The organism is Pseudomonas sp. dw_612, assembly GCF_018449725.1.
Lineage (GTDB): Bacteria > Pseudomonadota > Gammaproteobacteria > Pseudomonadales > Pseudomonadaceae > Aquipseudomonas.
In genome coordinates, this window is record NZ_JAAVVC010000001.1 from 631,261 (window position 1) to 687,618 (window position 56,358).

Annotated in this window: 53 protein-coding genes, 4 tRNA genes and 1 riboswitch (2 of these 58 cut by a window edge); of the genes, 17 read left to right on the top strand and 40 right to left on the bottom strand. The window is 60.0% G+C overall.

The features are described from left to right. Nucleotides 1–1,904 carry the 3' portion of a carboxy terminal-processing peptidase gene (locus tag HB680_RS02900; protein ID WP_213937109.1) on the top strand. The gene continues 178 nt to the left of window position 1, outside the view, so only the last 1,904 of its 2,082 coding nucleotides appear in the window; its start codon lies beyond the left edge, outside the window; it ends in the stop codon at nucleotides 1,902–1,904. A gap of 135 nt (nucleotides 1,905–2,039) precedes the next feature. Then, nucleotides 2,040–3,830, top strand: a complete 1,791-nt coding sequence (locus HB680_RS02905; protein WP_213937044.1) for a bifunctional diguanylate cyclase/phosphodiesterase — start codon at nucleotides 2,040–2,042, stop codon at nucleotides 3,828–3,830. A 252-nt stretch (nucleotides 3,831–4,082) separates the two neighbouring features. Here HB680_RS02905 and HB680_RS02910 read toward each other — a convergent pair whose 3' ends face one another. The 9 genes from HB680_RS02910 to HB680_RS02950 all read right to left on the bottom strand — a co-directional run bounded on the left by HB680_RS02910 (nucleotide 4,083) and on the right by HB680_RS02950 (nucleotide 11,604). Further along, entirely contained in the window at nucleotides 4,083–4,406 is a 324-nt protein-coding gene (locus HB680_RS02910; RefSeq protein WP_213937045.1) for a hypothetical protein, read from the bottom strand. A 624-nt stretch (nucleotides 4,407–5,030) separates the two neighbouring features. After that, a complete protein-coding gene (locus tag HB680_RS02915) occupies nucleotides 5,031–5,231 on the bottom strand; it encodes a hypothetical protein (protein WP_213937046.1) in 201 nt (66 codons plus the stop codon). A gap of 873 nt (nucleotides 5,232–6,104) precedes the next feature. Further along, complete coding sequence (locus HB680_RS02920; RefSeq protein ID WP_213937047.1) at nucleotides 6,105–7,130, bottom strand: alpha/beta fold hydrolase; 1,026 nt, start codon at nucleotides 7,128–7,130, stop codon at nucleotides 6,105–6,107. Between the two features lie 101 nt (nucleotides 7,131–7,231). Next, the gene (locus HB680_RS02925; protein WP_213937048.1) at nucleotides 7,232–8,776 is read right to left on the bottom strand and encodes a class I SAM-dependent methyltransferase; all 1,545 of its coding nucleotides are present in this window, start codon (nucleotides 8,774–8,776) and stop codon (nucleotides 7,232–7,234) included. A gap of 133 nt (nucleotides 8,777–8,909) precedes the next feature. Further along, nucleotides 8,910–9,317: a sel1 repeat family protein gene (locus HB680_RS02930; RefSeq protein ID WP_213937049.1), complete on the bottom strand. Its 408-nt coding sequence runs from the start codon at nucleotides 9,315–9,317 to the stop codon at nucleotides 8,910–8,912. After that, a complete protein-coding gene (locus tag HB680_RS02935; RefSeq protein WP_003223109.1) occupies nucleotides 9,318–9,689 on the bottom strand; it encodes a hypothetical protein in 372 nt (123 codons plus the stop codon). Continuing rightward, on the bottom strand, nucleotides 9,686–10,027 hold the full coding sequence (locus HB680_RS02940; RefSeq protein WP_213937050.1) for a helix-turn-helix transcriptional regulator: 342 nt from the start codon (nucleotides 10,025–10,027) through the stop codon (nucleotides 9,686–9,688). The genes HB680_RS02935 and HB680_RS02940 overlap by 4 nt, the downstream gene beginning before the upstream one ends. A gap of 112 nt (nucleotides 10,028–10,139) precedes the next feature. Next, the gene (locus tag HB680_RS02945; protein ID WP_213937051.1) at nucleotides 10,140–10,595 is read right to left on the bottom strand and encodes a YkvA family protein; all 456 of its coding nucleotides are present in this window, start codon (nucleotides 10,593–10,595) and stop codon (nucleotides 10,140–10,142) included. A 295-nt stretch (nucleotides 10,596–10,890) separates the two neighbouring features. Beyond that, complete coding sequence (locus tag HB680_RS02950) at nucleotides 10,891–11,604, bottom strand: FKBP-type peptidyl-prolyl cis-trans isomerase (RefSeq protein WP_054615693.1); 714 nt, start codon at nucleotides 11,602–11,604, stop codon at nucleotides 10,891–10,893. Between the two features lie 271 nt (nucleotides 11,605–11,875). On the opposite strand from HB680_RS02950, the gene HB680_RS02955 reads away from it, so the two are divergent. Then, entirely contained in the window at nucleotides 11,876–13,684 is a 1,809-nt protein-coding gene (locus HB680_RS02955; RefSeq protein ID WP_213937052.1) for a di-heme-cytochrome C peroxidase, read from the top strand. Between the two features lie 28 nt (nucleotides 13,685–13,712). Continuing rightward, a complete protein-coding gene (locus HB680_RS02960) occupies nucleotides 13,713–14,849 on the top strand; it encodes a catalase family protein (protein WP_213937053.1) in 1,137 nt (378 codons plus the stop codon). A 249-nt stretch (nucleotides 14,850–15,098) separates the two neighbouring features. On the opposite strand, the gene HB680_RS02965 is transcribed toward HB680_RS02960, so the two are convergent. The 4 genes from HB680_RS02965 to HB680_RS02980 form a co-directional block, all read right to left on the bottom strand. After that, a tRNA-Asp gene (locus HB680_RS02965) sits at nucleotides 15,099–15,175 on the bottom strand. A gap of 18 nt (nucleotides 15,176–15,193) precedes the next feature. After that, nucleotides 15,194–15,269: transfer RNA gene (locus tag HB680_RS02970), tRNA-Val, on the bottom strand. Between the two features lie 198 nt (nucleotides 15,270–15,467). Beyond that, nucleotides 15,468–15,544 (bottom strand) — tRNA-Asp (locus HB680_RS02975). A 19-nt stretch (nucleotides 15,545–15,563) separates the two neighbouring features. Beyond that, nucleotides 15,564–15,639: transfer RNA gene (locus HB680_RS02980), tRNA-Val, on the bottom strand. A gap of 159 nt (nucleotides 15,640–15,798) precedes the next feature. Here HB680_RS02980 and rdgC point away from each other — a divergent pair. The 3 genes from rdgC (at nucleotide 15,799) to sugE (ending at nucleotide 18,270) form a co-directional block, all read left to right on the top strand. Further along, complete coding sequence (gene rdgC, locus HB680_RS02985) at nucleotides 15,799–16,719, top strand: recombination-associated protein RdgC (protein ID WP_213937054.1); 921 nt, start codon at nucleotides 15,799–15,801, stop codon at nucleotides 16,717–16,719. A gap of 151 nt (nucleotides 16,720–16,870) precedes the next feature. Next, a complete protein-coding gene (locus tag HB680_RS02990) occupies nucleotides 16,871–17,836 on the top strand; it encodes a bile acid:sodium symporter family protein (RefSeq protein ID WP_213937055.1) in 966 nt (321 codons plus the stop codon). A 119-nt stretch (nucleotides 17,837–17,955) separates the two neighbouring features. Next, on the top strand, nucleotides 17,956–18,270 hold the full coding sequence (gene sugE, locus HB680_RS02995) for a quaternary ammonium compound efflux SMR transporter SugE (RefSeq protein WP_027922462.1): 315 nt from the start codon (nucleotides 17,956–17,958) through the stop codon (nucleotides 18,268–18,270). A gap of 120 nt (nucleotides 18,271–18,390) precedes the next feature. Here sugE and HB680_RS03000 read toward each other — a convergent pair whose 3' ends face one another. The 4 genes from HB680_RS03000 to HB680_RS03015 form a co-directional block, all read right to left on the bottom strand. Further along, on the bottom strand, nucleotides 18,391–20,265 hold the full coding sequence (locus HB680_RS03000) for an MFS transporter (RefSeq protein ID WP_213937056.1): 1,875 nt from the start codon (nucleotides 20,263–20,265) through the stop codon (nucleotides 18,391–18,393). Between the two features lie 112 nt (nucleotides 20,266–20,377). Continuing rightward, nucleotides 20,378–21,529 carry a TDT family transporter gene (locus HB680_RS03005; RefSeq protein WP_213937057.1) on the bottom strand — a complete coding sequence of 384 codons (1,152 nt, stop codon included), beginning with the start codon at nucleotides 21,527–21,529 and terminating at the stop codon, nucleotides 20,378–20,380. Between the two features lie 105 nt (nucleotides 21,530–21,634). Further along, nucleotides 21,635–21,946: a cupin domain-containing protein gene (locus HB680_RS03010; protein ID WP_213937058.1), complete on the bottom strand. Its 312-nt coding sequence runs from the start codon at nucleotides 21,944–21,946 to the stop codon at nucleotides 21,635–21,637. A gap of 33 nt (nucleotides 21,947–21,979) precedes the next feature. Continuing rightward, complete coding sequence (locus HB680_RS03015; protein WP_213937059.1) at nucleotides 21,980–22,879, bottom strand: LysR family transcriptional regulator; 900 nt, start codon at nucleotides 22,877–22,879, stop codon at nucleotides 21,980–21,982. 160 nt (nucleotides 22,880–23,039) lie between these two features. Here HB680_RS03015 and HB680_RS03020 point away from each other — a divergent pair, with 160 nt between their 5' ends. Beyond that, nucleotides 23,040–23,789: an SDR family oxidoreductase gene (locus HB680_RS03020; RefSeq protein WP_213937060.1), complete on the top strand. Its 750-nt coding sequence runs from the start codon at nucleotides 23,040–23,042 to the stop codon at nucleotides 23,787–23,789. A gap of 45 nt (nucleotides 23,790–23,834) precedes the next feature. Here the strand turns inward: HB680_RS03020 and HB680_RS03025 are convergent, their stop codons facing one another. Then, nucleotides 23,835–25,019 carry an MFS transporter gene (locus tag HB680_RS03025; RefSeq protein ID WP_213937061.1) on the bottom strand — a complete coding sequence of 395 codons (1,185 nt, stop codon included), beginning with the start codon at nucleotides 25,017–25,019 and terminating at the stop codon, nucleotides 23,835–23,837. 91 nt (nucleotides 25,020–25,110) lie between these two features. Between HB680_RS03025 and HB680_RS03030 the strand changes: the two genes are divergently transcribed. After that, nucleotides 25,111–25,650: a TetR/AcrR family transcriptional regulator gene (locus HB680_RS03030; RefSeq protein WP_213937062.1), complete on the top strand. Its 540-nt coding sequence runs from the start codon at nucleotides 25,111–25,113 to the stop codon at nucleotides 25,648–25,650. A 252-nt stretch (nucleotides 25,651–25,902) separates the two neighbouring features. Next, a complete protein-coding gene (locus tag HB680_RS03035) occupies nucleotides 25,903–29,373 on the top strand; it encodes a PAS domain-containing hybrid sensor histidine kinase/response regulator (protein WP_213937063.1) in 3,471 nt (1,156 codons plus the stop codon). A gap of 141 nt (nucleotides 29,374–29,514) precedes the next feature. Here the strand turns inward: HB680_RS03035 and rmuC are convergent, their stop codons facing one another. Next, entirely contained in the window at nucleotides 29,515–30,879 is a 1,365-nt protein-coding gene (rmuC, locus tag HB680_RS03040; protein ID WP_213937110.1) for a DNA recombination protein RmuC, read from the bottom strand. A gap of 175 nt (nucleotides 30,880–31,054) precedes the next feature. Beyond that, nucleotides 31,055–31,378, bottom strand: a complete 324-nt coding sequence (locus tag HB680_RS03045; RefSeq protein WP_213937064.1) for a sel1 repeat family protein — start codon at nucleotides 31,376–31,378, stop codon at nucleotides 31,055–31,057. A gap of 1,023 nt (nucleotides 31,379–32,401) precedes the next feature. Between HB680_RS03045 and HB680_RS03050 the strand changes: the two genes are divergently transcribed. The 3 genes from HB680_RS03050 to HB680_RS03060 all read left to right on the top strand — a co-directional run bounded on the left by HB680_RS03050 (nucleotide 32,402) and on the right by HB680_RS03060 (nucleotide 34,803). After that, nucleotides 32,402–32,626, top strand: a complete 225-nt coding sequence (locus tag HB680_RS03050; RefSeq protein ID WP_003214941.1) for a hypothetical protein — start codon at nucleotides 32,402–32,404, stop codon at nucleotides 32,624–32,626. Between the two features lie 276 nt (nucleotides 32,627–32,902). Beyond that, on the top strand, nucleotides 32,903–33,385 hold the full coding sequence (locus HB680_RS03055) for a hypothetical protein (protein ID WP_133836569.1): 483 nt from the start codon (nucleotides 32,903–32,905) through the stop codon (nucleotides 33,383–33,385). Between the two features lie 146 nt (nucleotides 33,386–33,531). After that, nucleotides 33,532–34,803, top strand: a complete 1,272-nt coding sequence (locus HB680_RS03060) for an outer membrane protein transport protein (protein ID WP_213937065.1) — start codon at nucleotides 33,532–33,534, stop codon at nucleotides 34,801–34,803. A gap of 89 nt (nucleotides 34,804–34,892) precedes the next feature. Here the strand turns inward: HB680_RS03060 and HB680_RS03065 are convergent, their stop codons facing one another. The 14 genes from HB680_RS03065 to cobO form a co-directional block, all read right to left on the bottom strand. Then, on the bottom strand, nucleotides 34,893–35,444 hold the full coding sequence (locus tag HB680_RS03065; RefSeq protein WP_213937066.1) for a redoxin domain-containing protein: 552 nt from the start codon (nucleotides 35,442–35,444) through the stop codon (nucleotides 34,893–34,895). A gap of 56 nt (nucleotides 35,445–35,500) precedes the next feature. Continuing rightward, the gene (locus HB680_RS32615) at nucleotides 35,501–35,623 is read right to left on the bottom strand and encodes a hypothetical protein (RefSeq protein ID WP_256735438.1); all 123 of its coding nucleotides are present in this window, start codon (nucleotides 35,621–35,623) and stop codon (nucleotides 35,501–35,503) included. After that, on the bottom strand, nucleotides 35,620–36,828 hold the full coding sequence (locus tag HB680_RS03070) for an MFS transporter (RefSeq protein WP_213937067.1): 1,209 nt from the start codon (nucleotides 36,826–36,828) through the stop codon (nucleotides 35,620–35,622). Before HB680_RS03070 ends, HB680_RS32615 begins: the two co-directional genes overlap by 4 nt. 52 nt (nucleotides 36,829–36,880) lie before the next feature. Next, nucleotides 36,881–37,285, bottom strand: coding sequence for a MarR family transcriptional regulator (locus HB680_RS03075; protein ID WP_213937068.1), 405 nt, complete (start codon nucleotides 37,283–37,285; stop codon nucleotides 36,881–36,883). A 158-nt stretch (nucleotides 37,286–37,443) separates the two neighbouring features. Then, nucleotides 37,444–38,178 carry an adenosylcobinamide-GDP ribazoletransferase gene (locus tag HB680_RS03080; RefSeq protein WP_213937069.1) on the bottom strand — a complete coding sequence of 245 codons (735 nt, stop codon included), beginning with the start codon at nucleotides 38,176–38,178 and terminating at the stop codon, nucleotides 37,444–37,446. A gap of 2 nt (nucleotides 38,179–38,180) precedes the next feature. Continuing rightward, nucleotides 38,181–38,756, bottom strand: a complete 576-nt coding sequence (cobC, locus tag HB680_RS03085; RefSeq protein WP_213937070.1) for an alpha-ribazole phosphatase family protein — start codon at nucleotides 38,754–38,756, stop codon at nucleotides 38,181–38,183. After that, nucleotides 38,753–39,808, bottom strand: coding sequence for a nicotinate-nucleotide--dimethylbenzimidazole phosphoribosyltransferase (cobT, locus tag HB680_RS03090; RefSeq protein WP_213937071.1), 1,056 nt, complete (start codon nucleotides 39,806–39,808; stop codon nucleotides 38,753–38,755). The genes cobC and cobT overlap by 4 nt, the downstream gene beginning before the upstream one ends. Further along, nucleotides 39,805–40,326, bottom strand: coding sequence for a bifunctional adenosylcobinamide kinase/adenosylcobinamide-phosphate guanylyltransferase (cobU, locus tag HB680_RS03095; RefSeq protein ID WP_213937072.1), 522 nt, complete (start codon nucleotides 40,324–40,326; stop codon nucleotides 39,805–39,807). Before cobU ends, cobT begins: the two co-directional genes overlap by 4 nt. A 149-nt stretch (nucleotides 40,327–40,475) precedes the next feature. Continuing rightward, nucleotides 40,476–41,927, bottom strand: coding sequence for a cobyric acid synthase (locus HB680_RS03100; RefSeq protein WP_213937073.1), 1,452 nt, complete (start codon nucleotides 41,925–41,927; stop codon nucleotides 40,476–40,478). Next, nucleotides 41,924–42,916, bottom strand: a complete 993-nt coding sequence (cobD, locus tag HB680_RS03105; protein WP_213937074.1) for a threonine-phosphate decarboxylase CobD — start codon at nucleotides 42,914–42,916, stop codon at nucleotides 41,924–41,926. Before cobD ends, HB680_RS03100 begins: the two co-directional genes overlap by 4 nt. Then, nucleotides 42,909–43,817 carry an adenosylcobinamide-phosphate synthase CbiB gene (gene cbiB, locus HB680_RS03110; RefSeq protein ID WP_213937075.1) on the bottom strand — a complete coding sequence of 303 codons (909 nt, stop codon included), beginning with the start codon at nucleotides 43,815–43,817 and terminating at the stop codon, nucleotides 42,909–42,911. Before cbiB ends, cobD begins: the two co-directional genes overlap by 8 nt. Next, nucleotides 43,814–44,464: a 5,6-dimethylbenzimidazole synthase gene (gene bluB / locus HB680_RS03115; RefSeq protein ID WP_213937076.1), complete on the bottom strand. Its 651-nt coding sequence runs from the start codon at nucleotides 44,462–44,464 to the stop codon at nucleotides 43,814–43,816. Before bluB ends, cbiB begins: the two co-directional genes overlap by 4 nt. Next, entirely contained in the window at nucleotides 44,461–45,861 is a 1,401-nt protein-coding gene (locus HB680_RS03120; RefSeq protein ID WP_213937077.1) for a cobyrinate a,c-diamide synthase, read from the bottom strand. Before HB680_RS03120 ends, bluB begins: the two co-directional genes overlap by 4 nt. A 10-nt stretch (nucleotides 45,862–45,871) precedes the next feature. Beyond that, nucleotides 45,872–46,483 carry a cob(I)yrinic acid a,c-diamide adenosyltransferase gene (gene cobO, locus HB680_RS03125; RefSeq protein ID WP_213937078.1) on the bottom strand — a complete coding sequence of 204 codons (612 nt, stop codon included), beginning with the start codon at nucleotides 46,481–46,483 and terminating at the stop codon, nucleotides 45,872–45,874. 80 nt (nucleotides 46,484–46,563) lie between these two features. Further along, nucleotides 46,564–46,798, bottom strand: a riboswitch (cobalamin riboswitch). Nucleotides 46,799–46,952: 154 nt separating this feature from the next. On the opposite strand from cobO, the gene HB680_RS03130 reads away from it, so the two are divergent. Next, nucleotides 46,953–47,537, top strand: coding sequence for a hypothetical protein (locus tag HB680_RS03130; RefSeq protein ID WP_213937079.1), 585 nt, complete (start codon nucleotides 46,953–46,955; stop codon nucleotides 47,535–47,537). Between the two features lie 66 nt (nucleotides 47,538–47,603). Next, nucleotides 47,604–48,917, top strand: a complete 1,314-nt coding sequence (locus HB680_RS03135) for a sorbosone dehydrogenase family protein (protein WP_213937080.1) — start codon at nucleotides 47,604–47,606, stop codon at nucleotides 48,915–48,917. 136 nt (nucleotides 48,918–49,053) lie between these two features. Here HB680_RS03135 and HB680_RS03140 read toward each other — a convergent pair whose 3' ends face one another. From HB680_RS03140 to HB680_RS03165, 6 genes are all read right to left on the bottom strand, one after another. Further along, nucleotides 49,054–49,707, bottom strand: a complete 654-nt coding sequence (locus tag HB680_RS03140) for a class I SAM-dependent methyltransferase (protein ID WP_213937081.1) — start codon at nucleotides 49,705–49,707, stop codon at nucleotides 49,054–49,056. Nucleotides 49,708–49,728: 21 nt separating this feature from the next. Further along, a complete protein-coding gene (locus HB680_RS03145; RefSeq protein WP_213937082.1) occupies nucleotides 49,729–50,265 on the bottom strand; it encodes a C40 family peptidase in 537 nt (178 codons plus the stop codon). Between the two features lie 165 nt (nucleotides 50,266–50,430). Next, nucleotides 50,431–51,069, bottom strand: coding sequence for an NlpC/P60 family protein (locus HB680_RS03150; RefSeq protein ID WP_123510588.1), 639 nt, complete (start codon nucleotides 51,067–51,069; stop codon nucleotides 50,431–50,433). 213 nt (nucleotides 51,070–51,282) lie between these two features. Then, nucleotides 51,283–51,987 (bottom strand): DnaA regulatory inactivator Hda, encoded by a 705-nt coding sequence (hda, locus tag HB680_RS03155; protein WP_054049492.1) that lies wholly within the window; start codon nucleotides 51,985–51,987, stop codon nucleotides 51,283–51,285. A 230-nt stretch (nucleotides 51,988–52,217) separates the two neighbouring features. Continuing rightward, complete coding sequence (locus HB680_RS03160) at nucleotides 52,218–53,291, bottom strand: AI-2E family transporter (RefSeq protein ID WP_213937083.1); 1,074 nt, start codon at nucleotides 53,289–53,291, stop codon at nucleotides 52,218–52,220. A 38-nt stretch (nucleotides 53,292–53,329) separates the two neighbouring features. Beyond that, nucleotides 53,330–54,388 (bottom strand): DUF2066 domain-containing protein, encoded by a 1,059-nt coding sequence (locus HB680_RS03165; RefSeq protein WP_213937084.1) that lies wholly within the window; start codon nucleotides 54,386–54,388, stop codon nucleotides 53,330–53,332. A gap of 381 nt (nucleotides 54,389–54,769) precedes the next feature. Here HB680_RS03165 and purM point away from each other — a divergent pair, with 381 nt between their 5' ends. Both purM and purN read left to right on the top strand, forming a co-directional pair. After that, entirely contained in the window at nucleotides 54,770–55,828 is a 1,059-nt protein-coding gene (purM, locus tag HB680_RS03170; RefSeq protein ID WP_008148639.1) for a phosphoribosylformylglycinamidine cyclo-ligase, read from the top strand. Continuing rightward, nucleotides 55,828–56,358: the 5' portion of a phosphoribosylglycinamide formyltransferase gene (purN, locus tag HB680_RS03175; RefSeq protein ID WP_213937085.1), read on the top strand. 120 nt of this gene lie beyond the right edge of the window; 531 of the gene's 651 nt are visible here — the first part of the coding sequence; the start codon lies at nucleotides 55,828–55,830; its stop codon lies off the right edge, out of view. The genes purM and purN overlap by 1 nt, the downstream gene beginning before the upstream one ends.

Here is a 56,358-nt window from a genome sequence, read left to right on the forward strand (position 1 = left end):
CGCTCGATGATGCGCGCTCCGTGATCATCTACGACAGCTACCTCAAGCTGCTGGACCCGTCGCGCAGCTACTTCATGGCTAGCGACATTGCCGAATTCGACAAGTGGAAAACCCAGTTTGACGACTTCCTCAAAAGCGGCGACCTGAACGCCGGGTTCACCATCTACAAGCGCTACCTGGACCGCGTCAAAGCGCGTCTGGACTTCGCCCTTGCAGAGCTGAACAAAGGCGTCGACAAAATCGACTTCACCGCCAAGGAAACCTTGCTGATCGATCGCAAGGATGCTCCGTGGCTCAAGTCCACCGCCGAACTCGACGACCTGTGGCGCAAACGCGTCAAGGACGAAGTGCTGCGCCAGAAGATCGCCGGCAAGGATTCCAAACAGATTCAGGAAACCCTGACCAAGCGCTACAAGAACCAGTTGGCGCGCCTGGACCAGACCCGTCCGGAAGACATCTTCCAGGCGTACATCAACACCTTCGCCATGTCCTACGACCCGCACACCAATTATCTGTCGCCGGATAACGCGGAAAACTTCGACATCAACATGAGCCTGTCCCTCGAGGGCATCGGCGCTGTGTTGCAGAGCGATAACGACCAGGTGAAAGTCGTGCGTCTGGTGCCGGCAGGCCCGGCCGACAAGACCAAAATGGTCGCCCCGGCCGACAAGATCATCGGCGTGGCCCAGGCCAACAAAGAGATGGTCGACGTGGTTGGCTGGCGCTTGGACGAAGTGGTCAAGCTGATCCGTGGGCCGAAAGGCACCGTGGTGCGCCTGGAAGTGATTCCGGCCAGCAATGCGCCAAACGACCAGACCAGCAAAATCGTGCCGATCACCCGCGAAGCGGTGAAGCTTGAAGATCAGGCAGTGAAGAAGTCGGTCCTCAACCTGAAACAGGATGGCAAGGACTACAAGCTCGGCGTCATCGAGATCCCGGCCTTCTACCTCGACTTCAAAGCCTTCCGTGCTGGCGATCCGGACTACAAGAGCACCACGCGCGACGTCAAGAAACTGCTGACCGAGTTGCAGAAAGACAAAGTTGACGGCGTGGTCATCGACCTGCGCAACAACGGCGGCGGTTCCTTGCAGGAAGCCACCGAGCTGACCAGTCTGTTCATCGACAAAGGTCCGACCGTACTCGTGCGTAACGCCGATGGCCGGGTCGATGTGCTGGAAGATGAAAACCCGGGTGCCTTCTACAAAGGCCCGATGGCATTGTTGGTCAACCGCTTGTCCGCCTCGGCTTCGGAGATTTTTGCCGGCGCCATGCAGGACTACCACCGCGCGTTGATCATCGGCGGCCAGACCTTCGGTAAAGGCACCGTGCAGACCATTCAGCCGCTGAACCATGGCGAACTGAAACTGACCCTGGCCAAGTTCTACCGGGTTTCCGGCCAGAGCACCCAGCATCAGGGCGTACTACCGGATGTGGATTTCCCGTCGATCATCGACACCAAGGAAATCGGCGAAAGCGCCCTGCCGGAAGCCATGCCGTGGGACACCATCAAGGCCTCGATCAAACCGGCGACCGACCCGTTCAAACCGTACATCGCCGAGCTCAAGTCCGAGCACGACGTACGTTCGGCCAAAGACGCGGAGTTCGTGTTCATCCGCGACAAACTGGCCCTGGCCCAGAAGCTGATGGAAGAAAAAACCGTCAGCCTCAACGAAGCCGATCGTCGCAAGCAACATGCCGACATCGAAGCCAAGCAACTGGTCATGGAAAACATCCGTCGCAAGGCCAAGGGCGAAGAACCGCTCAAAGAGCTGAAGAAAGAAGACGAAGATGCGATCGCGGCCGAGCCGGACAAGATCAAACCGGAAGACGATGCCTACCTGAGTGAAACCGGGCGGGTGCTGCTGGATTACCTGAAACTGAGCAACCAGGTGGCCAAGCATTAGGATGATGGCAATTTAATGCTGACGCTCCCCGGAGCGTCATCAAACAGTCATCATTCTGTCGTGAAATACAGGACTGGGAGCACCTCTTGAATCAAGGGTCTGCTCCCAGTCCTTTTTTTATCGCCCGAGAACGCCATGACCACGACCGAACAGCTGAGTGCCTTGAGTTCAATACTGGCTCAAAGCGGTTTGCACAGTCTGTTCCAGCCGATCATTTCCCTCTCTGAACGACGAATCATCGGCTACGAAGCCCTGAGCCGCGGCCCCTCCAACAGCCCGCTGCACTCCCCCATCGCCCTGTTCGCCGTGGCCCGCCAGGCCGGACGTCTCAGCGAACTGGAAATCGCCTGCCGCCAGAGCGCCTGCCGTCGTTTCAATGAACAGCAACTGCCGGGCAAATTGTTCCTCAACGTGTCGCCGGAATCCCTGCTCGAAACCTCGCACCAACCGGGCCGCACCCTGCAATTGCTGCAGGACTTCGGCATACCGCCGAGTCAGGTGGTGATCGAACTCACCGAACAAACCCCGACCGATGATTTCCAGTTGCTGCAAAACGCTTTGCATCACTACCGGGCCATGGGTTTTTCGATTGCGCTGGATGATCTGGGTGCGGGTTATTCGAGTTTGCGTTTGTGGTCCGAGCTGCGGCCGGACTATGTGAAGATTGATCGGCACTTTATCGACGGCATCCACCAGGACGCGCTCAAGCGTGAGTTCGTCGGCTCGATCCTGCAAATCGCCAAGGCCTCCCGCGCCAAAGTGATCGCCGAAGGCATCGAACTGCCGGAAGAACTCGCGGTGCTGACCGAAATGGGCGTGGACCTGGTGCAAGGCTATCTGCTCTGCCGCCCACAAGAACATCCGCCCCGGGAAGCTCGGGCGCTAATGCCCAAACAGGAAAGCACGACGGTGGCGTTGAACGACGAAAGCAGCGACCTCAGCGCCCTGCTCAACGACCAACCCGCCGTGGCCCGCAACACGCCGACCGCCACCGTACTCGAAGCCTTCCGCAGCCAAGCCAACCTCAACTCCCTGGCGGTGCTCGACGACCAAGGCCAGCCGTGCGGCATCGTCCACCGCCACTCGCTCTCCGACGCGCTGCTCAAGCCCTTCGCCACCGACCTCTTCGCCCGCAAACCCATCAGCCGCCTGATGAACGACGACTTCCTCGCCGTCGAAATGAGCCAGTCCCTGCAACAAGTCAGCCGCCTCATCACCAGCCGCGCCCGACAACGCATCGAAGAAGACTTCATCATCACCCTCAACGGCGGTTACCTGGGCCTCGGCCGAGTCATCGACGTGCTCAAACTCATCACCGAACTGAAAATCCAACAAGCCCGCTACGCCAACCCCCTGACCCTGCTGCCCGGCAACGTCCCGATCCAGCAATGCCTGACCCGCCTGCTGCAACAGGCGCGGGAATCGGTGATCTGCTACGTCGACATCGACAGCTTCAAACCCTTCAACGACATCTACGGCTACGGCCGTGGGGACGAAGTCCTACTGTGCCTGGCGCAATGCCTGAACGACCGCGTCGACCCGTCCCGCGACTTCGTAGGACATATCGGCGGTGATGACTTCCTGCTGGTCCTCGGCCCGGAAGACTGGCGCAAACGTCTGAACCAGTTACTGGACGACTTCCACAGCCAATGCCGCCGCTTCTACCGCGCCGAACACCTGGAGGCTGGGTGCTTCATCGCGCCCAACCGCCAGGGCGTGCGGCAGGAGTTTCCGTTGCTGTCGCTGTCGATCGGCGTGGTGCATCTGCATCCCGAAGCCTGCGCAGGGCTGGATGCCAGCCAGTTGGCAGAAATGGCATCACAAGCCAAACACCACGCGAAAAACGTACCGGGGTACAGCGTGCATGTGATTGATAGCCTCGCGGTGCCGGCAGCCGAAGAAACACTAGTAGCCGGCCACCGCTGATCTTTTGATCTGGATTTTGCGGCGCCAGGACGATCCAGCCCCTCACCCTAACCCTCTCCCCAAGGGGCGAGGGAACTGACCGCGGCGATCTTCTGCCCTCCGTCGACCTGAACGATCAACGTGACCTCAGGCTTGGCCAAGCCAAGAGCGCTGCGTAGTCGCAGGTCGCAGCCTATCTCGCAAACAACACGGTCAGTCCCCTCGCCCCTTTGGGGAGAGGGTTAGGGAGAGGGGTGGATCTAAAGCCCTACCCTACTCCGAAGGCATCCCCCGCAACCGCCGCCCCAACACATCCAACACATCACACCCATCCCGCAACGGAATGGCACACAACAACGCAAAGTCACTGAGGATGAAGGACTCACAATCAATCGACCCACGCATGGACATATTCTCCAGCACTTGAGTGACCGCACGGATTCGATAATTGGCAGCGTCATACAAAACATCAAGCGGCGCATGGGTATCGACGAACAAGGTCGGCATGTCGTCGCAATTGCTGGTGAGCGCCATGAAGCGGCTTTTGGGGTGGGGGGTTGGTTTTTCGTAGGGTGGATCGGGATGTAATGTCGTCATTTGAAAGCTCTTAAGGAAGGAATGAGAGCTGCCAACAGCCTTCCTACAGGCTTGGGTGGCAGCTATGCGCGGGGTAGGAATATCGAGTCCTTTAGAGCAATTCTCGACCACGCCGAAGCGTGCCCGCGCACAGCCGCCGAAACGGATCTTACGGACGCGCGTTAACGGCCGCAATCAAGCATCGACGCCAATGTAGCTCTAAAGATATTGAAGGGTTCCTACACCCTGTCGCTGAATACACAGCGACCACCAAAGCCTACCGATTGAACTCACCACGCACCAGTTCACCAAAACCGCCGCAGCACGAAGGAAATTTCCGAAGACCTTGTCCAGAAATTTCGCCCGCTAAAAAAGTGGTGCAGACTTCGCTTAGGCCTCGTTTTATTTCCGCGTTCGCTGCGCGGTCCCATTCGACGAATGGCGGACATTCATACGGGTTAGATCAAAAACCGTTTTTGTGGGTAATACTCGAGGATCAGCATGTGTGAGGGGCGCCCTCGTTGGTAAGGGATAGCACTACGTCCTGGATAACGGCTTGAATACACTTAGCGCGCATTGACAAGGGCGTGCCACCCAGCGGGGCTGGAGGCAAGCCTATTGAATGTGTAGACGGTTTCCGACTACTTAATTTTGAACCCCTTTAATTTTTTCTAACCGCATCGCGTTGCCCTGCCCGACTTGCGTGACACTCTCAGTTTCGATGGTCTGCACAACTCGACCAGTCTCATCCTTGGTGACCTGAATGGACTTGGTGTAAGTCCCTTGCACGCAGCCACTCATCGGCAGCACCAGTGCACACAAAATCAGTCCGAAAATACGATTCATCAAAAATTCCTTTTAATCTAAAGTGGTTTATCGCGCGGGAAATTAACATCGCCCAGTGCTACTGAACAACGGTACGTTCTGTCTCTGGTGGAGAACCTAGGGACAGATTTATTTTTGCTTCTGAAACAAATCTGGTTCCTTCAACCAACAGTACCAGCCAAAATTTTAGATAGCGCTATCTGAAGTTATGTCAGCAAAAGCTTTTCCACTATTTTTTTTATTTCAGAGGGTGTTTCCTCGAAACCATATTTACCAGCGTTCGCTTTGGTTGTGTTAAACCCCAGCGAATACCCATTGTAGTCAAAGTAATAATTATCAATTTTTCTCCTGCCTGGCTTATCTCTGGACAGCATATCCAAAAGCACTTTGAGGTGAGTTCTAGTTAGCCAAAATCGCTGCGGCACCGTGGGATTACAGTCGTATGTCAATTGCAAAATCAGCCTAGCCAAATTACCTCCCAAGACAAAAAAGGTTGCATCTCGTTTGCGTGTAGCGAGGCGGAAGCTGCGTTTGGAAATGCTTGGCCTGTTGCCGACTAGCGACGAGACAAGTTTATTTCCTTTTTCCTCGTCTATCTCGCCCTCACGGGCGCGGACCTTACTGTGAAAATCGATCCCCCCCTTACAAGCCCACTGGACACAAAAGCTATCCCGCAATTATCGCAATACAGGCCATCGACGAACTGCTCCAGGGGCGCAGGTTTCAGTTCGGCAGGATCGCATTCATCAACTGCAAGTTGATCCACACGACGAAAGCCCGTTTTTTCTTCTCCGTTAAAACGTCTCTTTGGACTTATTGCTCCTATCAAGATTGCCTTGGGTCGGACGTACTGAGTTGATCCACAGCGGGGGCAGGATTTCACAACGTCTTGATTCATGACCGCTCCAGAAACCCGTCAATCATCGAAATAACCTGCTCCTGAATCACCCCTCGCGACCTCCCACCCTCCCCATCCTCACAAATAATCCCATCCCCCGGCACCGCTTCTTCAAGCATCGCCACCGCCCCAGGCTTACACACCGCCATAAAGCTGAAGTGGCTGGCATCGCTGATCTCAACGTAACGCTTCGACGTTTGCGGCAACCGTTTGGCCAAATCAGCAGACTCCAACTGCGCAGGAAGCTCTTCAGACGGCACGCCCGCTGCAATCACCAACGTCGGCACCAGCAACTTCGCGAGACTTTCATCGGTCATCCCTCGCGACAAACCCAAGTCCAATGAAACTACAGCGGTAACGCGCTTATCACGCAGATCGGCGGCCAATCGGGCCTTCGATTCCGGGGTGCTTGCGGGATTCATCTGTTGGTAAACGGTGCAACCGGCCAACTTCGCGTGGACCTTGCAGTCCTTGGCGAATCGGTCGGGGTCGAAACGTGCCCCGGCAATTTCCAGAACGGTCCAGCCACCAAGTGAATGACCCACGGCTGCGATTCGATTCTTGGCGACTACGCCGAATCGTTCTGGCTGGGCGGTAACTGCGTCGATGGCTCGACTTAGGTCAGCAGGCCGCTGCCATAGTTGTGCGGCGGCTTGGGGGTTGCGGTCACGGCTGGTGGTGCCGGGGTGGTTGACCGCCGCGACGATGTAACCCCTGTGGGCGAGTGCGCTGGCGAGCCATGTCTGGTTGATCCAGTTGCCGCCGAATCCGTGGGAGATCACCACTAATGGATGTTCGCCGGCCGCCGGTGGGGCGTTGGGAACGGCAAGGGCGCCGACAAACACTGGGTTGTCGCCGAACAGTTGCGGGGTGACGGTGCTTGCAGTGGGGTACCAGACGACCATTTGCACCGGCCGCTCGTTTTGCGGGTCGGGCAGTGTGGAGGACTGGAAGCCGACGGAGTCAGCGAGTGCGTTGGTGGTCAGGCCTATCAATAACAGGGCGCAGAGAGCTGTTTTCACTGTTTTTATCTTCCTTGATTAGATCAACTTATAAACGCCTGACATCCGCTGCTGATCGTTCCTACGCTCCGCGTGGGAACGATCAACGCCGCTTCTGTCGGCTAAACGACGCTCAACGCTTTGAGAACCGCCAACGATTCCCCGGCAAATGCTTGTGCCTGTTCGGTCAGTTCCGCGATGTTTTCTTCCGCGGTGGTCAGCGCCTTGCCGTCCTTGAGCAGACCTTCGCCTTGTTCGCTGATGACGCTCCAGGCCAGTTGTGCCCATTCCGTCGGGTGCTTTTTGCCTTGTTTGATCGAGATCAGGAACAGTTGCTGGAAGCGGCTGACCGGTACGCCGCCGCCGGTTACCGGGCTGGCCAGGACCTGGATTTTGTTGCTGAGCAGCGAGCGTTTGCAGAGTTGCAGGTTGAGGGTGCTGCAGCGTCCCTGTACCAGTTTCTCGGCCGCTTCGCTCTGGCACGGTGCGGCTGCGCTCATCCCGACCAATACGGTGACGGCCTGGAGCAGGTCGTCATAGGGCATCGAGGGCACGGCCGCTGATAACTGGCGCAACGTTTTGGGGACACAGGCGTTGGCTGCCAGCGCTTCGAGTACGGGGCCGTATATTTCTGCTTGCAGCGACGCTTCGCCGGCCGGGCCTTTGACGGTGGCAGGGACGCTTTCTGCCGGCTGAAGCAGGACAAAGCGTGTATTGAGCAGGCCTTGGCGGTGTTCGGAGGCGGACAGTCGGTTGGCACCGCGCACGTACAGGTCCCGGCGGAAGTTCTGATTGACGAAGTAGTCTCGCGCTTGTTCGCGCACGATCGGGTGATCGATGCCCTCCAGGAAGTCCATGCCTTCTGCGCTCAAGTTGAGCGGATCGACCGTATCCAGTGGCACGGCCGTCGTGGCGAAGTCGAGTTTGGCCGGGGCCAGGGCTTCGACCACGTCGGTGAAGTACATGCAGTTCCAGTCGCGGTTGAAGTATTCGTGGGCGACGTACTGTCGATCCTGGCCTTTGATGCTCTGCAGCTTGGCGTTCAGGTTCGGGGCCGCGGCGGCGTAGTTGGGGTTGGCCGCCAGCAGCGCTTCGGAGAATTGCAATGCGGCGTCGATGCGCTGGTCCGGGCTTTCGGAGCGGTTTGTCCCAAAGCGGTCGTGCAGGCTGAACAAATGACGTAAGGGTGCCGCAGGCGACCAGCCGGGGAAGCAGTTGTAGCTGATGTACAGCAAACCACCTGGCTTGAGGTGGCGGCGGGCGAATTCGACGATCAGTTTCTGGTTGTCGCGGCTGACCCAAGTCCAGATGCCATGCAGGCTGATGCTGTCGAATTGCGGCAAATCATTTCGGGCCAGCAGTTGTTCGAAGCTGTCGTCATACAGCTGCGCATCGCTGTTCCAGGCGGTCGCCAGCGCATTGGCATGGGCGGCCTGGCCCGGATGGAAGTCAGTGCCAACCCAGGCCCCGGGGTTGGCGGCGGCATGGATGTTGATCGATACGCCTTGGCCAAAGCCCAACTCGCAGTGATAGCCGTCGGTTGTCTCCAGACTGGCGAAGCCGCGCAACAACAAGCAATAACGCAGGAAGACTGGATTGATTTCCCGGCTATAGCTGTAGGTGTAGCCTTCGTCGGTGAAATACCCTTCGTTCCAGGCATCGCTCATGCTCGTATCCTTTTACTTCGAGAGAGAAAGTGGCTTTTATAAAGGGAAGGCATTGCGTGCCACAAGGGGAAAGACGCATAGGAGCGATTTTTCGCGGATGATCGTCAGGTCTGCTTATTGAACAGTCATCGAATCACTGCGAAGCACTGTCGCTCGGCAACCCTTTCAATTTGATTTCCGCCAACGGATGCCCAGCCTTCAGCGCAATCCGCCAGAACCGCGCCGCTTCCACCGGGTCCGGCGCTTTGCTCGGCGTCCCCGCCAAACTGATCACCCCAACCTGATACGCCGCTTTCCCATCCCCCGCCAACGCCGCCAGGCGCAGTAATCGCACGCCTTCTTCACGCGCGCCAAGGCCGACGCCGCGAAAGGTCAGGATGTGACCGTAGAAGCTTTGCGCGCCGACGTCGCCGAGGTTGGCCATGCGCGCGAATTGGCCTTCGAGCCATTTCCAGCCGCGTGGCTGGCGCACGAACCATGACCAGTGAAACAGCCTGCGGGCCAGCCAGTAGGCGGCCCGCGCCTTGAGTCGTAGGAACACTCAGGCCTCGGCTGATTCGGGGTATTCGTATTCGAAGACGCGGACGACTTCCGAGGCGTGCCACGACGCGGCGGCGACGCCGTCGGACGGGCCGGAGAAGCGGCCCAGGCGTTCGACGCATTCGAAGAAGCCAGTGCGTGGCAGGCGGCTGGCGCCCTGGCTGATCACCAGAGAGCTGCGCAGCGGCTGCTCGGCTTTGGCGTCCAGCGCGGCCAGGTGTTCAAGGGCGGCGGTGAGGGTTTGCATGGCTGGGGTGGGCAATTGCAATCGCTCCAGCAATGCTCGATACGTCAGGAGATGGCGCTGGCGGCGCGCCTGGTCCAATTCACCCAACAACCCGTCCCAATGTTGACGACTGATGCGTACGCTCACGATTCATCCCTCCAGCCTGGCACCGTCAATTCCCAAGCCAGGCTGCGGCGAATCGCAGCGTCGGGTAGACGCTCGCCACTTTCGATCAAGGCCAGATAAGACGGGCTGATGCCTACCGTGCGGGCCAGCGCCTCGATGGCGATGCCCTTCCCTTCGCGCAAATTGCGGAGTTGATCCAGACCCGGAAGGATCTGGTCTGCTGCGGCCGCCGGACGCTCTGGGGCGGTCCGTGGCGGTTGTTGCTCGATGCCTGCTGCTTTCAGTAGAGCCTGATACTGAGCCCATGGCACAACGGCGTATTCGGGCTCGCCTTCGCGTGTGATTATCTGAATATCCATGACTTCCCCGTAGGACAACGACACTTAGCGAGTCGGCACTTTTCCCTTGAAGTGTAATCCTAACAGCGGCCAAGGTCGCGGGGGCATCAATCTATGATGAAACTGCCATCACTCAGTCATCTTTCGGACCTTGAAGGTGGAGTTGCTCCGGGGTGTCGGGCAGGCGTTCGACCACGGCAAGCTTCTCCGGCAACTGCCGATTGCGCCAGGCGCGGAAGGCGTTGAGTTCGTCGTCGAGGGTTTTCATGACCCAAGCCAGCACGGCGATGTCGTCGAGCATGCCGAAGACGGGGATAAAATCGGGGATGGCGTCGAGGGGGCTGAGGAAATACATCAGGCCGGCCACGACGGTGAGGATCGATTTGCGGCTGATGGCCCGGTACTCGCCACGCCAGTAGGCCAGGCACAGGGCCTGCAACAGGCGCAGGTCATCCTTGAGTTTGCCCAGGCGCCCGCCTTCGCTGGCGCCTTTGCTGGCCACGGCGAACAGCAGGGTCGGCAGACGACCTCGGGCCAGCAGGCGTCCGGCCAATGGCAGGAAGCGAGCGAAATTCCAGGGTGCTTTCATCTTTTCCTCCCACTGAAATGTTATCCACACAAATTGTGGATAACCTTGTGAACAGAGCTGCATTTCACCGCTGCGAGCCCCGTTTTATAAGGGCTCAACTCAGATCGGGCGTTTTTTACTCACATAAAAAAACCCAAGATTTCATTGACTTGGCGGTCCGGTGCGGCTAGCCAAGCGCTCACACTGGCTATGACTCCAGCCTACAGCATCCGTTCGCTTTCTTTGTACTTTGCCAAACCCCAGATACAACAACGCCCCGCTGAATGCGAGGCGTTGTTTTTGCGGCAGACGTCGTTTACTTGGCGGCGTCTTGTTTCGCTGGATCTTTGATTGCCAGCAGTTCCAGGTCGAATACCAGCACCGAGTTGGCCGGGATTGCCGGGCTTGGGCTTTGCGCGCCGTAAGCCAGGTCGCTAGGAATGTACAGCTTGTACTTCTCGCCGACGTGCATCAGTTGCAGGCCTTCGACCCAACCCGGGATCACACCGCTGACCGGCAGATCAATCGGGCTACCGCGATCAACCGAGCTGTCAAAGGTGGTGCCGTTGGTCAGCTTGCCGGTGTAGTGAACAGTCACTACGTCGGTCGGCTTAGGCTGAGGACCGTCGGCTTTTTTCACGACTTCGTATTGCAGACCGGATGCAGTGGTCACGACACCGGCTTTCTTGGCGTTGTCTTCGAGGAATTTCTTGCCGGCGGCTGCCGACTCTTCGCTCATTTTCGCCATGCGTTCTTCTGCACGCTTTTGCAGTGCTGCGAAGGCCTCGACCAGTTCGTCGTCCTTCAGCTTTTGTTCTTTCTTGCCGACGGCATCTTCGATGCCTTGGGCTACGGCCTTGGAATCCAGATCATCCATGCCTTCCTGAGCCAGGCTCTTGCCCATGTTCAGGCCAATCCCGTAGGAAGCTTTTTGCGCCGGGGTTTTCAGCTCTACGCTGGTCTGCGAATCACAACCCGCAAGTACCAGGCTTACCAGGGCCACCGCCGCCGCCAACCGATGCTGTTTCATGCTATTTCCTTGTTCATGCGCCTAAAGGGCAATCGAATAAAGCCGCGAGCTTATCAGGCGGCCACGACCAATGGCTACCGGCATGAGAGCAGGATACTGCTGATAAGTTCAGGTCTTTTAAAGCATTTCGGGAATGAGCTGGATGAAGTTTCTGTCATCTTCGTCTTATAGACGCGGATGCCGGAACCCGCAACATTTGGCCTAATGGCCACTTGCCGCCACCCACCGAGCTGAGGCATAAGAGAGCTACAAATCGACAAGGACGTTTATCTTGCGCCTCTTACTCCGCTTGCTGGTTCTGATCGCTGTGCTGCTGGGGCTTGGCCTGGCCGTGGTTCTCTACTACGTTGCCAACCCGAAGCTGCCCGCCTACTCCCCCGCGCAACAGGTGCATTACCTGGAGCAGTGGAGCGCCGCCGACCGCCAGACTTACTACTTCACGCCCCAGGGCACGCAGGTCAAAGGCTTGCATTACGACTGGTTCGAGGCGCTGGAACTGCCGTTCTCGCAACAGCGCTTTGCCGCCCCGGAATACCTCGCGCGCTTTGGTTTTCTGATTGATCCGGCGCAGAAAGCCACGCCGAACAACCCTGGCAACCTGCCCGTGGGTTTTGCCCGGCACCAGAATCCCGACAGTCAGGTTCAGTTCCTCGACATCACCTGCGCCGCCTGCCACACCGGCGAATTGCGCTTTAACGGCCAAGCTGTGCGCATCGATGGCGGCACGGCGCAGCATGTGCTGCCTTCCAGTGTGCCGACCCTGCGTGGCGGGAGTTTTGGTCAGGCGCTGGTCGCCAGTCTTGTGTCGACTTATTACAACCCGTGGAAATTCGAACGTTTCGCACGCAACGTGCTAGGCGCGGACTACGACGCCCGGCATAAAGCCCTACGCGAAGACTTCAAAGACTCACTCGATACCTTCGTGAAAGCCGCCTGGAACGACACCCATCGCGGGCTCTATCCCACCGAAGAAGGCCCCGGCCGGACCGACGCGTTCGGCCGCATTGCCAACGCCAGTTTCGGTGACGCGATTTCCCCCGCCAACTACCGCGTGGCCAACGCCCCGGTGGATTATCCACAGTTGTGGGATATCTGGACCTTCGACTGGGTGCAGTGGACCGGTTCGGCGCAGCAACCCATGGCGCGCAATATCGGCGAGGCATTGGGTGTCGGTGCGACCCTGAATTTCTTCGACGCCGACGGACAGCCCCTGCAAGGCGATGCGCGCTACCCCTCCAGCGTCCGCGTGCGCGACCTGAACCTGATCGAAGAAACCCTGCAACGCCTCAAGCCGCCCGCCTGGCCGGAAGACGTGTTGGGCAGCGTCGACAAACCGTTGGCCGCCCAAGGTCGCGCGCTGTTCGCTGACAACTGCGCCGGCTGCCACGTGCCGCGCGTGACGCCCATCAACGGCCGCCCGGTGCAGCAACTCAAGCTGATTCCAGTCGCCGCCATCGGCACCGACCCCACCGCCGCCAACAATACTGCCGACCATCGCTTCGACCTGACGGCCCTGCAATGGGACCCGGCGGAGCTTGGGCAACTGGACGTGCAATTGCATCCCAAACCGACCGAACCACTGGACCTGAGCAAACTCTCGGTGGCCAAGGGACTCGCCTACGTCACGGCGTTCGTCGAGAACCGGGCGTATCGCGAGGCCAATATCACACCGGCCGAGCGACCGAACATGGATGGTTTTGGCCTGCCGATCGGCGTTCAGGAGGTGCGCGCCTACAAGGCCCGGCCACTGGCGGGCGTGTGGGCCACGGCGCCGTTCCTGCACAACGGTTCGGTGCCGAGCATTTACCAATTGCTTTCGCCCCAGGACGAACGCGCGACCACGTTTTACCGAGGCACTTTCGAGTACGACCCGCGACATCTGGGCTACCGCACCGAGGCTTTTACCAACGGTTTTGTGTTCGACACCCGCATCACCGGCAATCACAACAGCGGCCACGAATTCCGCGCCGGTGAGCGCGGCAACGGCGTTATCGGTCGCCTGCTGCAACCGCAGGAACGCTGGGCGCTGCTGGAATACCTGAAAGTCTTGGGTGGCCCGCTGGAAGCGCAATTGCCATGACCGCCCTCTCCGTCAAAAGGACTTACCCATGCTGATCACGCTTTGGCTGCGCCTCGGCGCCTTCCTCGGAAAACTCCTGCTTTGGCTGCTGGGCCTGGGGTTGTTGGGCTGGGCGCTGGCCACCGCGTGGTTTGCCTGGCAACACAGCGGCGCGGTGTCCGCCGACGAGCAGATCCCGGCCGGTGAAGCGGCGATGACCCAGGACATCATCCAGACCGCCGTGCGCATCGTCGATCAGCACCGCGAAAGCACGCGTTACCTGCGCGATGCCCACGCCAAGGCCCATGGCTGCGTGAAGGCCGAGGTCCAGGTGTTGCCGGATCTGACGGCGCAATTGCGTCAAGGCGTGTTCAGTGAACCGGGCAAAACCTGGCAGGCCACCGTGCGCCTGTCCAACGGCAACGCCTACCCGCAATTCGACAGCATCCGCGATGCCCGGGGCATGGCCATCAAGTTGCTCGATGTGCCCGGCCAACCGTTGCTGGCCGACCAGGCGAATCGGCACGAGCAGGATTTCGTGATGTTCAGCCACCCGAACTTCTTTGTCAGCGATGTCGCCGAGTACCGTCAGAATGTGGCCGCTCAGGCTGATGGCAAATCGGTGATGGCGTTTTTCCCGAGCTGGAACCCGATCACTTGGCAGGTTCGCCACCTGTTTATCGCGTTGGCGACGCTCTCCCCGGCCCCTGACAGTCCGACCCAGACTACCTATTTTTCGGTTTCGCCCTACAAGTTCGGCGGTGCCAATGCCAAGTTCCGCGTCATGCCAGATCCGCAGAATTGCCCGGCATACACCCTGCCCAAGCAAAATCAGGACCTGCCGAACTTCCTGCGCAGTGCGTTGAATCAACAGTTATCCACAGACCGCGTGCCGGCGTGTTTTGTCCTGCAGATCCAGCGCCAGGATGCGAACAAATACATGCCCATCGAAGACACCAGCGTTGAATGGCGTGAAAGCGATGCGCCGTTTGAAACCGTGGCGCGGATCAACGTCCCGGCCCAGGACTTCGACACCCCGGCGCTGAATCTGCAATGCGATAACCAGTCGTTCAACCCGTGGTTCGGTCTGGAAGCGCACCGGCCGATTGGCGGCATCAATCGCTTGCGCAAAGCGGTGTACGAAGCGGTCAGCGATTACCGGCACAGCCGCAATGCTGAGCAATAACAGACACAACACCCTTGTAGCAGCTGGCGAAGCCTGCGTTCGGCTGCGCAGCAGTCGTTAAATCAGACACCGCGGTGTGCCAGGCAGAACTCGCACTCAGGTCTTACGACTGCTTCGCAGCCGAACGCAGGCTTCGCCAGCTGCTACAAGGTCACCGTACGGTTTGCCAAATCCCAGACAGCAAAAAGCCCGCATTAAGCGGGCTTTCTGTGTGGTGACCTGGCGTTCAGCGTTCCAGGTTACCGAATATGGCGCAGCGGACGGGACTCGAACCCGCGACCCCCGGCGTGACAGGCCGGTATTCTAACCGACTGAACTACCGCTGCGCGTAGCATTGAAAGTAATGGTGGGTGATGACGGGATCGAACCGCCGACATTCTGCTTGTAAGGCAGACGCTCTCCCAGCTGAGCTAATCACCCAGTACCTTCGTTACGGGGCGCATTATGCCACAAGTTTTCATAACGTGTTGATTTAATTGAATATTTTTCAAATAAATCTGAAAACCGATGAAACAACACATCCTGCAGGAACAACAGACAAACTTGGGGCAGAAAAAAACCCGCGTGAGCGGGCTTTTCCGTGGTGACCTGGCGTTCAGCATTCCAGGTTACCGAATATGGCGCAGCGGACGGGACTCGAACCCGCGACCCCCGGCGTGACAGGCCGGTATTCTAACCGACTGAACTACCGCTGCGCGTAACACTAAGAACGAATGGTGGGTGATGACGGGATCGAACCGCCGACATTCTGCTTGTAAGGCAGACGCTCTCCCAGCTGAGCTAATCACCCTTCGCTTCGGTGTGGCGCGCATTCTACGGAGCACCCCTACCTCTGGCAAGCACTTTTTTAATTAATTTATTCAGGCCTTCCAAAGGCTTAGAGAAGGGTTGGCCTATGGCGCCGCGAAGAGAATAATGCCCCCCTTTGTATAAAGGAGAGACTCGCCCCATGTGGTTCAAAAACCTGCTTATCTATCGCCTGACCCAAGATCTGCCTTTTGATGCCGAGGCGTTGGAAACTGCACTGGCCACCAAACTGGCGCGTCCTTGTGCAAGCCAGGAGTTGACCACCTACGGTTTCGTCGCGCCGTTCGGCAAGGGCGAAGACGCTCCGCTGGCCCACGTCAGCGGCGACTTCCTGCTGATCGCCGCCCGTAAAGAAGAACGCATTCTGCCGGGCAGCGTCGTGCGCGACGCGGTGAAGGAAAAGGTCGAAGAGATCGAAGCCACGCAAATGCGCAAGGTCTATAAGAAGGAGCGCGACCAGATCAAGGATGAAATCATCCTGGCCTTCCTGCCGCGCGCCTTTATCCGTCGCTCGTCGACCTTCGCCGCCATCGCGCCGAAACAAGGCCTGATCCTGGTCAACTCGGCCAGCCCGAAACGCGCCGAAGACCTGCTGTCGACCCTGCGTGAAGTGATCGGCTCGCTGCCGGTGCGTCCGCTGACCGTAAAAATGGCCCCGACCGCGACCATGACCGACTGGGTCAAGACCCAGAAAGCCGCGGACGATTTCTTTGTGCTGGACGAGTGCGAACTGCGCGACACCCACGAAGACGGCGGCATCGTGCGTTGCAAGCGTCAGGACCTGACCAGCGAAGAAATCCAGCTGCACCTGAGCACCGGCAAAGTGGTGACGCAGTTGTCGTTGGCCTGGCAGGACAAGTTGTCGTTCATGCTCGACGACAAAATGACCGTCAAGCGCCTGAAGTTTGAAGACTTGCTGCAGGACCAGGCGGAACAGGACGGCGGCGAAGAGGCCCTGGGCCAATTGGACGCCAGCTTCACCCTGATGATGCTGACCTTCGGCGACTTCCTGCCGGCGCTGGTTGAAGCGTTGGGTGGGGAAGAAACCCCGCAAGGCATCTAACGCCTTGTGATTACCCATGTGGGAGCGGGCTTGCTCGCGAAAGCGGTGTATCAGTCAATATTGATGTCGACTGACACTCCCTCTTCGCGAGCAAGCCCGCTCCCACATTGGCCTTGTGTGATGTTCAAAAACGAATAATAAGGATCAGACCATGCGCGCCCTCGCCGCTTTAAGCCGCTTCGTCGGCAACACCTTCGCCTATTGGGTGCTGATTTTCGCCGTCGTGGCGTTCTTGCAGCCGACCTGGTTTATCGGCCTCAAAGGCGCCATCGTGCCGCTGCTGGGGCTGGTGATGTTCGGCATGGGCCTGACCCTCAAGCTTGAAGATTTCGCCGAAGTCGCGCGCCATCCATGGCGCGTGGCCTTGGGCGTGGTCGCTCATTTCGTGATTATGCCGGGTATGGCGTGGTTGCTGTGCCAGGCGTTTCACCTGCCGCCGGAAATCGCCGTCGGTGTGATTCTGGTCGGTTGCTGCCCAAGCGGCACCTCGTCCAACGTGATGACCTGGCTCGCTCGCGGCGACCTGGCGCTGTCGGTGGCCATCGCCGCCGTCACCACCCTCCTCGCCCCGCTGCTGACTCCAGCGCTGATCTGGCTGCTGGCTTCAGCCTGGCTGCCGGTGTCGTTCATGGAGTTGTTCTGGTCGATTCTGCAAGTGGTGCTGCTGCCGATCGTGCTTGGCGTGGTGGCGCAACGGCTGCTCGGCAACAAAGTGCGTCACGCGGTCGAAGTGTTGCCGCTGGTGTCGGTGGTGAGCATCGTGATTATCGTTGCGGCCGTGGTGGCGGCCAGTCAGGCGAAGATTGCCGAGTCCGGCCTGTTGATCATGGCAGTGGTGATGCTGCACAACAGTTTCGGCTACTTGCTGGGTTACTTCACCGGGCGCCTGTTCAAGCTGCCGCTGGCCCAGCGCAAGTCGTTGGCACTGGAAGTCGGCATGCAGAACTCCGGATTGGGTGCCGCGCTGGCCAGTGCGCACTTCTCGCCACTGGCGGCGGTGCCGAGCGCGTTGTTCAGTGTGTGGCACAACATTTCCGGGGCGCTGCTCTCGACGTATTTCCGCCGGATGAGCGAGAAAGAAGACCGGGAAATCGCAGCGCGGGAAGCGACTGAATAAGCGCAAAACTTGATCCCCGGATTAATGCTGGGCACTCTATGGCGCAACGCGAGGACGACCTCGCGGCTCGATCGAGTCATTAATCTGGGGACGACCCCGTCAATCGATGGAGGTCTTTCATGTCCTGGATCATTCTGTTTTTCGCCGGCCTGTTCGAAGTCGGCTGGGCCGTTGGCCTGAAATACACCGACGGCTTCAGCCGCCCGCTCCCCACTGCCCTTACCGTTGCCGCCATGGCCATCAGCCTTGGCTTGCTCGGCCTTGCGATGAAGGAACTGCCGCTGGGCACGGCCTACGCGATCTGGACCGGCGTGGGCGCGGTGGGGACGGTGATTGCCGGGATTATTCTGTTTGGGGAATCGATGGCGTTGTTTCGGCTGGCCAGTGTGGCGTTGATTATTGCCGGGTTGGTTGGGCTAAAGGTCAGCGCTTAGGCGGCTACCGCTTTCGCGAGCAAACCCGCTCCCACAGTGGGTATGGGTTGTGTCACAGACAGCAGACACACCCCCATGTGGGAGCGAGCTTGCTCGCGATGAGGTCGGCCCAGTCACCCTCTATCTAACAGTACCGCGCAACTCCCCCACCAACGCCTGCAACTTCGCCGGCTCTGCCACTTCAACCGCCACCGCAGGCCCCGCCACCAACGTCACCCGCGACCACAACCGACGAAACAAACCCTTGCCCGGATCGCGGCTGAAGAAACTCCCCCACAACCCCTGCAACGCCAGCGGAATCACCGGCACCGGTGTCTCTTCTAAAATCCGCGTCAGCCCGCCTCTAAATTCATTCATCTCACCGTCGGCCGTGAGTTTTCCTTCAGGGAAAATGCACACCAACTCGCCGTCCTTCAGATACTGGGCAATCCGCTTGAAGGCCTTTTCGTAAATCTGAATGTCTTCCTGACGCCCGGCGATAGGAATTGTCCCGGCAGTACGGAAGATAAAGTTCAGCACCGGCAGGTTGTAGATTTTGTAATACATCACAAAGCGAATCGGCCTACGCACCGCGCCGCCAATCAGCAAGGCATCGACAAACGACACATGGTTGCACACCAGCAGCGCCGCGCCTTCATCGGGAATCAGGTCGAGGTTGCGATGCTCGACGCGGTACATGGAATGGCTGAGCAGCCAGATCATGAAACGCATGCTGAACTCGGGAACGATGCTGAAGATGTAGGCGTTGACCCCGATGTTGAGCAGCGACACCACCAGGAACAATTGCGGGATCGACAGCTTGACCATGCTCAGCAGCACGATCGAGACAATCGCCGACACCACCATAAACAGGGCGTTGAGAATGTTGTTGGCCGCAATGACCCGCGCCCGCTCGTTCTCGGGGGTACGTGATTGAATCAGCGCATACAACGGCACGATGTAGAAACCACCGAAGATCCCGAGCCCGAGGATGTCGATCAACACCAGCCAGGTATGGCCGAAACCGAGGATTTCGATCCAGCCATGGCCAGTCACGCTGTCCGGAATCCCGCCGGAATGCCACCACAGCAGCAAGCCGAACACCGTCAGGCCAAACGAGCCGAACGGCACCAGACCGATTTCGACTTTGCGCCCGGAGAGTTTTTCGCAAAGCATCGAACCGAGGGCGATACCCACCGAAAACACGGTGAGGATCAGCGTTACCACGGTTTCGTCGCCGTGCATCCATTCCTTGGCGTAGGCCGGGATTTGCGTCAGGTAAATCGCCCCGATAAACCAGAACCACGAGTTGCCGACAATCGAACGCGACACCGCCGGCGTCTGCCCCAGGCCCAATTTCAGGGTGGCCCAGGACTGGGTGAAAATGTTCCAGTTCAGGCGCATTTCCGGCGACGCGGCGGCGGCGCGGGGAATACTGCGGCTGGCCAGGTAACCGAGCACCGCCACACCAATAATCGCGGTGGAAACGATGGGCGCATAGTGACCGGACGACATCATGATCCCGGCGCCAATGGTCCCGGCAAGGATCGCCAGGAACGTGCCCATTTCCACCAGGCCGTTGCCACCCACCAATTCGTCTTCGCGCAAGGCTTGGGGCAGGATCGAATATTTCACCGGCCCAAACAGCGCCGAGTGCGTGCCCATGGCGAACAGCGCCACCAGCATCAGCGACAGGTGATCAAACAGGAAGCCGACCGCGCCCACCGCCATGATCACGATTTCCCCAAGCTTGATCAGACGAATCAGCGCGTCCTTGGCGAATTTTTCCCCGAACTGCCCGGCCAGTGCCGAGAACAGGAAAAACGGCAGGATGAACAGCAATGCGCACAGGTTGACCCAGATCGAGCGGTCACCGTCGATGGTCAACTTGTACAAAATGGCGAGGATCAACGACTGCTTGAAGATGTTGTCGTTGAAGGCCCCGAGGGACTGTGTCACGAAAAACGGCAGGAAACGCCGGGTGCGGAGCAAGGTGAACTGTGAGGGGTGACTCATCTTCCGTGTTTCCCTGATGTTGGGTCGCTGATGTTAGGTAAAGAGCGGCGTGGATTTTGTTATTGGAATATCGAACGCCGATCCAGGCCACACATTACCTAATCTTTGCAGGTTATTTCTTTAATCCTGCAATGCACGGCGACACAAACAGTTCGCCACGCCAGGCGCCCTGCACGGTGCGCTTGCCGACGATCAGCCACATCACGGTCAGCAACGCCACCAACACGCAGCCGAAGACACTGAAAAAGATGAGGTTCAAGGTGCTGGCCAGTTTCAACGTCGCCAAAGAATAGACGCCCAACGGGAAAGTGAAACCCCACCAGCCGAGGTTGAACGGGATGCCGGCGCGCAGATACCGCACGGTGATCAGCACCGCGATCAACATCCACCACAGCCCGAAGCCCCACAGCGTAATCCCGGCCACCAACCCCAGTCCGTCAGCGATTTCGCCGATGCCCGGCAGACCATTGGCGGCGAAAATCGCGGGAGCGTCGGCGCCCAGCAGCAACATGCCCAACGCCCCGGTGCCGATCGGGCCGAGCGCCAGCCAGCTCGACGCGGCCATGTTTTCGTGGGGCAGTTTATGCAGCGCCATGCGCAGCAACAGGATCGTCAGAATGCTGAACGCGACGGGTAGGGAAAATGCCCACAGCACGTAGCTCGTCACCAGCACCTCCAGTTGCGAATGGGCATCGACCAGGTGCGACGCCAACAGACCACCGCTGGCGGCGGCCACTTCCGCCGCGACCACGGGTAACAGCCAAACGGCGGTCATTTGGTCGATGCTATGTTCCTGACGGGTAAACATCATGTACGGGATCAGCACCCCGCAGGCCACGGACATCGCCACATCCAGCCACCACAGCATTTCGGCCACATGGATCACGCCGTCGCCCCAACGCGGCAAACCGAACACCAAAAAGCCGTTGATGATGGTCGCCAAGCCCATGGGAATCGTGCCGAAGAACATCGAAACCGTGGAGTGCCCGAAAATCCGTCGCGCTTCATCGAAGAACAGCACCCAGCGCGCGGCGTACAGCCCGGTAAACAGCACAAACAGAAAGATATTGAACAGCCACAAACCTTCGGCCACCGCGTGCAAACCGGGGATGGCGACGGGCAATTGCGCCAGCGCCAAGGCCAGCACGCCGGTGCCCATGGTCGCGGCGAACCAGTTCGGCGTGAATTGGCGAATCGCTTCCAACGGACGCGGCAGAAGACTTAAAGGTTTGTAACCGGGTTTGGCAGTATTGGGGCAAATCATGGCGAACTCCTGTCCTCTGATGAGGTAGAGCCCATGGTAGATCCGGATCGAATATCTATATAACGGGTAATATCTCTAACTGTTATCTGTTTTGCAGATATACCGTCAGACACTGCCTTCCGTTTCAATCACCAATATCCGCGCCGCACCCAGCGGATGCGCCACATGCTCAGTGCCTATCGACGCATAAAAAATATCGCCGACTTCCAGCAAGGTTTGCTGTTCAACGCCGTCTTCGCGGTAATGCATCTGCACTTGCCCATCGAGCACGACGAACACTTCCTGACCATCATTGACGTGCCATTTGTACGGCTGGTCGGTCCAGTGCAAACGGGTGGTGATGCCGTTCATATTGGCGATGTCCAGCGCGCCCCAGGCACGCTCGGCGGTGAAGGATTTGCTGCGGATGATTTTCATGGGCGGTCCGTCGAATGGGTGGCGAGGCCAAGGCTAACTCAAACCGGCGAACAGCTGCGCCAGCCAGTCGATAAATACCCGCACCCGATTGCTCAGATGACGGTTTGGTGGGTACAGCACGTGGAAGGGATAACGCGTCGGACGCCAGTCTTCAAGGATCGGCACCAGTTCGCCCCGCGCGATATGCGCCTGCACGGTATAGGTGAAGGTGTGAATGACACCGAGTCCGGCCAGCCCTGCGGCGAGGTGGGCATTGCTTTCGTTGACGCTGAGCAGCCGCTGGCCGCGAATTTCCAGTTTCTCGCCATGGCGCTCGAACCTCGCCGGCATCGCCCGGCCATTCCGGGCCGAGTGGTAGCTGACCATGTGATGGTTTTTCTCCAGGTCCCGTGGATCGTCGGGGACGCCGAAACGTTCGAGATAGCCCGGCGTTGCACAAGTGGTCCATGACGATGTGCCCAATGGTCGCGCCGCCATGGACAGTTCGGTCAGTGGTCCGCCGCGAATCACGCAATCGACGTTTTCGCTGATCAGGTCGACCTGCCGATCACTGACGCCCATTTCGATCTGGATATTGGGGAAGCGCGCATAAAAGTCCGGCAGTGCGGGAATGATCAGCAGCGTTGCGACCGAACCACCGACATCCACGCGAACCCTGCCCCGGGATTGGCCTTGGGCGCAGGCGAAACTGTTGTCCAGATCATCCAGTTCCACCATCAACTGCATGGCGCGCTCGTAATACGCCATGCCATCGGCCGTGACGGTAAGCCGACGGGTGGTGCGCTGCAGCAGCCGCACCCCAAGATGTTCTTCCAACTCGGCGACCAGTTTGCTGACGGAGGTTTTCGGCAAACTCAGGGAGTCAGCAGCCTTGGTAAAGGACCCGGCCTGCACGACGCGGGCGAACACACGCATGGCCAATAATTGATTCATGACAGACACCTCGGGTGACAGGCCGTGAGTATTGTCCACAACCATGTACAAACAAACCCGATTCAGGTGGTTTTTCTGCTGAATCTTCCGGCATAGAGTCTGGCCAACGGCGCACAACCCGCCGACCCATTTCTCACATGACTTAGCGGAGATTCACACGATGAGCAGCACCCTCAAAGGCAAAATCGCATTGATCACCGGCGGCACCACCGGCATCGGCCTGGCCTCGGCCCAAGCCTTCGTCGATCAAGGCGCCACTGTCTTCATCACCGGCCGCCGTCAGGCAGAACTGGATGCGGCGGTGGCTTCCATTGGCCACAACATCACCGGGATTCAGGGCGACGTGTCGAACCTGGCCGATCTGGACCGGATCTTTGAAGTGATCAAGGCCAAGTCCGGGCATTTGGATATCGTCTTCGCCAACGCTGGCGGCGGTGACATGCTGCCACTCGGTGCGATCACCGAAGAACACTTCGACCGAATCTTCGGCATCAACGTCAAAGGCCTGCTGTTTACCGTGCAGAAATCCCTGCCCCTGTTGAAGGACGGTGGTTCGGTGATCCTCACGGCGTCCACCACCGCGACCAAAGGCACGGAAAACTTCAGCGTTTACAGCGCCAGCAAAGCCGCAGTACGCAACTTCGCCCGCTCATGGTTGCTGGACCTGAAAAGCCGCAAGATTCGCGTCAACGTCATCAGCCCCGGCCCAATCCACACGCCCGGCTTGACCGGAATCGCGCCACCGGATCAGCAGCAGGGCTTGCTGGACTTCCTGACCAGCCAGGTTCCGATCGGTCGTCTCGGCGAGCCGGCGGAAGTGGGCAAAGCGGCGGTGTTCCTGGCGTCGGATGCCAGCAGTTTCATCAACGGGATCGAGCTGTTTGTGGACGGCGGGTTCGCGCAGATCTGATCGGCGCAATGAAAAACGCGGCACCTCGACGGGCGCCGCGTTTTTTTATGATTGGCAGACTTTCAACGATCGTTGGCGCATCAAAGCCATCAATGCCCCCACGGCGAGGACGATCAGCACCGCGCCATAGCCATCGGTGGTCGCGATCAGTCCAAAGGTGCGGGTCAAGTTCCCGGCCAGCAACGACGGCAAGCAAAACGCCAGGTAACTCAGCACATAAAACGCCGACATCAACCCGGCCCGTTCATGGGGCAAGGCCAACGGCACAAGGCTGCGCACCGCACCGAGGAAACCGGCACCAAACCCGCAACCCGCCACCAGCGTACCGATGAAAAACAGCGGCAGACTGGCGCTGTGAACCGCCGTCAGGATCAGCACAATCCCTACCGGCAACAGACTGGCGCCCAGGCGCAGCACTTTGTCCGCCGGCCGATTGCGCAGGCTGTAGATCATCAACGCACCGGTCACCGTCAACGCGGCGACCGTCGCGCCGCCAATCAGGTTCGAGGTCGAACCGGTGGCGGTGCGCACTAATGACGGCGCCAGCGAGGCGAAGAAACCGCCCAGCGCCCACACCGCCGTGTTGATCGGCAGCACCGCCCACAACGTGCGCCGCGCCTGGACCGGCACATGCAGGGTCGGGCGCAGCGAAGCCAACGCCCCCGGTTGCCGGCTGACGCTTTCCGGCAGACGCCAGACGTACAGCGCCTGCATCACAAACAGCCCGAGCAGCACCCAAAACGTCAATTGCAACGGCAGCGGCGCAAATTCGGCCAACAAACCGCAACCCATGGCACCAACGGCCATGCCCAACAACGGCGCGACACTGTTGATCAACGGCCCGTGCTGACGGTGGGTATCCAGCAGCGCGGCGCTCAATACGGCGGTGGCCATTCCCGTCGCGAAGCCCTGAAGCACCCGGGCGCTGATCAGCCAAGCGACGCTGTCGGCATTGATAAACAGCACCATCGCCAGCATGTTCAGCAGGATCGCGGTGAAAATCACCGGTTTGCGCCCGAGGAAATCCGAGAGTGAGCCAACGGTCAGCAGCGCCACCAGCAACGTGAGGGCGTAGACGCCGAAGATCAGGGTCAGCGTCGCGGCCGAGAACTGCAGCTGGTCTTGGTACAAGTGATACAACGGCGTCGGCGCCGTGGAAGCGGCGAGAAAGCTGAGTAAAGTGATCGCCAGAAACCACAGGCTGGAACGGCTTGATACTGGATGAGACATTGGCACACTCCGCAAAAGCTAAGTTTTTGCTTTTGCGGAGTGTGCTACCGACCAGCGCTTAAAGCAAATTCTTTGTGTTAAGGTCCGCCACATGGCTATTAAAGAAGGTTTACGCCCGGGCGGCAGAAGCGCCAGGGTTCAAGAATCAATTCATTCGGCGGTCCGCGCGCTCCTTGAAGAACAGGAGCGCTCGACCGTGACGGTGCCGCAAATTGCTGCGCGCGCAGGGGTAACGCCGTCGACGATTTATCGGCGCTGGGGCGATTTGTCGGTGTTGCTGGCGGATGTCGCCCTCGCCCGCATGCGCCCCGACAGTGAGCCGGCCAACACCGGCAGCCTGCGTGGCGATTTGCGCGCCTGGGGTGAGCAGTATCTGGACGAGATGAGTTCGGAGCTGGGTCGCAACCTGTTGCGCGATGTGCAATGCAGCTCTACGCCGGGCTTTTGCGTGGCGATCATCGGCGGGCAATTGCAGACCATTCTGGATCGATATCCGGATCAGCCGTTGCCGAGCGTTGATCGCCTGATCAACCTGATCTCGGCACCGACGGTGTTTCGCGTGCTGTTTTCGGCGGCGCCGCTGGAGGTTGAGGAATTGCATCGGTTGATTGAGATTGCGTTGAGTCATTAAGGCCGCCATTCGCGAGCAAGCCCGCTCCCACAGGGGGACCGGGGTGTACACAAATTATGTGTTCACTGGAGCTCCCCTGTGGGAGCGGGCTTGCTCGCGAAGAGGCCCGCCCAGACCACCACAATCTGACTGACACAAAGCCCTGCGACACCCCGCCACGCCACGACCTTGGTCGACACTGACGAACCCACGCCATCGTGCGAGACTGTCTGTCCGGGCCTGAACCCCGGGTGTCTTTTGTCTGGAGTTTCCATGTCGCTGTCCAGCGGGCTGATCGCCGCCGTTGCCCTGGCCTATATGGCCATCATGTTCGCCATCGCCTTCTACGGTGACCGTCGCAGCGCGCCGTTGCCGCCGCGGGTGCGTGCCTGGGTCTACAGCCTGTCGCTGGCCGTGTATTGCACCAGTTGGACCTTCTTTGGCGCCGTGGGCCAGGCCGCCGAACAGCTCTGGTCATTCCTGCCGATCTACCTCGGGCCGATCCTGCTACTGGTGTGCGCGCCGTGGGTCCTGCAAAAAATGGTGATGATCAGCAAGCAGGAGAACATCACCTCCATCGCCGACTTTATCGCTGCACGCTATGGCAAGTCGCAATCGCTGGCCGTGGTGGTGGCGTTGATCTGCCTGGTCGGCGTCCTGCCCTACATCGCCTTGCAGCTCAAGGGCATTGTCCTCGGTGTGAATCTGCTGATCGGCGCCGGGGCCGACGCCATGGGCACCCGCGCCCAAGACACGGCGCTGATCGTCTCGCTGGTGTTGGCGTTGTTCACCATTGTGTTCGGTACCCGCAACCTCGACGCCACTGAACACCACCGCGGCATGGTGCTGGCGATTGCGTTCGAATCGCTGGTCAAGCTGTTCGCTTTTCTCGCGGTCGGCGCGTTTGTGACCTACGGCTTGTACGACGGTTTCGACGACCTGTTCGACCAGGCCATGCTCGCCCCACGCCTGGAGGAATACTGGAAAGAAACCATCAACTGGCCGTCCATGGTGGTGCAGACCGGCGTTGCGATGATGGCGATCATCTGCCTGCCCCGGCAGTTCCACGTCACGGTGGTGGAGAACATCGAGCCCCAGGACTTGCGTCTGGCCAAGTGGGTGTTCCCGGCCTACCTGGCATTGGCGGCACTGTTTGTAGTCCCTATCGCCTTGGCCGGTCAGATGTTGCTACCGAGCTCGGTGCTGCCGGATTCTTTCGTGATCAGCCTGCCGCTGGCCCAGGCCCACCCGGCGCTGGCGATGCTGGCGTTTATCGGTGGCGCGTCGGCGGCCACCGGCATGGTGATCGTGGCCAGCGTGGCGCTGTCGACCATGGTGTCCAACGACATGTTGTTGCCGTGGTTGCTGCGTCGAAACAACGCCGAGCGGCCGTTCGAAGTGTTCCGCCAGTGGATGCTCTCGGTGCGTCGGGTCAGCATCGTGGTGATTCTGCTGCTGGCTTACGTCAGTTATCGCCTGCTCGGCTCAACCGCCAGCCTGGCGACCATCGGCCAGATTGCCTTCGCCGCCGTCACCCAACTGGCCCCGGCCATGCTCGGCGCGCTGTACTGGAAGCAGGCCAACCGTCGTGGCGTTTTTGCTGGTCTCGCTGCGGGGACGTTCCTGTGGTTCTACACCTTGATCCTGCCGATTGCCGCCCACAGCCTCGGCGTGTCCCTGAGCACTTTCCCCGGGCTGGCGTGGTTGCACAGTAACCCGTTGAACCTGCCACTGACCCCGCTGACCCAAGGCGTGGTGCTGTCGCTGGCGGCCAACTTCACGTTGTTCGCCTGGGTCTCGGTGCTGTCGCGCACGCGGGTTTCCGAGCACTGGCAGGCGGGCCGTTTCATCGGCCAGGAAATCAGCGCCCGGCCCAGCGCCCGCTCGATGCTGGCGGTGCAAATCGACGATCTGCTGCAACTGGCCGCGCGTTTTGTCGGTGAGGAACGTGCGCGCCAGAGCTTTATCCGCTTCGCCTATCGCCAGGGCAAAGGCTTCAACCCGAACCAGAACGCCGACGGGGAATGGATCGCGCATACCGAACGCTTGCTGGCCGGCGTGCTCGGCGCTTCATCGACCCGCGCGGTGGTAAAAGCCGCCATTGAAGGGCGGGAAATGCAGCTGGAGGACGTCGTCCGCATCGCCGACGAAGCGTCGGAAGTGTTGCAGTTCAACCGCGCGCTGCTGCAAGGGGCGATCGAGAACATCACCCAAGGCATCAGCGTGGTCGACCAGTCGTTGAAACTGGTGGCCTGGAACCGGCGTTATCTGGAGCTGTTCAACTACCCGGATGGACTGATCAGGCTTGGCCGGCCGATTGCCGACATCATTCGCTACAACGCCGAACGTGGGCTGTGTGGTCCGGGCGAAGCGGAAGTGCATGTCGCCCGACGTTTGCACTGGATGCGTCAGGGGCGTGCCCACACCTCTGAGCGACTTTTCCCCAATGGCCGTGTGATTGAGCTGATCGGCAACCCGATGCCCGGCGGCGGTTTCGTCATGAGTTTCACCGACATCACCGCGTTCCGCGAGGCCGAGCAGGCGCTGACCGAGGCCAATGAAGGCCTGGAACAACGGGTGACCGCGCGGACCCACGAACTGTCGCAACTCAACGTCGCCCTCACCGAAGCCAAAGGCACCGCCGAGTCGGCCAACCAGTCGAAAACGCGTTTCCTGGCGGCGGTCAGCCATGACTTGATGCAACCGCTGAACGCCGCACGCCTGTTCTCCGCCGCCCTGACGCATCAGGACGATGGCTTGTCCAGCGAGGCGCAGAAACTGATCCATCACCTGGACAGTTCGTTGCGTTCGGCCGAAGACCTGATCAGCGATTTGCTGGACATTTCCCGCCTGGAAAACGGCAAGATCAACCCCGATCCCAAGCCGTTCGTGCTCAATGAGTTGTTCGATATCCTCGGCGCGGAGTTCAAGGCGCAGGCCCGGGAACAAGGGCTGAAGTTCCGTCTGCGCGGCAGCACATTGCGGGTCGACAGCGACATCAAGTTGCTGCGACGGATCCTGCAAAATTTCCTCACCAACGCCTTCCGTTATGCCAAAGGCCCGGTATTGCTGGGGGTTCGCCGGCGCAAGGGAGAACTGAGCCTGGAAGTCTGGGACCGTGGGCCAGGAATTCCGGAAGACAAGCAGCAAGTGATTTTCGAAGAATTCAAACGCCTCGACAGCCACCAGACCCGCGCCGAGAAAGGCCTGGGCCTGGGCCTGGCGATTGCCGACGGGTTGTGTCGCGTGTTGGGCCACACATTGCGTGTGCGTTCGTGGCCGGGACACGGCAGCGTATTCAGTGTCAGCGTGCCGTTGGCCCGGGCGCAGACACTGGCGCCGAGCAACGTGGTCGAACTCAACGGCAAATTGCCGAGCGGCGCGCAGGTACTGTGCATCGATAACGAAGACAGCATTTTGATTGGCATGAACAGCCTGCTGACGCGTTGGGGTTGCCAGGTCTGGACCGCGCGCAACCGTGAGGAATGCGCGGCGCTGCTGGGCGACGGGATGCGCCCACAGTTGGCGTTGGTGGATTACCACTTGGACGATGGCGAAACCGGCACTGAGTTGATGGCATGGCTGCGCACGCGATTGGGCGAGCCGGTGCCGGGGGTGGTGATCAGTGCGGACGGGCGCCCGGAGACGGTGGCCCAGGTGCATGCGGCGGGATTGGATTATCTGGCGAAACCGGTGAAACCAGCGGCGTTGCGGGCGTTGTTGAGTCGGCATTTGCCGTTGTGATGCGGCAGGTCCTAGCCATGTGGTGGTTGGGCTGACGCCTTCGCGAGCAAGCCCGCTCCCACAGGGTTTTGGGTGGCTAACTCCTTGTGTGCAACACCACACATCCCCTGTGGGAGCGGGCTTGCTCGCGAAGCTTTTGATCTACTCAGGCAACTCGGCCAAGCCATCTACATCGGTCATCGCCCGCTCCAGCAAATCCGCGGGCAAACTCTTGCTCGCCCGGGCACCGAGCAACTTCAATTGCTCGCTACGGCTGACCAGGTTTCCGCGCCCTTCCGTCAGCTTGTTGCGCGCCGAGCTGTAGGCTTTGTCCAGTTGCTGCAAGCGATTGCCGACTTCGTCCAGGTCCTGGATGAACAACACGAATTTGTCGTACAGCCACCCCGCCCGCTCAGCGATTTCCCGGGCGTTCTGGCTCTGGCGCTCCTGTTTCCACAAGCTGTCGATAACCCGCAGCGTGGCCAGCAACGTGGTCGGGCTGACGATCACGATGTTGCGGTCGAACGCTTCCTGGAACAGCGTCGGCTCAGCCTGCAACGCCGCGGAAAACGCCGCTTCGATCGGCACGAACAGCAGAACGAAATCCAGGCTGTGCAAACCGTCGAGGCGCTTGTAATCCTTGCCGGACAGGCCTTTGACGTGATTGCGCAGGGACAGCACGTGCTGCTTGATCGCGATCTGGCCGATGGCATCGTCGTCGGCGGCAACGTATTGCTGATACGCCGTGAGGCTGACCTTGGAGTCGACCACCACTTGCTTGTCGCCGGGCAGGTAAATGATCACGTCCGGCTGGAAACGCTCGCCGTCCGGGCCTTTGAGGGTGACTTGGGTCTGATACTCGCGGCCCTTCTCCAGACCGGCGTGTTCAAGCACGCGTTCGAGAATCAGCTCGCCCCAGTTGCCTTGGGTTTTCTGTCCTTTCAAGGCGCGGGTCAGGTTGGTGGCTTCGTCGCTCAGGCGCAGGTTGAGCTGTTGCAGGCGCTCCAACTCCTTGGCCAATGAAAAGCGTTCACGGGCCTCGGCTTGATAGCTTTCTTCAACGCGCTTTTCGAACGACTGGATGCGCTCTTTCAACGGATCGAGCAATTGCCCCAGACGCTGCTGACTGGTTTCGGCGAAACGCTGCTCGCGCTCGTCGAAGATTTTGCCCGCCAGCTCGGCGAACTGTGCGCGCAACTCGTCGCGCGAGCCCTGAAGGTCGTTGAGACGTTGCTGATGGCTTTCCTGCTGTTCGCGCAGCTCGGCATTGAGGGACGCGGTCTGCGCATCCAGGCGACGCAACTCAGCCTCTTTGCCGGCGCGCTCGATATTCCAGGCGTGAGCCGCGTCGCGAGCATCGTCGCGCTCGATTTGCAGCAGCTCGACTTCACGGCGCAGCGCGGCCAGATCCGCTTGCTTGGTGGAGTTGGCCTGACTCAGATCACCGATTTCATCGCGACACGCATCGAGCTGGGCATTCAAGCCGTCCTGGGCCAATTGGGCCATGGCCAGTCGCTCTTCCAGCAGCGCCTGATCGGCCAGCGCCGAGCTTGCCCGGCGCTGGATGTGCCAGGCCAGCGCCAACAATGGCACTGCAGCGCCCGCCAGACCGAGCAGTATGCTGGTCAAGTCCATAGCCATAGCGACTCCTGCCGATGAGATAAAGCCTGAAGGTTAACCAAGGCGTCAGGTCTTGGACAGCTCAGTCTTCGACGAGCCCCAGTTCCTGCTGGGCGCGTCGGTCACCGGCGCGGGCGGCCTGGCGCAGCAGGTCGTGGCCAATGCGCCGATCCCGGGCGTTGCCGCACTCGCGGCACATCAACTGACCCAAACGGCTTTGCGCGGCCACTACCCCTTCACGGGCCGGTTGCTTAAGCAATCGTCCGGCAAAATGTTTGACGTTGGGGTTATCGCCCAGGCGCGGGCTGTCCAGTAGCCACTCGGCCACACGCATGGAAAAGCGCTTGGGTGGGGTAACAGTCGGGGGCGTTGCGGTAACAGCGGGTGATACTGAGCGAAACTTCATAAAGCACTGTAGGGCAGATCGGAAGGCGCGCCACTCTACTCTTTTTTTCTTACAGGTAAAGTCGAAAAAAACCCGGCACGCCCGTCCTAGAGCAAGCGCTTGGGACAATCCACAGAAGCTGTGGATAACTCAGTGGACAACCGCCCTTGAACTCTCGCAAAGCCCTGTGGAATGGGGCTCGCAGTCAAACTGACGATTTTTTCACCAGTAAAAAAAAGCGATGTTTTTCATTGACTTAAATTTTCATTACAGGCACCCACTGTGTTTGAAGCCAAGGTGACAGTGGCGTGACAGCGCGCGCAACTTATGTGCACAAGTACCTTCGCAGCGGTTATATCAATGCGCTTTTTCGGCGCGTTTTTTGTTCACGCCTGGGGATAAGGCTGTTGGCGCATAGCCCTGTAGCAGCTGGCGAAGCCTGCGTTCGGCTGCGAAGCAGTCGTGATTGCAGATGACGCGGTGTATTAGAAAGATCGCATGCTCAGGTTTTGCGACTGCTTCGCAGCCGAACGCAGGCTTCGCCAACTGCTACTGGGGCCCATGCAGCGGTTCGAGGAATCTTTTTTGCTAACACACTTCCTTTCTCGAATTCAATCCGTTAGTATCCGCGGCGTTAGTACCAAGCTGAAAGTCAATTCTGGTCGAACAAATCCCCCCGGTGCCTTCCACTGAGAAGCCTCCACCGACAAAGCGGGATCGACCACCTCGATGGTTTCCAGGTAAACCTTGTGTCAACACTGCCTTTGAAATGAATGCAAAGGGTGTTGCGAAGCTCACTTACTCTGACCGAACCAGCCTGCAAATTGATCAGGATCTTCACCCCGGGCCCAGAACCTTTGCCCTTGATGTGTTGCCTGCCCTCCTAAGTACCTACCTGCCAGCCCAAGCGCGCCAATTATCAGCGCTTCAAACTGGCTGCTTTGTTCCAGTCGGGTTCTTCGTTCGACCAATGGTGGTCGTCGTCACTGGAACGTTTTAATTTTGCACGGCTCTTATCCGTGTCGCTTGTAGGAACACCTAATAATGTCTACTCAAATCCATACTCAGGATGCCATTCGCACCCTAACAAACGCTTTTGCCCCAATGAACTGCCTGATCATGGCCGCTCGCAAAGGCTGCTTCAGCTTCACTCTGGTCAACGAACACGGCATCGCCCGTCACAGCGAACGCCTGTACCCCGATCAATACTCCAGCGCTGAACCGCTGCAGGCCGTGATCGATCGTACTCGCCAGGCACTGGTTGCCTGAGACGCCAGAAAGACTGAAAACCTCAGAAGCCCTGCTCAAAAAGCAGGGCTTTTTATTGCCCGAGATTTCACTTTCCCCGCCCAATGCCTAAGCACTAACCGATATAACGGTTATAACTGCCAGCCGGAAATATTTTAAAAACAGGCCTTTACAGCGCGAATATGACACTACACTTCAACTCAAGCGGCTTGATCCGCTTCCGGCGAGCCTGAGTCGATTCACTGCTGCCAAGCCCCCATTCAGGTATCGCCGCCCATTTCATGTTTCGAGGGCTTTATGGGTATCGCTGCCAGCGAACTGTGCCGTTATGTGATCCGTCCGACCTTGATTTACCTCGGGCGCCATAGCGCAACTGCCGAATCCCTGCTGCTGGGCATCGCCGCCAGCCAGTCAGCCCTTGGCTCCGCCCTGCATGACCGTCGTGGACATGGCCTGTACCGAATCGCCGAGCCCCGTCATCGGGCGCTGTGGGATCACTACCTGGCCCTCGACCCGGAGCGGGCGAGCCTGGTACGTGGCCTGGCCAGCCAACATGCCTTTTTAAGCAGCCCGCACCTGGAATTGACCGTCAACCTGCGTTACGCCACCGCCATCGCCTGGCTGTTGGTAGAAGAGCAAAACACTCCCCTCCCCGATCCTGATGATGTGTTGGGCATGGCCCGAATCTGGCGCCAGACCTTCCAGCCTCAGGGACGTCTGCGCGACTTTACCTGCGCCTGGCAAACCTGTGTTTCATCGCTGAATCAAGTCGCCTGCTGACTGGCCCGCTTCGCAAGATCTTGCAACAGGTCGCGATTCTGGTTGGATTGTCCTACAAAACCGCTCTAACTCAAGCCATACAGGCTATAGCGCTGGGACGAAAATGTTGGTAATTTTCGCCCCGGTGATCACCAGGAGTTCTAATAATGAAAAAAGTAATGCTCAAAACCACCCTTAGCCTCGCCGTTACCTTGGCATCCACCCAGATCTTTGCAGCTGGCTTTGCCATCAACGAACAAAGTATCAGCGGGATGGGTACAGGTTTTGCCGGGCGATCTTCATCTGCCGATGACGCAAGCACAATTTATGGCAACCCTGCCGGCATGTCCCGCCTCAAGCGCGAACAAGTCACCGGCGGCGCTGCAATGCTCGACGCACACACCGACATCAGCCACGCCAGTTCCAGCCCGAACAGCGGCACCAACAAAGGCGACATGGTTCCGTTCATCGCCGTGCCTATGGGCTACTACGTCAAGCCAATCGACGACAAGTGGACCGTCGGCGTCGGTGTCTACGCACCTTTCGGCCTGGTGACCGACTACGAAAGCGGCTTCGGTGGCCGTTATTTCGGCAGCAAGAGCGACGTTAAGGTCGTGACCCTGCAACCGACCATCAGCTACGCCTTCAACGACAAGGTTTCCATCGGTTTCGGCCCGACCATCAACCGCATCGACGGCACCCTGGAATCGAACCTGTCGATCACCCAGGCCGCGCCCGATGGCAAGGTCAAGATCAAGGGTGACGACACCGCACTGGGTTACAACATCGGGATTCTGGCTCAGTTGACCGACAGCACCCGCGTCGGCCTGACCTATCACTCGAAAGTGAAGTACAAGCTCGAAGGCGACACCAAGGTCAATTACGGCGTACTGGGCCTGATCGGCCAGAACCCGAGCCAGAAGTACGACGCGTCGCTGGACCTGACCACGCCTGAATCGGTGGACTTCTCGCTGACTCACCAGATCGATGACAAGTGGACCGTTTACGCGGGCAGCACCTGGACTCGCTGGAGTCGCCTGAAAGAAATCACCGTTGACAACAAAGGTGTTCCGGCCATCCTGAACGGTCAGTTCGGCTCCATCACCGAAGAACAGAACTGGCACGACACCTGGGCCCACGCCATCGGCGCGTCTTACCAGTTGAACAAGCAATGGGTCCTGCGTACCGGTCTGACCTTCGACCAGGCGCCGACCAACAACGTCGACCGTTCCCCACGCATCCCGACTGGCGATCGCAAGATTTTCAGCCTGGGCGCCGGCTGGAGCCCGACCGACGACCTGACCATCGACGTCGCGTATTCGTACCTGCGCGAAGAGTCGGTCAATATCAGCAACAGCAACGACCGTGGCCAGAGCTACGACGCCAAGTATCAAAACTACGCGAACGGTTTCGGTGTCGGCGCGACCTACCGCTTCTGATGATTCAAGGCGAGGCTGAACCGCTCGCCGCCTGAATCGAAAAAGCCCCGCTCTCTTGTACAGAGGCGGGGCTTTTTAATGGGTGTCGATCAGGGTTTCGAAGCCAGGGCTTTCTCGACGGCCTCGATGAATTCAGGGTTATCGGGCTTGGTCAGGCTGGAGAAATTGGCAATCACCTTGCCTTGGCGATCGACCACGTACTTGTAGAAGTTCCACTTCGGCGCGCTGCTCTGTTTGGCCAAAACCTTGAACAGATGGGTCGCATCATCGCCGCGGACTTTCTGCGGCTCGGTCATGGTGAAGGTCACACCGTAGTTGACGTAGCAGACCTTGGCGGTTTCTGCGCCGTCCTTGGACTCCTGCTTGAAGTCATTGGACGGAACACCGATCACCTCCAGCCCTTGATCCTTGTAGCGCTGATACAGCGTCTCAAGGCCTTTGAACTGTGGGGCGAAACCGCAGAAGCTGGCGGTGTTGACCACCACCAGCGGCTTGCCGGCGAAGCGCTGGCACAAATCGATGGATTCCTTGGCCCGCAACTTGGGCAGCGAACCCTGCAACAGCTCGGGACAGTCGGCCGCTTGCGCCAATCCGGTGAACGCCATCAGCAACGCGGGGACTGCAAGCCAGCGTTTCAGCATGTCGGTGCATCCTTGAAAAGTCGTCAGAAAACGAAGTTACTCGCCCTCATATCCGGCTAGCAAGCACCCATGCCCAACTGCATCAACGCCAGTCCGCCCTGATGCCAGCCCCACCACGCCAGGGCCAGCAGCAAAGCGCCGCCGGCAACGGCAATGATTCGCGGCCAAAGACTGTTCATATCGCACTCATTTGGGTTTGCAGCCGCGCCACCGGCCGTTCGCGTACCGGCCAGTTCAGGGCTGCCGCCAACAGGCTCAAAAGAATCGCCACTTGCCAGATCAAGTCGTAGCTCCCGGTCCGGTCATACACCACCCCGCCCAGCCAGCCACCGAGGAATGAGCCGAGCTGGTGAAACAGGAACACAATCCCACCGAGCATGGACAGGTTTCGTACACCAAACAAGGTCGCCACCGTGCCGTTGGTCAAAGGCACCGTGGATAACCAGAGAAACCCCATCGCCATGCCGAACAGATAAGCCGTGGTCGTGGTGACCGGTGCCCACAGGAACAACCCGATCACCACCGCTCGCAACAGATACAGACCGGTGAGCAAACGCGGCTTGGACATCCGCCCGCCGAGCCAGCCTGCGGTGTAAGTGCCGAAGATATTGAACAGCCCGATCAGCGCCAGCACTGTGGTGCCAACGGACGCCGGCAGGTGTTGATCCACCAGATAGGCCGGCAAGTGCACGCCAATGAACACCACTTGGAAACCGCAGACAAAAAAGCCGAACGCCAGCAGCCAGAAACCGGAATGGGAACAGGCTTCGCGCAACGCTTCGGACAACGTTTGCTCATGGCCAAAGGTGGGCAGCGGCTTATCCTTGAGCATGCTCACCAGTGGCACGATCAGCGCCACCAACAAGCCCAGCACCAGCAACGCGGCGGACCAGCCGAGCCAGCCGATCAGCCCCAGCGTACCGGGCAGCATGGCGAACTGGCCGAACGAACCGGCGGCGCTGGCAATGCCCATGCCCATGCTGCGTTTCTCCGGCGGCACGGCGCGGCCGACGACGCCGAGAATCACCGAGAACGACGTGCCCGACAGGCCGATGCCGATCAACAGGCCGGCGCTCAGAGACAAGGTCACGCCCGAGTTGGCAAAGCCCATGCAAATCAGGCCCGCCGCGTACACCACGCCACCGATCAGCACCACTTTTGCCGCACCGAAGCGATCCGCCAAAGCGCCGGTGAACGGCTGCGCCAGGCCCCAGATCAGGTTTTGCAGGGCGATGGCAAACGCAAACGTCTCTCGGCCCCAACCGAACTCGGCGCTCATCGGCGCCAGGAACAGACCGAAACCGTGTCGCACGCCCAGAGACAACGCCAGAATCAGCGCACTCCCCACCAACACCCAACCGCAAGTACGCCACATCGATGTCATTCTTATTCTCCGGTCGCGGGTATATACCCGCTTAACATTGAACAAACCGGCGTCAAGCCAGTTCGTCCAGCAATCTGAGCAAGGTTTCACGTTTTTCGGCGCCCAGTCGGTCAATCAACCGCTGTTGCGCGGCTTCCCAGGCCGGTAAGGCAGCTTTCAGGCGTTCAGCACCGGCCTCGGTGAGCTTGACGATGCGGTTGCGCATGTCTTCGCCCTCGACCAGCATCACCAGCCCTTCGCCTTCCAGCACGCGCAAATTGCGCCCCAAGGTGCTGCGGTCCAGGCCCATGGCCTCGGCCAGGGTGGAAATACTCGGTTGATCCAGACGCTGCAAATTACACAGCAAAGAATACTGGGCAACGTTGATCCCGAAGCCATCAAGAGCGCCGTCGTAATGCCTGCTGACGCCACGGGCGGCGCGACGCAGGTTGATGCATAAACATTGGGAATCGAGCATGGTGCGTGTATATACCCGCGGTTAAATGAAAGCAAGGTTCAAAATTTGTCCAGGCAGGTAGGCCGCCTTCGCGAGCAAGCCCGCTCCCACAGGTGATCGCATTCCAATGTGGGAGCGGGCTTGCTCGCGAAGGGGCCAGCACATCCACCCATTATTCATCAGAGCAGCGCCAACCCCACCAACACCGCCATTTCCAGCAATTCCAATAGTGCCCCTGCGGTGTCGCCAGTAGTCCCACCCAACCGCCGCATCATCACCTGCCGCAACCAGACAAACACCACGACCGCCAACGCGAGTGCCACCAGACCTTTGAAAATGCCCGCGATCAACACACCCACCAGCGCACTGCCCGCCAGCACCTGCCAACCCATCTTGCGCGGCAGGTGATCCGCCAACGCCTGTCCCAACCCACCGGCCCGCACATATGGCGTGGTCAGGAACAATCCCAACAACGCCGCACGCCCGATCAACGGCACAATGATCAAGACAACGCCGTGCCCCTGCTCGATCAACGCCAGCAACGCGGCGAATTTCAGCAACAACACCAACACCAGCGTGACCACCGCAATCGGTCCGCTGCGCGGGTCTTTCATGATGGTCAGGGTGCGCTCACGGTCGCCAAAACCACCGAGCCAGGCATCGGCGCTGTCGGCCAGACCGTCCAGGTGCAGCGCACCGCTGAGCAACACCCACACCGTCAGCAGCAGCGCGGCATGAAGCAGTAAAGGCGTGCCGGACAACAGTCCGTTCAACACCCACAACAGAGCGCCGAACAGCAGCCCGACCAGCGGATAAAACAACAGCGAGCGCCCCAATTCCCGGGGCGCCGGCATGCCTGGCAGACGAATCGGCAAACTGCTCAAGAATTGCAGGGCGATCCAGAACGGCAACATGATCAGAGCACTTCCTTCAACAACACATCGACCCCGACCGACAGCGAATGCAACGACGCATGGGCGACTTCAACGTTGAGCAACTGCTCACGGGGCAAGCCACGGGCCTGGGCCAGCAGCAATTTCATCACGCCGCCATGGGTAATCAGCAGCACCCGCTCGCCTGCAAAAGCCCCGTGCAAGCGCTCGACCGCCGCCAGCACACGCGCGGAAAAGTCCACTACCGGCTCACCTTCCGGCGGCGTAAACGAATACGGATCAGTCCAGAACAACCCCAACGCCTCGGCGCTGGTGTCCATCAACACCGCCGTGCTCTGCCCTTCCCATGCGCCGAAATGCAACTCTTGCAGGTCTTTTTCCAACTGCACGGGCAAACCAAGTTGCCCACCGAGTTCTTCGGCAAACCGCGCGCAGCGCTGCAATGGCGAGCTGACCAGACGATCCCACGGCCCCTGCTCGATCACCGCCGCACGCATCTGCGCCCAACCTTTCTGCGTCAGCGCGTCGTCGAGACTACCGCGCAAGCCGCCGCCGAGTTCAGTCTCGCCGTGACGCAGCAAATCCAGACGCAACGTCATGCCGGACGATCCGCCACGGCCGCTTCAGCGAAGGTCGCCATTTGCCCATGAAGGTCGCAGGCCAGACGCAACAACGGCACTGCCAACGCCGCACCGCTGCCCTCGCCCAAACGCAGACCGAGGTCGAGCAAGGGCTCGGCATTCAGGGTTTCCAGCACATGACGATGACCGGGCTCTGCACCGCGATGGCCGAACAGCAGCCACTCGCGGCACTCAGGATTCAAGCGCACCGCCACCAACGCCGCGACGCTGCAAATAAAACCGTCGACCAGCACCGCCACGCCTTCCTGGGCGCAGGCCAGATAGGCACCAACCAACGCCGCAATTTCAAAACCGCCGAGGTTGAACAGGGTTTGCAACGCATCGCCACTCTGCGCGCCGTGCAGTGCCAATGCACGCTCGATCACTTGCGCTTTATGGCTGACACCCGCCGCATTCAACCCGGTGCCCGGACCGGCCAGATGCACCACCGGACAGTCCAGCAAGGCGCAGGCCAACGCGCTGGCGGCGGTGGTGTTGCCGATGCCCATTTCGCCGCCGATAAACAATTGCGATCCGGCAGCGATGGCGCGCAACACGCTGTCGCGCCCAGCCTGCAAGGCCAGTTCGCCCTGGGCGGCGGTCATCGCCGGGCCGTTTACAAAGTTCGCGGTGCCGGGGCCGACATTCAGGTGGCGCACGCCGGGCAGGTTCAGCGACGGCGTGACGGTGCCGAGGTCGACCACTTCCAGTTGAGCGCCCAATTGCCGCGCCAACACACTGATGGCCGCGCCGCCGGTGACGAAGTTGTGCAGCATCTGCCCGGTGACTTCCTGGGGAAACGCCGACACCCCTTCCGCAACCACGCCATGGTCACCCGCAAAAATCGCGATCCACAGCTGATCAAGGCTCGGCTTGACCTTGCCCTGCAACCCGGCCAGTTGCACGGCAACCGATTCCAGGCGCCCGAGGGAACCGGCGGGTTTGGTCAGTTGCTGTTGACGGGCCTCAGCCTGTTCAACGGCAGCCGCATCGATTGGTTGGCACGGGTTCAGCCACCAGGTTTGAGTCATAACGCAGTACCTTTCAGAGTCAGGGGCAGGCCGGCGACGGTCAGGACAACACGCTGACAGCGCTCAGCCAGGGCTTGATGCAGCCAACCGGCTTCATCGACATAGCGGCGAGTCAATTCGCCCAGCGGCACGACACCCATTCCGGTCTCGTTGCTGACAAAAATGATTTCACCCGGCAGCGACGCCAAGCAATCCAGCAAGGCATCGCGCTCGGCGCTCAGGCGTTCGGGGTTGTCGAGCATCAGCAGATTGGTCAGCCACAGGGTCAGGCAATCCACCAGCAGGCAACGCTCGGCACCGACGTTTTCGCGCAGGACGCGGGCCAGTTCCAGCGGCTCTTCGATCAGCGCCCATTCGGCGGGACGACGGGCGCGGTGATGGGCGACCCGTTCATTCATCTCGCCGTCCATGGGTTGGCTGGTGGCGATATAGGTCACGGGTAAACCGCTGTCGGATGCGAGTTTTTCCGCCAGGCGGCTTTTGCCGGAGCGGGCGCCGCCGAGGATTAGTTGGAGCATGGTGTATTCCTTTCCATTTTCGGTGTAGTGGCGGGCCTCTTCGCGGGCAAGCCTCGCTCCTACAGGATTAGCGTCGTGCCACCTATTTGGGAACAACCGCTTTACCTGTAGGAGCGAGGCTTGCCCGCGAAGGCGTCCTCAAACCCACCTCAAAAACCACAGAGTTCACGCAACAGCGCGGTATCCAAATGCTTCTCCACCAAATCCGCCAACCGCTCGATATCCCGCTCGCGCAAGGCGTGATAATCCACGTCCTGCACATTCTGCAAACCCGCCCAACGCAACAACGCAGCGCTCGCCGCCGGTGATTCAAACAAGCCATGCAGATACGTGCCGAAAATCTGCCCGTCGAGACTTTGCGCGCCATCGCAGCGGCCATCGTCCAACTGCACCGCCGCGTTTTCCAACGCCGGCCCCGTGGTCACGCCAGCATGGATTTCATAGCCGCTGACCTCGGCATTCTCCAACGCCAGGCGCCCACGCACATTGCGCAACTGCTTCTCTTCTTCAAGCAAGGTTTCGAACGCCAGCAAACCCAAACCCGCGCTGGAGCCCGGTGTGCCTTCAAGGCCCAGCGGATCGTGGACGTGTTCGCCGAGCATTTGCAGGCCACCGCAAATCCCCAACACGTTGCCGCCGTAGCGCAGGTGTCGGGAGATCGCCGTGTCCCAGCCGTTGGCCCGCAGGTACGCAAGGTCGCTGCGCACGCTTTTCGAGCCGGGAAGAATGATCAGGTCAGCGGCCGGAATCGCCTGGCCAGGACCAATGAATTGCAGGTCCACTTGCGGGTGTAAACGCAGCGGGTCGAAATCGGTGTGGTTGCTGATGCGCGGCAGCACCGGCACCACCACTTTGAGCACTTGATCGGCTTTGTCGGTCTGGCGCTGATCGATGCCGTCCTCGGCTTCCAGGTGCAGGTCCATCACATAAGGCAGGACGCCGATCACCGGTTTGCCGGTGCGTTCTTCGAGCCAGTCGAGGCCCGGTTGCAGCAAGGCAATGTCACCGCGAAACCGGTTGATGATGAAGCCTTTGACCCGCGCCTGTTCACTCGGCGACAGCAGCTCCAGCGTACCGACGAGATGGGCAAAAACCCCGCCGCGATTGATGTCGGCGATCAGCACCACCGGGCAATCCACCGCTTCGGCAAAGCCCATGTTGGCGATGTCGCCGGCGCGTAAATTGATCTCGGCTGGCGAGCCTGCGCCCTCGACCATCACCACCGGATACGCCGCGCTCAGCCGTTCGTGGGAGGCGAGCACCGCTTGCATGGCGATGGCTTTGTAGTCGTGATACGCGACCGCGTTCATGGTGGTAACGGCGCGACCATGGATGATCACTTGGGCGCCGGTGTCGCTGTTGGGTTTGAGCAGCACCGGGTTCATGTCGGTGTGAGGCTCGAGGTTGGCAGCCTGGGCCTGCACGGCTTGGGCACGACCGATCTCGCCACCGTCGGCGGTCACGGCGCTGTTCAACGCCATGTTCTGCGGCTTGAACGGCACAACGCTGACGCCATGGCGCGTCACCCAGCGACACAACGCCGTCACCAGGGTGCTTTTACCGGCGTCGGACGTGGTGCCCTGCACCATCAACGTAGTCATTGGATGTCCTTGGCGAAGGCTTGCAGGGCGTGTTCGAGTCGGGCTTCTTCGACGGCATCGGCCGGCAAACCGAAACGCAGGCTGCTGTTATTCGTGAACAGCCGCAGCAAGATGCCGCGCCGGGCCATGAACTCATGCAACGCTTCGGCGCGCTCGGTAATCAGCCATTGAAACAGCGCGCAACCGCCCTGAGGTTTGAGGTCGTAGCGCTCCAGCAGCGCGGCCAGGCGTTGGCTGGCCTCATCGCTGCGCAAGCGTTGCCGGGCGTGGCCTTCGGTGTCCTGCAAGCAGACCTGGCCCAGTACTCTAGTCGGACCGCTGACCGCCCATGGCCCGACTTGCTCGGCGAGCAATTTGAGCAACTTGCGCTCGGCCAGGACGAAGCCCAGACGCACCCCGGCCAGGCCAAAAAACTTGCCGAAGGAACGCAACACGATCAACCCGACCTGATTGGCAAACGGCGCCACGCTCAGTTGCGGCGTGTTGTCCATGAACGCTTCGTCCACCACCAGCCAGCCACCGCGCTGGGCGAGGCGCGAGTGCCAATCCAGCAGGCGACTCGGGCTCAGGCTCAGGCCCGTCGGATTGTTCGGGTTGACCACCACCAGCACATCGAGGCTGTCGAGAAAGAAGTCGACTTCCTGCTCCAGCACTTCACGCACGATGTAGCCGTTACGCCGCCACGCTTCGGCATGTTCGGCATAACACGGCGACAGCACGCCGACTTTGCCCGACCGGCGAAGACGCGGCAGCAACTGGATCGCCATCTGCGAACCGGCCACCGGCAGCACTTGGGCCGCGCCGTAATAATCGCAAGCAGCCTGCTCCAGACCGTCATCGGTTTCCGGCAGTCGCGCCCAGGCGCGCGACGGAATCTCCGGGATCGGAAACGGCCAGGGCGCCAGACCGCTGGACAGGTCAAGCCAATCGGCTTCGGCGATGCCGTATTCGAGCGCAGCCTTGCGCAACCGGCCACCGTGCTCAAGCATAGAATTCAGCTCCCACGCAGAGAATCAGCAGCCATAACCATACGCCGCGCTGGACCAATTGCCAGCCACGGTCGATGGAGTCGGCATCCGCCGCCGGGCCTTCGCCCAGTTGCGGACGCTGATGCAATTCGCCGTGATAAATCGCCGCCCCGCCCAATTCGACCCCCAGCGCACCGGCACCGGCCGCCATCACCGGCCCGGCGTTCGGGCTGTCCCAGGTCGGGCCCTGAGTGCGCCAGCATTTCAATGCGAGTCGGGTTTTGCCCAGCAGCGCGTAGGTCAACGCCACCAGCCGTGCAGGAATGTAGTTGAGGACGTCGTCGATTTTTGCCGCCGCCCAGCCGAAGCGTTCGAAGCGTTCGTTGCGATAGCCCCACATGGCGTCGAGGGTGTTGCTCAAGCGATAGAGGACCACGCCGGGCGCACCGGCCACGGCAAACCAGAACAGCGCGGCGAATACCGCGTCGCTGCCGTTTTCCAATACCGATTCGGTGGCGGCGCGGGCGACTTCGGTTTTATCCAGTTCACTGGTCTGGCGGCTGACCAGATAGCCCACGCGTTTGCGCGCTTCCTCCAGGTCATCGCTGCGCAGGGCCTTGGCCACCGGCTCCACATGTTCGCCGAGGCTGCGCATGCCGAGGGCGCAATACAGCGCCAGAATCTCGACCAGCCAACCGACGTAAGGCGCCCAGGATAGCGCCGTGGCCAGCAAGGTCAGCGGCAACACCGCGATCACCCAAGCGGTGACGCCGTGACTGCGCCAGCCACGGCCACCGGAGTTGAATCGTTGCTCGATGCGGTCGGCAAAACGGCCGAACGCCACCAGCGGATGCCAGCGTTTGGGTTCACCCAGCAGCGCATCCAGCGCAACCGCGGCGACACTCAATAACGCCACACTCATTGACTCACTCCCCAATAGTTTTCGTACAACAGTTCACTGAGTGGACGCGCCTGCGCCCAGCCTTCGAGTACCAGCATCGGCGCTGGGTAGAACTCCTTGACCGGGCCGAGGCACAGAACGGCCAATGGCTTGGCACCGACGGGCAAACCCAGCAGGTCGGCCAACGCTTGCGGTTCGAACAACGAGACCCAACCCATGCCCAATCCTTCGGCGCGGGCGGCCAGCCACAGGTTCTGGATCGCGCAGGACAACGACGCCATGTCCATTTCCGGCAACGTGCGGCGGCCGAAGATATGGCGTTCGCGGTCATCCATCAGCGCGGCGACCAGCACTTCGGCGCAATCGTTGATGCCTTCGACTTTGAGTTTCATGAACTCGTCGGTGCGCTCGCCGAGGGCTTCGGCGGTGCGGATGCGTTCTTCTTCCACCAATTGCCGGATCTGGCCGCGCAGGGCTCGGTCGCTGATGCGGATGAAGCGCCAGGGCTGCATCAGGCCGACGCTGGGGGCTTGGTGCGCGGCTTCGAGCAGACGTCGCAATAGATCAGGCTCGACGGTGCCGCCGCTGAAGTGGCGCATGTCGCGGCGTTCGGCGATGGCTCGGTAGACCGCTTCGCGTTCGGCTTCAGAGAATGCGTTGTTGCTCATGGCCTCTTCGCGAGCAAGCTCGCTCCCACAGGAGATCGCATTTCTTCAGGTACTACACCGTCCACTGTGGGAGCGGGCTTGCTCGCGAAGGCGGCCTCAAGGTCAGGCGCAAACAATGCGGCAATCGCTTTCGGATTCGACGGAAAATAAAAGTGCACATAAGAGGCCGTCATCCGCCCCTCACGATAAACCGCCTCCGCCCCACGTCCGCCGTTGGGGCTCAGGCCCCGGGCAATCGGCTCCAGCTCAGTGCTGGTCAACGAATGGTGATAGGTGTGCCCGCGCAACGATCCTTCCGGCAACTCGACCGCTTGCAAGGCCAACGCAGCCAAGCGCTTCTGCATCACCGCATCACCGGCCAGCAGCCCAACCAGTTCTGCGCGAGTGCCTTCGACATCGGTCAAAGAATCGAGCAGATACAGCATGCCGCCACACTCAGCCAGCAAGGGTTTACCCGCCGCGTGATGCGCGCGAATCGCGGTCAGCATCAAGGTGTTCTGCGACAACGCGACATGGTGCAGTTCGGGGTAACCACCCGGCAGATAGAGACTGTCGGCCTCTGGCAACTCGGTATCGCGAATCGGCGAGAAGAATGACAACTCGGCGCCCATCGCCCGCAGCAAATCCAGGCTCGCGCCGTAGGTGAAGGCAAACGCTTCGTCACGGGCCACGGCGATGCGCACGCCTTTGAGCAATGGTTCAGCGGTGATCACATCCGGCGCGGCGAATTCGACCGCCGGTGGCAGCGCTACCTCGCAACTGCTGGCCAACGCATCGGCCGCCGCATCGAGGCGCAGATCGAGATCATTCAACTCACTGGCCTGGACCAGACCGAGGTGACGGCTCGGCAGTTCGATTCCGGTTTCCCGGGACAACGCGCCGTACCAACGCAGACCTTCGGTGAGGCTGCCTTCGAGCAACTGCGCGTGACGCAAGGTGCCGACGCGGTTGGCCAGGACGCCGGCAAACGGCAAGTCCGGCTGATACTTCGCCAGCCCCAACGCCAAGGCGCCAAAGGTCTGAGCCATGGCGGTGCCGTCGATTACACCGAGCACCGGTACGCCGAAGTGCCGCGCCAGATCGGCGCTGGACGGCGTGCCGTCGAACAGGCCCATGACGCCTTCGATCAGAATCAGATCGGCTTCACCGGCGGCTTCCCACAACAGCCGACGACTTTCCTGCTCGCCGACCATCCACATGTCCAATTGATAGACCGGAGCACCGCTGGCGCGCTCGAGAATCATCGGGTCGAGGAAGTCCGGGCCGCACTTGAACACGCGCACCTTGCGCCCCTGATTGCGATGCAACCGGGCAAGCGCGGCGGTGACGGTGGTCTTGCCCTGACCGGAGGCCGGCGCGGCAATCAGTACCGCCGGGCAATGACGTATGCTTTTCATAAAATAGTATTCACAGCTCGACGCCTTTTTGCGCTTTGATCCCGGCCTGGAACGCATGCTTGATCACGCCCATTTCGGTGACGGTGTCAGCCAGCTCGATCATTTCCGGCTTGGCGCCGCGACCGGTGACGACCACGTGTTGCATCGGCGGACGGGCCTGCAAGTCGCTGAGCACTTGATCGAGATCGAGGTAGCCGTGCTTGAGGGCAATGTTCAGTTCATCCAGCACCACCAGACCGATCGACGGATCGCGCAGCAGTTCGCGGGACACTTCCCACGCGGCTTCGGCGGCGGCGATGTCGCGCTGACGGTCCTGGGTTTCCCAGGTGAAGCCTTCGCCCATCACATGAAAGCGCACTTGCTCCGGAAAGCGGCGGAAGAACAATTCTTCGCCCGTGCTGTTGCGGCCCTTGATGAACTGCACCACACCGCACTGCATGCCGTGGCCCATGGACCGGGCGAGCATGCCGAAGGCCGAGCTGCTTTTGCCTTTGCCATTGCCGGTCAGCACCAGCAGCAGGCCGCATTCGTTCGGCGAATTGGCGATGCGTTCATCGATCACGGCTTTTTTGCGCTGCATGCGCGCCAGGTGGCGTTCGTCACGATCAGGGGTATCAGTCATGGGGGAGCTCTCCGTTGAGGCTGGATAACGGCGGGCAGGCACAAGAATAGACGGCAAAAAGCCTGGCATCGCCCACCGTGATGCCGCTGGATGGATCAGGCCGGTCTCCGGGCTCATGAGCGGTTTGCACCGGACTGCGCGCCTTCCCATGTCGTTTTGACACAGTGGCTAAAAGGCGCAGTTTTTCACTCATTTACCGTTGCGGGGGCAGCGCCGGGATCGTGGTTCTTCATTCGTCGAATGAACGCACTCACCGGCTTCCCTGTTTCACTCTGTCGACCAAGGCCACAGAGCACCTGAAGCAAGCCGCGAAGGTTAGAGGGTTGGGGGTGGAGCGTCAATTAAAGCCGGGACACCGCTGGGCGAATAACTGCCATCGATCAATTATCTGACGCCATTCTTGTGCCACACTCTGAGCAGTGATATCAAAGAGCCACAATCTCACAACACAATAACAAAGGTGAGCCCCATGCAAGGCATGATCATCAGCAATCCGAAGCTGGAATTCCTGCGCCCGCTGCTGGAACGCTGGTTTGACTGTATCGACCGTTACAACGCCGTGCGCGGCGATAACGATGCGCCGTACTGGTTCGACGAAAAAGCCAACCTCAGCCTGCTGTCGGCCGCGGCCTGGATGGCGGAAATGGTCACGCTGCAACAGACGCCAACGCGCAAACAGACCGAAGAAGGCGAACGCAATGCCCGCGCCGATCTGTTGATCGCCGCCAGTGAACAACGCGCTTACCTTCAGGCCACCCAGCGCTGGCCCAAGGTCAACAGCCTGAACTTGACACAAGCCTTGGTCGATATCACCGGCGACGCCAAGCGCATCAGCTACGCCAGCGACCTGAAACTCGGCTGTCTGTTCGTCGCCCCGCAAAAAGCCCAGCAAAGTGCGACCCCGGAAGAACTCCAGGACATGGTCGACGACCTGCAAAAGGAACACACCTGCGCCGTGGCCTGGTATTTCCCCTACGCCTACCGCAAGTTGCGCAACGAAGCCGGCCAGTATCACCCGGGCATCGCGGTGCTGTTTAAAGAGGCCCGTGGCTAATCGGTTGAACCATCGCGCTTTTTTACTTCTCTATGTTTAAACAGTGCATTCATAGGGAAGATCAGCATGCGCAAGCCCCAGCTCGTTCTCGTTATCGCGCTCGCCGGAGGGCTTGTTGCCTGCGGCGAGACCTCCAGCCTGCAAGTCACGGACGGCACCGGCCCCTCGCCCAAACTGCCAGAACCGAACAAAACCCTGATCCCGACGGTGAACATCGCCCCGGCGATCGGCTGGCCGGCCGGGGCCAAACCGACTTCGGCGGCGGGGACCCAGGTGGCGGCATTTGCCGAGAACCTCGATCACCCACGCTGGCTCTACGTGCTGCCCAACGGCGATGTGCTGGTGGCCGAAACCAACGCGCCGCCCAAACCGGATGACGGCACAGGCATTCGCGGCTGGGTGATGAAGAAAGTCATGGGCCGCGCCGGCGCCGGCGTGCCGAGCCCGAATCGTATTACGTTGCTGCGGGACAAGGACCACGACGGCGTGGCCGAAACCCGCACGGTGTTCCTGGAAAATCTCAATTCGCCTTTCGGCATGACCCTGGTTGGCAATGACCTGTACGTCGCCGACACCGATCGCCTGCTGCGTTTTCACTATGAAACCGGGGATACGGCAATCAAGTCTGAGCCGATGAAAGTGATCGATCTGCCGGGCGGCACGCTGAATCACCACTGGACCAAAAACGTCATCGCCAGCAAGGACGGCAGCAAGCTGTACGTGACCGTGGGTTCCAACAGCAACGTCGGCGAAAACGGTCTGGATAAAGAAGAAGGTCGCGCGGCAATCTGGGAAGTGGACCGCGCCACCGGCAACCACCGGATCTTCGCCTCCGGCCTGCGCAACCCCAACGGCATGGACTGGGAACCGAGCAGCGGCGCGTTGTGGACGTCGGTCAATGAACGGGACGAGATCGGCAGCGACCTCGTGCCGGACTACATCACCTCAGTCAAGGACGGCGCGTTTTACGGCTGGCCGTTCAGTTATTACGGGCAACACGTCGATGTGCGCGTCGAGCCGCAGAACCCGGACCTGGTGGCCAAAGCTATCGCCCCGGATTATGCGGTCGGCCCGCACACCGCTTCGCTGGGCTTCACCTTCGCCGAGGGCAGCAAACTGCCGACACCGTTTACCAACGGCGCCTTCGTCGGCCAGCACGGCTCGTGGAACCGCAAACCGCACAGCGGCTATAAAGTGATTTTCGTGCCGTTCACGGCGGGCAAACCGACCGGGCAACCGGTGGATGTGCTGACCGGGTTCCTGGATAAAGATGAAAACGCCCTGGGCCGGCCGGTGGGCGTGGTGATTGATCAGCAAGGGGACTTGCTGGTGGCGGATGATGTGGGGAACAAGGTTTGGCGGGTTTCTGCCGTTAAATAAATCTCCAACTGCCAACGCATAGCAAATGTGGGAGCGGGCTTGCTCGCGAAAGCGGTGTGTCATTCAACAATAATGTCGACTGATACACCCTCTTCGCGAGCAAGCCCGCTCCCACATTTTTAATCGGTGACAGTGCTTACCGTTTGCGGCACAGGGTCAATCCATCGCCAATCGGCAACAGCGATAAATCCACACGCCCATCATCCTTCAACGCTCGATTGAGCTTCTGGATCGCCCGAGTATCCACACTCTCGGGATTACTTTCCAACACCCGCCCGCTCCACAACGTGTTATCGAATATCGCCAGACCACCCACCCGCAGTAAACGCAGGGCGTGCTCCAGATAATTCGGGTAGTTGGCCTTGTCGGCGTCGATAAAGATCAGATCAAACTCACCCGGTTGTTCCAGCTGAGCAAGGGTTTCCAGCGCGGGCGCCAGACACAGGTCGATGCGTTCGGCCAAACCCGCCTCCTGCCAGTAACGCCGGGCGATGGCGTTGTAGTCGCCAGGGATATCGCAACAGATCAACGAGCCGTCCTCCGGCAACGCCGATGCCATGCATAAAGCGCTGTAACCGGTGAAGGTGCCGACTTCCAGCAAGCGCCTGGCGCCGATGAGCTTGACCAACAAGGCGAGGAACTGCCCCTGCTCCGGTGCCACTTGCCAGCGGGCCATGGGCAGCGTCTGGGTTTCGTCGCGCAAACGCTTGAGCAGCGGCGTCTCCCTGAGGGAAACGTCGAGCAGGTATTGATACAAGGATTCGTCGAGATTGAGCGTGCGATTGGTCATCACAGTCTCTGCGCAGAAAACCTACTGATTACGCGCCAGATGCTCAGGTTGCAAGACGCGTTTGGCACTGAGATAGGCTTTCTGCCAGTAGGCTTTGGACAAGCTGTCGAGCTTCACCGTGCCGCCGGTGGCCGGGGCGTGGACGAAGCGGCCTTCACCGACGTAGATCCCGGCGTGGCTGACCTGGGAGCCGCCATTGGTGGCGAAGAAAATCAGGTCACCGGTTTGCAGGCCTTCCTTGCCGACATTGGCCGCTTGCATGCTGATCATTTCCCGCGTGGTGCGCGGCAGGGAAATGCCGGCGACGTCGCGGTAGACGTAACCGATCAGGCCACTGCAATCGAATCCGGAATCCGGCGTGTTGCCGCCCCAGCGATACGGCGTGCCCACCAGGCCGAGGGCGCGGAACAGCACGTCTTCTGCCTCTGGGGAGAAAGCCTGGGATGGACCGAAAACAATGGGCGCTCGAACCACGGGCGCAGGCGGCGGTGTGCGGCTGGCGCAGGCGCTGAGCAGCGCGGCGAGGAGCATCAGAGTGAGGCGGGCCGACATCGTCATAAGCAGAACATCCTGATCTGGCTGCGGCTTTTTCTGCCGGGAAGACAGAAAAGAAAACCGCCTGCGCAAGACGCAGGCGGTTTGCCATCAATAATAGATCAGGATTCTAGCGCCTATGCGCCAAACTTCAAGTAAGACTTTAAGTTCGCCTTACATAAAGTGTGCTTACTTGCGAGCGGTGACCACCGTCGGGGCCATCGCGAGTGCGCGCTTGGCTTCGATGAAGGTCTTGCTCCAGTAGCTGTCGCCCAGGCTATCGACTCGCACGCCACCGCTTTTGCGGCTGCTGGAGTGGATGAACTGGTCATCACCGAGGTAAATCCCGGCGTGACTGACGCGACCGCGCCGACCGTTGGTGGCGAAGAACAACAGATCGCCAGGCTTCAGGTTGTTGCGCGACACCAGAGGGGCATCCACGTTGATCATTTCGCGAGTGGAGCGCGGCAGGTTCATGCCGGCCTCTTCGCGGAACAGGTAGCCGATGAAACCGCTGCAGTCGAAACCGGCTTCAGAAGTACCGCCGAAACGGTAACGGGTACCGATCAGGGACATGCCGCGTTCGAGGATGCTGTCAGCCAGAACCGGAAGCTGGTAAGACTTGCCGTCGGCGAAGCTGGCCAGTTCTTTTTCGGTGGCCGTCTCTTCCTGGTAAAGCGCGTCCTGATAAAGGACGGAAGATTGGGCGGTAACAGAGTTTTTAACCTGCTGTTGTTGCTCTTGCTGGGACACTGGAGAGTGAGCAGCGCAACCGAACAACAGGGTGACGAGTGCGAGAGGCACGAGGGGTGCGAAGCGATTTAGCATGGGCACGACCGTGGCTGATAGTTGTAAAGAAGCCGAGACTATGCCCGCTATCAACCTCATTTGCAAATTCAATCGAACTTTATGTGACTTCTCTGTTTCTCGTTTACATCTAAGCGCTTAAGCCCATTTTGAATGTTCGCGCAGCCTGCAGCCCTGCAGGAAAGCGAATTTCTTGGCGCCTGGAATATGCCAAAACCCTCTAAAGGCCTTGGTTTACCAGCCTAGAGTCTCTTTCAAGAACGGGATCGTCAGCTTGCGCTGAGCTTGAAGGGAGGCCTGGTCGAGACGCTCAAGCAGCTCGAAAAGCGCACTCATGCTGCGAGTACCGCGGGTCAAAATAAAATGCCCGACTTCATCCGTCAGGTGCAACCCGCGACGGGACGCACGCAATTGCAGGGCGCGCAATTTATCTTCATCGGAGAGCGGGCGCATCTGGAAGATCAGCGCCAGGGTCAGGCGCGATTTGAGATCCGCCAGCTTCACCGGCAGCTCACGCGGCGAGGTCGACGCGGCAATCAGCAAACGCCGACCGCTGTCACGCAGGCGATTGAACAGATGAAACAGCGCCTCTTCCCAATCTGCTCGGCCGGCAACGGCCTGCAAGTCATCGAGGCAGACCAGTTCGTATTGTTCAAGGTTGTCGAGGATTTCGATGCCGCGATCCAGCAACTCGGCCAACGGCAGGTACACCGCCGGCTCGCCCATTTGCTCGAAGCGCAGGCACGCGGCCTGCAACAAGTGCGTGCGCCCTACCCCGTCCTTGCCCCAAAGGTAAATCAGGCTTTCGGTCCAGCCGGCGTCGGCTTCGCATAGCCGCTCGACATAGCCGAGTGCAGCGGCATTGGCGCCTGGGTAGTAATTGATAAAGGTAGCGTCATCACGCAGACGCACACCTAGGGGCAGCTGAATCGGTTTCATGCTGACTGAACAGTTCCAAAGGAACCGTTAGTGGCCTCTGTGTAAAGTTTGCGAAGTTTATACCCGTGAGGCAGCCCGCACAATGCGGCAGACCACAAGCAAAATCAAAGGTTTGCGTTAACGCACTGGTTTTGTGACAGATTCTTTGGCGGCGCATGTGACAGCCAAGAGAGGGAAGCGGGCCAGCCTGGCAACAAACCAGACCGCCCGTTACGAGCGCTCACACAACGTTAGAGCTCGGGTTCGTCGACACCACTGTACATATCCGAATCTTTGTACAAATCATGCACATGGCGCACCAGCACCATAATCACCGCCGCCACCGGCAACGCCAGCAGCACGCCGGTAAAACCGAACAACTCGCCACCGGCCAGGATCGCGAAAATCACCGCCACCGGGTGCAGGCCGATCCGGTCCCCGACCAGCAATGGCGTCAGCACCATGCCTTCCAGTGCCTGCCCGACCATGAACACCGCCGCGATGCCGAGCATGGGATACAGCTCGCCATGGAACTGGAACAGCCCGGCAATCAACGCCGCGCCAATCCCGATCACAAACCCCATGTACGGCACAATCGCCGCCAGGCCCGCGATCAGGCCAATCAACAGGCCCAATTCCAGCCCGACCAGCATCAGGCCCGCGGCATAGATCACGCCCAGCGCCAGCATCACCAGCAATTGCCCACGCACAAACGCGCCGAGCACTTCATGGCATTCACCGGCCAGCGACACCACACGCTCTTCGCGATCGCGGGGCAACAGGCTGCGGATCTTGGCCATCATCAGGTCCCAATCCCGCAGCAGGTAGAAACTCACCACCGGGATCAACACCAGATTGGCCAGCCAGCCGATCAACGCCAGCCCGGAAGCTGTCGCCTGGCTCAGCACCACGCCGACAATGTCGGTGGTCTGGCCCATGTGCTCGCTGATCGCTGCCTTGAGCTTGTCGAACTTCCAGAAATTATCCGACAAGCCGAATTTCGACTGCGCCCACGGCAACGCGGTGTGCTGCAACCAGTCGAGCATCTGTGGCGCCAGTTCGTACAAGCGAAACAACTGCTTGGCGAGCATCGGCACCAGCACCAACAGCAAGGTCGTGAAGATCAGGGTAAACAGCGCAAACACTGTCACCACACCCCAGGTTCGCGACAACCCGGCCTTCTCCAGGCGATCCACCAAGGGATCGAACAGATAGGCCAACAGCAGCGCCACCAGGAACGGCGTCAGGATCGGATGCAACAGCCAGACAAACGCGCAGAGCAGGACCAACCCACCCAACCAGAACCAACGCCGCGTATCGGCCATGTACAACTCCCTATGCGTCTATATAAAGAAAGAAAACCTTACCAACGGAATCGCAACTGCGGCACAGGTGCCGGAGTGGGCGCTACAACCGGTGCCGCCCCCTCGGTCGGTTGAGCCGGGGCGACGGGGGCCGGCGCTTCACCGGCCGGCACCTCCTGCAACTTCGCCAACGACAACTGCGAGCGCAACTGCTCGGCGCTGCCATTGACCCGATAAACAATACGGTCGCCATCGACACTGACCAGACGCGCGCCAAACGGATCCAGCAAGCGTCCCAGCGCCGCGTAGCGCTCCAGGCTCATGCCCTGCACTTCGAGCAATTGTTCGGTCGAAGCCCCCGCCTTGACCACAAACCGCGGCGCCAAACGCTCAGCCACCGCCAGCATCACCGCATCGGTCACAGCGGCTTGATCCGCGCCCTGCACACTGCCCGCTTCCTTCTGGTCGCCGAGCCACAAATGCCACTTGGCCTGCCATTGGCCGCCCTCCTCGCGGGCATGCACCGCGAGCAAGGCGTCGGCGTTGTAACGTTCGGATGCGCCGCGCAATGGCGCCGCATCCGTGCCTTCAAGATTCGGTGCCGTAGCGACCAGTTGCTCACTCAAATCCGCCAGCGGCAAGCGCAACGGCAAACCACGGTGTTGAGCCGCGCGACGCAGCGGCGCCGCGCTAGCCTGACCATCGCCCACCAGGCTCGACCCCTCGGCGGAGTCGTTCAGCCACCAGCTCAGAATCGATGGCCGATTCGCGCCCCACAACGACAGCCCGGCACGACGCAGCGCCTGCTCGGTGGTGGCCGGGTCGAAATCGACCTTCAGCACTTCCGGCGGCCCGGCGTCAAAGCCGTACTGACTGATGATTTGCTGCGGGTCTTTGCGGATCGCCGCCAAGCCCGGGTTTTGCGCGGCCCTGGGATCGCCGGTCAGGCGCAACACCAGCGTGTCCAGCGCCTCCTGGGTCGCTTGATCGCGCACTTCAGCGCTCTGACTGCTGACCGGCTGACGCACCTGATAAAGGCCTTTCACGGTTTCGGCATAACTCGCCAGGCTGAAAATCGACAAACAACCCACAACTAAATATCTGGAGAAAAAACGCATGGAGGATTCCTGACGACAAGAGCGGCTGGAACTGGCCGCGTGAACGTATTGAGCAAGGCTGTGACCATCGCCCCTGGCAAAACATTCACCGGCCTCGATAAGTTTTTGACGCTGTCATAACGATAGACGGTTAATGGCGATACCTTATACAGGCATGAGGGACGCCACCAACACGGGCAATCACGGTTTTTTTCGGCCGATATGCCCCTGCCGTCGGCGCGAGGATGGCCGCTGCCGCTCAAGCCTGATAAAATCGCGCGCCTTCGCAGACCGGCAACAGCCGGGCCCCCTGGAACTCACGCAAGGCGCTCGCCTTCGTTTGTTTCGGCGGTCCCACTGGACTCGGTCGTTACCCCTGAATCCCCCCTAAAGGCCTGGATCATGAGCAAGCAACCCTCCCTGAGCTACAAGGACGCCGGTGTAGACATCGACGCCGGTGAAGCATTGGTCGAACGCATCAAGAGCGTCGCCAAGCGCACTGCGCGCCCGGAAGTCATGGGCGGCCTGGGCGGTTTCGGCGCCCTCTGCGAAATCCCGGCCGGCTACAAGCAGCCAGTGCTGGTTTCCGGTACTGACGGCGTCGGCACCAAGCTGCGCCTGGCGCTGAACCTGAACAAGCACGACAGCATTGGCATCGACCTGGTCGCCATGTGCGTCAACGACCTGGTGGTGTGCGGCGCCGAGCCGCTGTTCTTCCTCGACTACTATGCCACCGGCAAACTCAACGTCGAAACCGCGACCCAGGTCGTGACTGGCATCGGCGCAGGCTGCGAACTGTCCGGCTGCTCCCTGGTCGGCGGCGAAACCGCTGAAATGCCGGGCATGTACGAAGGCGAAGACTACGACCTGGCCGGCTTCTGCGTCGGCGTCGTGGAAAAATCCGAAATCATCGACGGTTCCAAAGTCGCGGCCGGCGATGCCCTGCTCGCCCTGCCGTCCTCCGGTCCGCACTCCAACGGCTACTCGCTGATCCGCAAGATCATCGAAGTGTCCGGTGCCGACATCGAAAACATCCAGCTCGACGGCAAACCACTGACCGACCTGCTGATGGCCCCGACCCGTATCTACGTGAAGCCGCTGCTCAAGCTGATCAAGGAAACCGGCGCCGTCAAAGCCATGGCCCACATCACCGGCGGCGGCCTGCTGGACAACATCCCGCGCGTCTTGCCAAAAGGCGCGCAAGCCGTGGTTGACGTCGCGAGCTGGACCCGCCCTGCGGTGTTCGACTGGCTGCAAGAGAAAGGCAACGTCGACGAAAACGAAATGCACCGCGTACTGAACTGCGGCGTCGGCATGGTGATCTGCGTGGCTCAAGAGCACGTAGAAACTGCCCTGAACGTCCTGCGTGAAGCCGGCGAACAGCCTTGGGTCATCGGCCAGATCTCCACCGCTGCCGAAGGCGCGGCTCAGGTCGAACTGAAGAACCTTAAGGCGCACTAATGTCCGCCACCTGTGATGTCGTGGTGCTGCTTTCCGGCACCGGCAGTAACTTGCAGGCCTTGATCGACAGCACGCGGACCGGCGACAGCCCGGTCCGCATCGCTGCGGTGATTTCCAACCGCGCCGACGCCTATGGCCTGCAACGCGCCAGGGACGCGGGTATCGATACCCGCTCCCTGGATCACAAGGCTTTCGAAGGCCGCGAAGCCTTCGATGCCGCGCTGATCGAACGGATCGACGCCTTCAACCCCAAACTCGTGGTACTCGCCGGTTTCATGCGCATTCTCAGCGCAGGTTTCGTGCGCCACTACCAGGGTCGCCTGCTCAACATCCATCCCTCGCTGCTGCCCAAATACAAAGGGTTACACACTCATCAGCGCGCTTTGGAGGCCGGCGATACCGAGCACGGCTGCTCCGTGCACTTTGTCACCGAGGAACTCGATGGCGGACCACTGGTCGTACAGGCAGTAATACCGGTAGAGTTGCAGGATTCGCCGCAGAGTCTGGCGCAGCGGGTCCACGCTCAGGAA

What these genes read in the sequence shown, in the direction of transcription:
- HB680_RS02905 (WP_213937044.1), top strand. Translation starts at nt 2,040, where the DNA reads ATGACCACGACCGAACAGCTGAGTGCCTTGAGTTCAATACTGGCTCAA.
- HB680_RS02910 (WP_213937045.1), bottom strand. Translation starts at nt 4,406, where the DNA reads ATGACGACATTACATCCCGATCCACCCTACGAAAAACCAACCCCCCAC.
- HB680_RS02915 (WP_213937046.1), bottom strand. Translation starts at nt 5,231, where the DNA reads ATGAATCGTATTTTCGGACTGATTTTGTGTGCACTGGTGCTGCCGATG.
- HB680_RS02925 (WP_213937048.1), bottom strand. Translation starts at nt 8,776, where the DNA reads ATGAGCGATGCCTGGAACGAAGGGTATTTCACCGACGAAGGCTACACC.
- HB680_RS02940 (WP_213937050.1), bottom strand. Translation starts at nt 10,027, where the DNA reads ATGGATATTCAGATAATCACACGCGAAGGCGAGCCCGAATACGCCGTT.
- HB680_RS02945 (WP_213937051.1), bottom strand. Translation starts at nt 10,595, where the DNA reads ATGAAAGCACCCTGGAATTTCGCTCGCTTCCTGCCATTGGCCGGACGC.
- HB680_RS02950 (WP_054615693.1), bottom strand. Translation starts at nt 11,604, where the DNA reads ATGAAACAGCATCGGTTGGCGGCGGCGGTGGCCCTGGTAAGCCTGGTA.
- HB680_RS02960 (WP_213937053.1), top strand. Translation starts at nt 13,713, where the DNA reads ATGCTGATCACGCTTTGGCTGCGCCTCGGCGCCTTCCTCGGAAAACTC.
- rdgC (WP_213937054.1), top strand. Translation starts at nt 15,799, where the DNA reads ATGTGGTTCAAAAACCTGCTTATCTATCGCCTGACCCAAGATCTGCCT.
- HB680_RS02990 (WP_213937055.1), top strand. Translation starts at nt 16,871, where the DNA reads ATGCGCGCCCTCGCCGCTTTAAGCCGCTTCGTCGGCAACACCTTCGCC.
- sugE (WP_027922462.1), top strand. Translation starts at nt 17,956, where the DNA reads ATGTCCTGGATCATTCTGTTTTTCGCCGGCCTGTTCGAAGTCGGCTGG.
- HB680_RS03000 (WP_213937056.1), bottom strand. Translation starts at nt 20,265, where the DNA reads ATGAGTCACCCCTCACAGTTCACCTTGCTCCGCACCCGGCGTTTCCTG.
- HB680_RS03005 (WP_213937057.1), bottom strand. Translation starts at nt 21,529, where the DNA reads ATGATTTGCCCCAATACTGCCAAACCCGGTTACAAACCTTTAAGTCTT.
- HB680_RS03010 (WP_213937058.1), bottom strand. Translation starts at nt 21,946, where the DNA reads ATGAAAATCATCCGCAGCAAATCCTTCACCGCCGAGCGTGCCTGGGGC.
- HB680_RS03015 (WP_213937059.1), bottom strand. Translation starts at nt 22,879, where the DNA reads ATGAATCAATTATTGGCCATGCGTGTGTTCGCCCGCGTCGTGCAGGCC.
- HB680_RS03020 (WP_213937060.1), top strand. Translation starts at nt 23,040, where the DNA reads ATGAGCAGCACCCTCAAAGGCAAAATCGCATTGATCACCGGCGGCACC.
- HB680_RS03025 (WP_213937061.1), bottom strand. Translation starts at nt 25,019, where the DNA reads ATGTCTCATCCAGTATCAAGCCGTTCCAGCCTGTGGTTTCTGGCGATC.
- HB680_RS03030 (WP_213937062.1), top strand. Translation starts at nt 25,111, where the DNA reads ATGGCTATTAAAGAAGGTTTACGCCCGGGCGGCAGAAGCGCCAGGGTT.
- HB680_RS03035 (WP_213937063.1), top strand. Translation starts at nt 25,903, where the DNA reads ATGTCGCTGTCCAGCGGGCTGATCGCCGCCGTTGCCCTGGCCTATATG.
- HB680_RS03045 (WP_213937064.1), bottom strand. Translation starts at nt 31,378, where the DNA reads ATGAAGTTTCGCTCAGTATCACCCGCTGTTACCGCAACGCCCCCGACT.
- HB680_RS03050 (WP_003214941.1), top strand. Translation starts at nt 32,402, where the DNA reads ATGTCTACTCAAATCCATACTCAGGATGCCATTCGCACCCTAACAAAC.
- HB680_RS03055 (WP_133836569.1), top strand. Translation starts at nt 32,903, where the DNA reads ATGGGTATCGCTGCCAGCGAACTGTGCCGTTATGTGATCCGTCCGACC.
- HB680_RS03060 (WP_213937065.1), top strand. Translation starts at nt 33,532, where the DNA reads ATGAAAAAAGTAATGCTCAAAACCACCCTTAGCCTCGCCGTTACCTTG.
- HB680_RS03065 (WP_213937066.1), bottom strand. Translation starts at nt 35,444, where the DNA reads ATGCTGAAACGCTGGCTTGCAGTCCCCGCGTTGCTGATGGCGTTCACC.
- HB680_RS32615 (WP_256735438.1), bottom strand. Translation starts at nt 35,623, where the DNA reads ATGAACAGTCTTTGGCCGCGAATCATTGCCGTTGCCGGCGGCGCTTTG.
- HB680_RS03070 (WP_213937067.1), bottom strand. Translation starts at nt 36,828, where the DNA reads ATGACATCGATGTGGCGTACTTGCGGTTGGGTGTTGGTGGGGAGTGCG.
- HB680_RS03075 (WP_213937068.1), bottom strand. Translation starts at nt 37,285, where the DNA reads ATGCTCGATTCCCAATGTTTATGCATCAACCTGCGTCGCGCCGCCCGT.
- HB680_RS03080 (WP_213937069.1), bottom strand. Translation starts at nt 38,178, where the DNA reads ATGTTGCCGTTCTGGATCGCCCTGCAATTCTTGAGCAGTTTGCCGATT.
- cobC (WP_213937070.1), bottom strand. Translation starts at nt 38,756, where the DNA reads ATGACGTTGCGTCTGGATTTGCTGCGTCACGGCGAGACTGAACTCGGC.
- cobT (WP_213937071.1), bottom strand. Translation starts at nt 39,808, where the DNA reads ATGACTCAAACCTGGTGGCTGAACCCGTGCCAACCAATCGATGCGGCT.
- cobU (WP_213937072.1), bottom strand. Translation starts at nt 40,326, where the DNA reads ATGCTCCAACTAATCCTCGGCGGCGCCCGCTCCGGCAAAAGCCGCCTG.
- HB680_RS03100 (WP_213937073.1), bottom strand. Translation starts at nt 41,927, where the DNA reads ATGACTACGTTGATGGTGCAGGGCACCACGTCCGACGCCGGTAAAAGC.
- cobD (WP_213937074.1), bottom strand. Translation starts at nt 42,916, where the DNA reads ATGCTTGAGCACGGTGGCCGGTTGCGCAAGGCTGCGCTCGAATACGGC.
- cbiB (WP_213937075.1), bottom strand. Translation starts at nt 43,817, where the DNA reads ATGAGTGTGGCGTTATTGAGTGTCGCCGCGGTTGCGCTGGATGCGCTG.
- bluB (WP_213937076.1), bottom strand. Translation starts at nt 44,464, where the DNA reads ATGAGCAACAACGCATTCTCTGAAGCCGAACGCGAAGCGGTCTACCGA.
- HB680_RS03120 (WP_213937077.1), bottom strand. Translation starts at nt 45,861, where the DNA reads ATGAAAAGCATACGTCATTGCCCGGCGGTACTGATTGCCGCGCCGGCC.
- cobO (WP_213937078.1), bottom strand. Translation starts at nt 46,483, where the DNA reads ATGACTGATACCCCTGATCGTGACGAACGCCACCTGGCGCGCATGCAG.
- HB680_RS03130 (WP_213937079.1), top strand. Translation starts at nt 46,953, where the DNA reads ATGCAAGGCATGATCATCAGCAATCCGAAGCTGGAATTCCTGCGCCCG.
- HB680_RS03135 (WP_213937080.1), top strand. Translation starts at nt 47,604, where the DNA reads ATGCGCAAGCCCCAGCTCGTTCTCGTTATCGCGCTCGCCGGAGGGCTT.
- HB680_RS03140 (WP_213937081.1), bottom strand. Translation starts at nt 49,707, where the DNA reads ATGACCAATCGCACGCTCAATCTCGACGAATCCTTGTATCAATACCTG.
- HB680_RS03145 (WP_213937082.1), bottom strand. Translation starts at nt 50,265, where the DNA reads ATGACGATGTCGGCCCGCCTCACTCTGATGCTCCTCGCCGCGCTGCTC.
- HB680_RS03150 (WP_123510588.1), bottom strand. Translation starts at nt 51,069, where the DNA reads ATGCTAAATCGCTTCGCACCCCTCGTGCCTCTCGCACTCGTCACCCTG.
- hda (WP_054049492.1), bottom strand. Translation starts at nt 51,987, where the DNA reads ATGAAACCGATTCAGCTGCCCCTAGGTGTGCGTCTGCGTGATGACGCT.
- HB680_RS03160 (WP_213937083.1), bottom strand. Translation starts at nt 53,291, where the DNA reads ATGGCCGATACGCGGCGTTGGTTCTGGTTGGGTGGGTTGGTCCTGCTC.
- HB680_RS03165 (WP_213937084.1), bottom strand. Translation starts at nt 54,388, where the DNA reads ATGCGTTTTTTCTCCAGATATTTAGTTGTGGGTTGTTTGTCGATTTTC.
- purM (WP_008148639.1), top strand. Translation starts at nt 54,770, where the DNA reads ATGAGCAAGCAACCCTCCCTGAGCTACAAGGACGCCGGTGTAGACATC.